This window comes from Streptomyces sp. NPDC059092, from assembly GCF_042756365.1.
Classification (GTDB): Bacteria; Actinomycetota; Actinomycetes; order Streptomycetales; family Streptomycetaceae; genus Streptomyces.
The window spans coordinates 6,474-64,144 of record NZ_JBHZEJ010000001.1; the positions used below are offsets into that span (position 1 = coordinate 6,474).

The 57,671-nt window shown below is 72.2% G+C and carries 43 protein-coding genes and 2 tRNA genes (1 of these 45 only partly in view); 29 read left to right on the forward strand and 16 right to left on the reverse strand.

What is annotated here, in order from left to right; genetic code table 11:
* Positions 1-469: 469 nt before the first annotated feature.
* A complete protein-coding gene (locus ACFXPL_RS00030; protein ID WP_384909847.1) occupies positions 470-961 on the reverse strand; it encodes an NUDIX hydrolase in 492 nt (163 codons plus the stop codon).
* A 243-nt stretch (positions 962-1,204) separates the two neighbouring features.
* Between ACFXPL_RS00030 and ACFXPL_RS00035 the strand changes: the two genes are divergently transcribed.
* Both ACFXPL_RS00035 and ACFXPL_RS00040 read left to right on the forward strand, forming a co-directional pair.
* Positions 1,205-4,561, forward strand: a complete 3,357-nt coding sequence (locus tag ACFXPL_RS00035) for a S8 family serine peptidase (RefSeq protein ID WP_384909850.1) — start codon at positions 1,205-1,207, stop codon at positions 4,559-4,561.
* 178 nt (positions 4,562-4,739) lie between these two features.
* On the forward strand, positions 4,740-5,768 hold the full coding sequence (locus ACFXPL_RS00040; protein ID WP_384909853.1) for an aspartate-semialdehyde dehydrogenase: 1,029 nt from the start codon (positions 4,740-4,742) through the stop codon (positions 5,766-5,768).
* A 126-nt stretch (positions 5,769-5,894) separates the two neighbouring features.
* Here ACFXPL_RS00040 and ACFXPL_RS00045 read toward each other — a convergent pair whose 3' ends face one another.
* Complete coding sequence (locus ACFXPL_RS00045; RefSeq protein ID WP_384909856.1) at positions 5,895-7,094, reverse strand: MFS transporter; 1,200 nt, start codon at positions 7,092-7,094, stop codon at positions 5,895-5,897.
* Positions 7,095-7,243: 149 nt separating this feature from the next.
* Here ACFXPL_RS00045 and pepN point away from each other — a divergent pair, with 149 nt between their 5' ends.
* From pepN to ACFXPL_RS00060, 3 genes are all read left to right on the forward strand, one after another.
* Positions 7,244-9,817: an aminopeptidase N gene (gene pepN / locus ACFXPL_RS00050; protein ID WP_384909859.1), complete on the forward strand. Its 2,574-nt coding sequence runs from the start codon at positions 7,244-7,246 to the stop codon at positions 9,815-9,817.
* A 220-nt stretch (positions 9,818-10,037) separates the two neighbouring features.
* Positions 10,038-10,757 carry a hypothetical protein gene (locus ACFXPL_RS00055; RefSeq protein WP_384909862.1) on the forward strand — a complete coding sequence of 240 codons (720 nt, stop codon included), beginning with the start codon at positions 10,038-10,040 and terminating at the stop codon, positions 10,755-10,757.
* A gap of 184 nt (positions 10,758-10,941) precedes the next feature.
* Positions 10,942-12,522, forward strand: a complete 1,581-nt coding sequence (locus ACFXPL_RS00060) for a ricin-type beta-trefoil lectin domain protein (RefSeq protein WP_384909865.1) — start codon at positions 10,942-10,944, stop codon at positions 12,520-12,522.
* An 84-nt stretch (positions 12,523-12,606) separates the two neighbouring features.
* Here the strand turns inward: ACFXPL_RS00060 and ACFXPL_RS00065 are convergent, their stop codons facing one another.
* From ACFXPL_RS00065 to ACFXPL_RS00075, 3 genes are all read right to left on the reverse strand, one after another.
* Positions 12,607-12,840 carry a hypothetical protein gene (locus ACFXPL_RS00065; protein WP_384909868.1) on the reverse strand — a complete coding sequence of 78 codons (234 nt, stop codon included), beginning with the start codon at positions 12,838-12,840 and terminating at the stop codon, positions 12,607-12,609.
* Between the two features lie 90 nt (positions 12,841-12,930).
* Positions 12,931-15,135 carry a 4-alpha-glucanotransferase gene (gene malQ, locus ACFXPL_RS00070; RefSeq protein ID WP_384909871.1) on the reverse strand — a complete coding sequence of 735 codons (2,205 nt, stop codon included), beginning with the start codon at positions 15,133-15,135 and terminating at the stop codon, positions 12,931-12,933.
* Between the two features lie 20 nt (positions 15,136-15,155).
* Positions 15,156-15,389 carry a hypothetical protein gene (locus ACFXPL_RS00075; RefSeq protein ID WP_384909874.1) on the reverse strand — a complete coding sequence of 78 codons (234 nt, stop codon included), beginning with the start codon at positions 15,387-15,389 and terminating at the stop codon, positions 15,156-15,158.
* Positions 15,390-15,788: 399 nt separating this feature from the next.
* Between ACFXPL_RS00075 and ACFXPL_RS00080 the strand changes: the two genes are divergently transcribed.
* Complete coding sequence (locus ACFXPL_RS00080; RefSeq protein WP_384909879.1) at positions 15,789-18,800, forward strand: beta-N-acetylglucosaminidase domain-containing protein; 3,012 nt, start codon at positions 15,789-15,791, stop codon at positions 18,798-18,800.
* 208 nt (positions 18,801-19,008) lie between these two features.
* Here ACFXPL_RS00080 and ACFXPL_RS00085 read toward each other — a convergent pair whose 3' ends face one another.
* The gene (locus tag ACFXPL_RS00085; RefSeq protein ID WP_384909881.1) at positions 19,009-19,545 is read right to left on the reverse strand and encodes an HNH endonuclease; all 537 of its coding nucleotides are present in this window, start codon (positions 19,543-19,545) and stop codon (positions 19,009-19,011) included.
* A gap of 314 nt (positions 19,546-19,859) precedes the next feature.
* On the opposite strand from ACFXPL_RS00085, the gene ACFXPL_RS00090 reads away from it, so the two are divergent.
* The 8 genes from ACFXPL_RS00090 (at position 19,860) to ACFXPL_RS00125 (ending at position 32,396) form a co-directional block, all read left to right on the forward strand.
* Positions 19,860-20,924 (forward strand): mechanosensitive ion channel family protein, encoded by a 1,065-nt coding sequence (locus ACFXPL_RS00090; RefSeq protein ID WP_384909884.1) that lies wholly within the window; start codon positions 19,860-19,862, stop codon positions 20,922-20,924.
* A 273-nt stretch (positions 20,925-21,197) separates the two neighbouring features.
* A complete protein-coding gene (locus ACFXPL_RS00095; RefSeq protein ID WP_384909887.1) occupies positions 21,198-22,604 on the forward strand; it encodes a hypothetical protein in 1,407 nt (468 codons plus the stop codon).
* Positions 22,605-22,615: 11 nt separating this feature from the next.
* On the forward strand, positions 22,616-23,680 hold the full coding sequence (locus tag ACFXPL_RS00100; RefSeq protein ID WP_384909890.1) for a glutamate ABC transporter substrate-binding protein: 1,065 nt from the start codon (positions 22,616-22,618) through the stop codon (positions 23,678-23,680).
* A 141-nt stretch (positions 23,681-23,821) separates the two neighbouring features.
* Entirely contained in the window at positions 23,822-25,150 is a 1,329-nt protein-coding gene (locus ACFXPL_RS00105; protein WP_384909893.1) for a hypothetical protein, read from the forward strand.
* A gap of 55 nt (positions 25,151-25,205) precedes the next feature.
* On the forward strand, positions 25,206-28,058 hold the full coding sequence (locus tag ACFXPL_RS00110) for a tetratricopeptide repeat protein (protein WP_384909896.1): 2,853 nt from the start codon (positions 25,206-25,208) through the stop codon (positions 28,056-28,058).
* A 3-nt stretch (positions 28,059-28,061) separates the two neighbouring features.
* Positions 28,062-29,498 (forward strand): protein phosphatase 2C domain-containing protein, encoded by a 1,437-nt coding sequence (locus ACFXPL_RS00115; protein WP_384909898.1) that lies wholly within the window; start codon positions 28,062-28,064, stop codon positions 29,496-29,498.
* Positions 29,499-29,707: 209 nt separating this feature from the next.
* Complete coding sequence (locus tag ACFXPL_RS00120; RefSeq protein ID WP_384909901.1) at positions 29,708-31,066, forward strand: VWA domain-containing protein; 1,359 nt, start codon at positions 29,708-29,710, stop codon at positions 31,064-31,066.
* A 103-nt stretch (positions 31,067-31,169) separates the two neighbouring features.
* Complete coding sequence (locus ACFXPL_RS00125) at positions 31,170-32,396, forward strand: FHA domain-containing protein (RefSeq protein ID WP_384909904.1); 1,227 nt, start codon at positions 31,170-31,172, stop codon at positions 32,394-32,396.
* Here the strand turns inward: ACFXPL_RS00125 and ACFXPL_RS00130 are convergent.
* Positions 32,377-33,411 carry a methyltransferase domain-containing protein gene (locus ACFXPL_RS00130; protein WP_384909907.1) on the reverse strand — a complete coding sequence of 345 codons (1,035 nt, stop codon included), beginning with the start codon at positions 33,409-33,411 and terminating at the stop codon, positions 32,377-32,379. The two genes, ACFXPL_RS00125 and ACFXPL_RS00130, sit on opposite strands and share 20 nt — an antisense overlap.
* A 100-nt stretch (positions 33,412-33,511) precedes the next feature.
* Between ACFXPL_RS00130 and ACFXPL_RS00135 the strand changes: the two genes are divergently transcribed.
* Positions 33,512-33,916: a globin gene (locus tag ACFXPL_RS00135; RefSeq protein ID WP_384909910.1), complete on the forward strand. Its 405-nt coding sequence runs from the start codon at positions 33,512-33,514 to the stop codon at positions 33,914-33,916.
* Between the two features lie 71 nt (positions 33,917-33,987).
* On the opposite strand, the gene ACFXPL_RS00140 is transcribed toward ACFXPL_RS00135, so the two are convergent.
* The 7 genes from ACFXPL_RS00140 to ACFXPL_RS00170 form a co-directional block, all read right to left on the reverse strand.
* A complete protein-coding gene (locus tag ACFXPL_RS00140; protein WP_384909913.1) occupies positions 33,988-34,752 on the reverse strand; it encodes a hypothetical protein in 765 nt (254 codons plus the stop codon).
* On the reverse strand, positions 34,749-35,174 hold the full coding sequence (locus tag ACFXPL_RS00145) for an acyl-CoA thioesterase (protein ID WP_384909917.1): 426 nt from the start codon (positions 35,172-35,174) through the stop codon (positions 34,749-34,751). The genes ACFXPL_RS00140 and ACFXPL_RS00145 overlap by 4 nt, the downstream gene beginning before the upstream one ends.
* A 1-nt stretch (position 35,175) precedes the next feature.
* Positions 35,176-36,840 (reverse strand): energy-dependent translational throttle protein EttA, encoded by a 1,665-nt coding sequence (gene ettA, locus ACFXPL_RS00150; protein WP_384909920.1) that lies wholly within the window; start codon positions 36,838-36,840, stop codon positions 35,176-35,178.
* A 242-nt stretch (positions 36,841-37,082) separates the two neighbouring features.
* Complete coding sequence (locus ACFXPL_RS00155; RefSeq protein WP_384909923.1) at positions 37,083-38,507, reverse strand: Cys-Gln thioester bond-forming surface protein; 1,425 nt, start codon at positions 38,505-38,507, stop codon at positions 37,083-37,085.
* Between the two features lie 251 nt (positions 38,508-38,758).
* On the reverse strand, positions 38,759-39,265 hold the full coding sequence (locus ACFXPL_RS00160) for a single-stranded DNA-binding protein (RefSeq protein WP_384909926.1): 507 nt from the start codon (positions 39,263-39,265) through the stop codon (positions 38,759-38,761).
* A gap of 154 nt (positions 39,266-39,419) precedes the next feature.
* Complete coding sequence (locus ACFXPL_RS00165; RefSeq protein ID WP_384909928.1) at positions 39,420-41,288, reverse strand: GTPase; 1,869 nt, start codon at positions 41,286-41,288, stop codon at positions 39,420-39,422.
* A gap of 5 nt (positions 41,289-41,293) precedes the next feature.
* Positions 41,294-42,898 (reverse strand): dynamin family protein, encoded by a 1,605-nt coding sequence (locus ACFXPL_RS00170; RefSeq protein ID WP_384910616.1) that lies wholly within the window; start codon positions 42,896-42,898, stop codon positions 41,294-41,296.
* Positions 42,899-43,212: 314 nt separating this feature from the next.
* Here ACFXPL_RS00170 and ACFXPL_RS00175 point away from each other — a divergent pair.
* The 3 genes from ACFXPL_RS00175 to ACFXPL_RS00185 all read left to right on the forward strand — a co-directional run bounded on the left by ACFXPL_RS00175 (position 43,213) and on the right by ACFXPL_RS00185 (position 45,464).
* Positions 43,213-43,285 (forward strand) — tRNA-Arg (locus tag ACFXPL_RS00175).
* 389 nt (positions 43,286-43,674) lie between these two features.
* Positions 43,675-43,797 carry a hypothetical protein gene (locus ACFXPL_RS00180; protein WP_384909930.1) on the forward strand — a complete coding sequence of 41 codons (123 nt, stop codon included), beginning with the start codon at positions 43,675-43,677 and terminating at the stop codon, positions 43,795-43,797.
* An 893-nt stretch (positions 43,798-44,690) separates the two neighbouring features.
* Positions 44,691-45,464 carry a BTAD domain-containing putative transcriptional regulator gene (locus ACFXPL_RS00185; protein WP_384910619.1) on the forward strand — a complete coding sequence of 258 codons (774 nt, stop codon included), beginning with the start codon at positions 44,691-44,693 and terminating at the stop codon, positions 45,462-45,464.
* On the opposite strand, the gene ACFXPL_RS00190 is transcribed toward ACFXPL_RS00185, so the two are convergent.
* Positions 45,448-46,455: a bifunctional lysylphosphatidylglycerol flippase/synthetase MprF gene (locus tag ACFXPL_RS00190; protein ID WP_384909933.1), complete on the reverse strand. Its 1,008-nt coding sequence runs from the start codon at positions 46,453-46,455 to the stop codon at positions 45,448-45,450. The genes ACFXPL_RS00185 and ACFXPL_RS00190 overlap by 17 nt on opposite strands.
* 207 nt (positions 46,456-46,662) lie before the next feature.
* Between ACFXPL_RS00190 and ACFXPL_RS00195 the strand changes: the two genes are divergently transcribed.
* The 7 genes from ACFXPL_RS00195 (at position 46,663) to ACFXPL_RS00225 (ending at position 53,525) form a co-directional block, all read left to right on the forward strand.
* Positions 46,663-48,372: an aldehyde dehydrogenase family protein gene (locus ACFXPL_RS00195; protein ID WP_384909936.1), complete on the forward strand. Its 1,710-nt coding sequence runs from the start codon at positions 46,663-46,665 to the stop codon at positions 48,370-48,372.
* 97 nt (positions 48,373-48,469) lie between these two features.
* Positions 48,470-49,606, forward strand: a complete 1,137-nt coding sequence (locus tag ACFXPL_RS00200) for an acyl-CoA dehydrogenase family protein (RefSeq protein WP_384909939.1) — start codon at positions 48,470-48,472, stop codon at positions 49,604-49,606.
* Positions 49,607-49,618: 12 nt separating this feature from the next.
* The gene (locus ACFXPL_RS00205) at positions 49,619-50,947 is read left to right on the forward strand and encodes an aspartate aminotransferase family protein (RefSeq protein WP_384909942.1); all 1,329 of its coding nucleotides are present in this window, start codon (positions 49,619-49,621) and stop codon (positions 50,945-50,947) included.
* Positions 50,940-51,455 (forward strand): type II toxin-antitoxin system RatA family toxin, encoded by a 516-nt coding sequence (locus ACFXPL_RS00210; protein ID WP_384909945.1) that lies wholly within the window; start codon positions 50,940-50,942, stop codon positions 51,453-51,455. The genes ACFXPL_RS00205 and ACFXPL_RS00210 overlap by 8 nt, the downstream gene beginning before the upstream one ends.
* On the forward strand, positions 51,455-51,970 hold the full coding sequence (locus ACFXPL_RS00215; protein WP_384909948.1) for a hypothetical protein: 516 nt from the start codon (positions 51,455-51,457) through the stop codon (positions 51,968-51,970). The genes ACFXPL_RS00210 and ACFXPL_RS00215 overlap by 1 nt, the downstream gene beginning before the upstream one ends.
* Positions 51,971-52,035: 65 nt before the next feature.
* The gene (locus tag ACFXPL_RS00220; RefSeq protein ID WP_384909951.1) at positions 52,036-52,275 is read left to right on the forward strand and encodes an acyl carrier protein; all 240 of its coding nucleotides are present in this window, start codon (positions 52,036-52,038) and stop codon (positions 52,273-52,275) included.
* Positions 52,275-53,525 carry a beta-ketoacyl-[acyl-carrier-protein] synthase family protein gene (locus ACFXPL_RS00225; RefSeq protein ID WP_384909954.1) on the forward strand — a complete coding sequence of 417 codons (1,251 nt, stop codon included), beginning with the start codon at positions 52,275-52,277 and terminating at the stop codon, positions 53,523-53,525. The genes ACFXPL_RS00220 and ACFXPL_RS00225 overlap by 1 nt, the downstream gene beginning before the upstream one ends.
* Here ACFXPL_RS00225 and ACFXPL_RS00230 read toward each other — a convergent pair.
* Complete coding sequence (locus tag ACFXPL_RS00230) at positions 53,512-54,402, reverse strand: GDSL-type esterase/lipase family protein (RefSeq protein ID WP_384909957.1); 891 nt, start codon at positions 54,400-54,402, stop codon at positions 53,512-53,514. The two genes, ACFXPL_RS00225 and ACFXPL_RS00230, sit on opposite strands and share 14 nt — an antisense overlap.
* A gap of 124 nt (positions 54,403-54,526) precedes the next feature.
* On the opposite strand from ACFXPL_RS00230, the gene ACFXPL_RS00235 reads away from it, so the two are divergent.
* The 4 genes from ACFXPL_RS00235 to ACFXPL_RS00250 form a co-directional block, all read left to right on the forward strand.
* A tRNA-OTHER gene (locus tag ACFXPL_RS00235) sits at positions 54,527-54,613 on the forward strand.
* 211 nt (positions 54,614-54,824) lie between these two features.
* Positions 54,825-55,505 carry a class I SAM-dependent methyltransferase gene (locus ACFXPL_RS00240; RefSeq protein ID WP_384909960.1) on the forward strand — a complete coding sequence of 227 codons (681 nt, stop codon included), beginning with the start codon at positions 54,825-54,827 and terminating at the stop codon, positions 55,503-55,505.
* A 17-nt stretch (positions 55,506-55,522) separates the two neighbouring features.
* Positions 55,523-56,962, forward strand: coding sequence for a cytochrome P450 (locus tag ACFXPL_RS00245; RefSeq protein WP_384909963.1), 1,440 nt, complete (start codon positions 55,523-55,525; stop codon positions 56,960-56,962).
* Positions 56,963-57,016: 54 nt separating this feature from the next.
* Positions 57,017-57,671: the 5' portion of a hypothetical protein gene (locus tag ACFXPL_RS00250; RefSeq protein WP_384909965.1), read on the forward strand. The gene runs 365 nt beyond the window's last position; the window shows 655 of its 1,020 coding nt (coding positions 1-655); its start codon is at positions 57,017-57,019; its stop codon lies off the right edge, out of view.

The window sequence follows — 57,671 nt, forward strand, 5'->3', positions numbered from 1 at the left end:
GTGGTGTCCGCTGCCGGCCCGGGGGGGGTGTCGGGCCTTTGGGGGGGGGGGGGGGGGGGCGGGGGGGGGGGGGGGGGGCCCCCGCCCGTTTTGTGGGCCGGGGGGGGGGGGCCGCGCGCCCCCCCCCCGACAGGGCCTCAGCCGCGGAACTCGGCCTCGTCGGCCTGGCCCGCGTCGCCCGCCCGCCCGGTCGCCGTCGAGGCCGAGGGCGAGCGCGGGCCCGCCGTCCTCCGTGGTCACCGCGCTGTACCGCGAGCCGTGGACACCGCCGCCGCGGCCCCGGACCTCCTTGCCGCGGGAGAGCGGCTGCCGCATCAGGCCGAGGCCGTACCCCGGCCCCGACGCGTCGGGCTTCCCGTCCGCCGGCCACACGGTGTCCGTCATCTCGGCGGGCCGGCGTGCGGGCAGCGGCCGCGGCGGGGCTCAGCCCACCGTGGTGGAGTCGACCGTCAGGGGGAGTCGGCCTGTTTCAGCCGTTCTCCGGTCGGGCGTTTTCCACCGGGTCGGGCTCCTGACCGCTGACCCGGCCCAGGACCGGGCGCTCGCGCCACAGCCGTACCCCCACGTCGACGAGTTCGACGCGGTCGAGTTCCGCGAGCGCGTCCACGGCGTGCCAGGCGGCCAGATCGGTGGAACCGCCCTCCTCGGGGCGCAGTTCGCCTCCGGTGATGCGGCCCTCGTAGATGATGCGCAGCCCCTGGAAGTCGGCGAACGCGCCCAGCTTGCGGGGGTAGCGGCGGCGGATCGAGTCCACGCCCAGGAGAGCGGTCATCTCGCTGGTGTGGCCGGTCTCCTCCTCGACCTCGCGGACGGCGGTGTCGACGGGGTCCTCGCCGTGGTCCATGCCGCCGCCGGGCAGCGTCCAGCGTTTGGCGCCGTCCTTCGCCACCCAGCGCGCGAGAAGGATCTGTCCGTCGTGGACGCACACGGCGTAAGCGGCCACTCGTAGCTCCTGGTTCATCCCGTGAGCCTAGAACCTGCCGAGAAGCTGTGGCCCGTTCACCTCTTGCCGGCCGCCCGGTCGCCTCCTCCTCGCCTCCCCGTGCCCCTGCGCGCGTCCCCTGATGGCGCGTATGACGCGGTGGCGGATCTCCGCCATGACTCAAACGCGCCCCTGACAGCTCTCCTCAAAACCCCCACTTGTACGAAAAACTGAGCGGTCATCCGGTACCGCAATCCGGACTTCCTCATTCATCGATCAAGGATGCTGATGACCTCCGAATCCGACAGCTCCATATCCGGGCCGAGACGCATGGCCCGGGTCACGGCGGCGGCCGGCCTGGTGGCCGCGCTGATGGCCACCGGCGCGGGGCCCGCGTTCTCCGCGACGGGCGCCGACGACCCGGCCGCCCCCGCGCCCGTGAAGTCGTCCGCCGGCTCCGACAAGCTGGGGGCCGCCGACGCCGATCTGCTCGCCAAGGCGAAGGCCGAGGGCGAGAAGAGCGTCACCGTGATGATCGCCACGGCCCCCGGCGCGACCCGCCAGGTCGCCGGCCAACTGGACGCCGTCGAGGGCGCCGTGGTCGGCAAGACGTACGACAAGCTCGGCTACGTCCGCGCGACGCTGCCCACCGCCGAGGCGGACGCGGCGATCAAGGCGGCCCAGAAGCTCTCGTCGGTCCACGGCATCGACCTCCAGCAGGAGATCGAGCTGGACGACCCGAAGCCCGCGGCGGACACCGCGCAGGGCGCCACGTCGTCGCGGTCGTCGAAGGCATCGAAGACTCCGGCCGTGAAGAAGTACCCGGCGCCGGACAGGAAGACGCCCGCGAAGAACCCGTACAACCCGTCCTTCGAGACCGGCGCGGTCGACTTCGTCAAGAAGCACCCCAAGGCCGACGGACGCGGCGTCACCATCGGCATCCTGGACACCGGGATCGACCTGGGCCACCCGGCGCTCCAGAAGACCACCACCGGTGAGCGCAAGGTCGTCGACTGGGTGACCGCGACGGACCCGGTCTCCGACGGCGACGGCACCTGGCTGCGGATGAACGGCGCGGTCACCGGCCCGTCGTTCACGGCGGCCGGCCGTACGTGGAAGGCGCCGGCGGGCTCGTACAAGTTCACCACCTTCGCCGAACGGGCTACGCTCGGCGGCGAGATGGCCGGTGACCTCAACCGCGACGGCGACACCACCGACGTGTGGGGCGTGCTGTACGACCCGGCGACCGGCACCGTACGCGTCGACCTGGACAACGACGGCGACTTCACCGACGACGCCGCGATGAAGCCGTACAAGAACGGTTTCCAGATCGGCTACTTCGGCAAGGACAACCCGGCGACCCCGGTGGTCGAGCGCATCCCGTTCACCGTCGAGATCCGCAAGGACGTCGTCCACAACTCGGCGGGCGCGACCTCCGACTACGTCAGCATCGGCGTCATCGAGGGCTCGCACGGCAGCCACGTCGCGGGCATCACCGCGGCCAACGGGCTCTTCGGCGGCAAGATGAACGGCGCGGCGCCCGGCGCCAAGCTGGTCTCCTCGCGCGCCTGCACCTGGAGCGGCGGCTGCACCAGCGTCGCGCTCACCGAGGGCATGATCGACCTCGTCGTCAACCGCGGCGTGGACATCGTCAACATGTCGATCGGCGGTCTGCCGCCGCTCAACGACGGCAACAACGCCCGCGCCGAGCTGTACAACCGGCTCATCGACACCTACGGCGTCCAGCTCGTCATCTCGGCGGGCAACGACGGCCCCGGCACCAACACCATCAGTGACCCGGCCCTGGCCGACAAGGTCATCTCGGTCGCCGCGTCGATCTCCAAGGACACCTGGGCCGCCAACTACGGCTCCGGGGTGTCGAAGAAGTACGCGCTGCTGCCCTTCTCCGCCCGGGGCCCGCGCGAGGACGGCGGCTTCACGCCGACCCTCACCGCGCCCGGCGCCGCCATCAACGCCACCCAGACCTGGGCGCCCGGCGGCCCGGTCGCCGAGGCCGGGTACGCGCTGCCGCCCGGCTACTCGATGCTCCAGGGCACCTCGATGGCCTCCCCGCAGGCCGCGGGCGCGAGCGCGCTGCTGATCTCGGCCGCGAAGCAGAAGAAGATCGAGCTGTCCCCGGCGAAGCTGCGGACGGCGCTGACCAGCACGGCGTCGAAGATCTCCGGTCTCCAGGCGCACGAGCAGGGCGCCGGTCTGATCGATGTCGTGGACGCGTGGAAGTCGATCGAGCGTGCCTCCGGCAAGCACGCGGTCGCCGCGCACGAGTACGGTGTGAAGGCGCCGGTCGACACCGCGCTCGACCAGTTCCTGAAGACCCCGGGCTTCGGCACCGGCGTGTACGACCGCGAGGGCGGGCTGAAGGCCGGCAAGAGCCGGACGTACGACGTCACCATCACCCGGACCACGGGTGGCAAGGGCGCGCTGGAGCACCGGCTTAAGTGGAAGTACGACGACGGTACGTTCCGGCTGCTCGGCAGTGACCGGATCAAGCTGCCGCTGAACCAGCCGGTGACCGTCACCGTGCAGGCCAGGCCCGGTTCCGCCGGGGTGCACAGCGCGATCCTGGAGGTCGACGACCGCCGCACGGAGGGCGTGGACAAGCAGATCCTCGCCACCGTCGTCGTCGCGAAGGAGCTGACGGGCGCCTCGAAGCCCGCGTACACCGTCACCGCGAAGGACTCGGTGCAGCGCAACAGCTCCACCTCGTACTTCGTCACCGTGCCGGAGGGCGCGGGGACGCTGGAGGTGGCGCTCGGCGGGCTCGCCAAGGACAGCCAGACCCGCTTCATCTCGCTGCACCCGTACGGCGTGGCGATGGAGAACAGCTCGACGGTCTACTGCTACCCGAACTACCCGAACCCGGCCAACACCTGCCGCCCCGACGTGCGCTCGTACGCGGACCCGGCGCCCGGTGTCTGGGAGATCGAGGTCGAGTCGCGCCGTACGTCGCCGCTGCTGGACAACCCGTACACCCTGGACGTGACGCTGTTGGGCGCCTCCTTCGACCCGGCGGTCACCTCGATCCCCGCCGCGAAGATCGGCACCGCCACGCCGGTCTCCTGGAAGGTCACCAACGGCTTCGCCGCGATCGACGGCACGCTCGGCGGCGGCTCGCTGGGCTCGGCGAAGGTCACCCGCCCGACGATCTCGGACGGTGACCAGCAGACGACCACCGTCACCCTCGGCGCGGGCGTCGAGCGGCTCGACGTGGCCATCGGCGGCACCTCGGACAACGGCGCCGACCTGGACCTCCTGGTCTACAAGGACGGTGCGCAGGTCGGCGCGTCCACGTCGGCGGGCTCGGAGGAGTCCGTCAGCCTGGCCGACCCGGCCGCCGGTACGTACACGGTCGTGGTGGACGCCTACTCGGTCCCGGCCGGGTCCACGGCGTACGACTACCGTGACGTGTACTACTCGGCGTCCCTGGGCTCGGTCACGGCCGACGCCTCGAAGCCGGTGAAGCTCGCCACCGGCGCGTCGGCGCAGGTCTCGGCGAACGTCCTGGTGAACAGCGCGGCCCCGGCGGGCCGGCAGTTCTTCGGCGAGGTCAAGCTGCTCAACGCGCGCGGTACGGCCGCGGGCACCGGCAGCGTGATCATCGAGAGCGTCACACCGTAACCCCGCGTCACAGTCGGTGAGGGGCGGGCGTCCGAACGGGCGCCCGCCCTTCGGCTTGTCCGGCGCCTCACCCCGGTTCCTGTCCCGCTCCTCGGACAATGGATTGGACAAACCGGCCGGGGACATACGCATCATGAGAGAACGCGTTCCCGGGACAGTCGCGAGTGAAGGAGCCCCAGTGAAGGTCGGAATCGTCGGAGCCACCGGTCAGGTCGGCACGGTCATGCGCAGCATCCTGGCCGAACGGAACTTCCCGGTCACCGAGCTGCGGCTGTTCGCGTCCGCCCGGTCCGCGGGCTCCACCATCGAGTGGGGGTCCGCCCCGATCACGGTCGAGGACGCGTCCACCGCCGACTACTCCGGGCTCGACATCGTGCTCTTCTCCGCCGGTGGTGCCACTTCCAAGGCGCTCGCCGAGAAGGTCGCGGGACAGGGCGCCGTCGTGATCGACAACTCCTCCGCCTGGCGCCGCGACCCCGAGGTCCCGCTCGTCGTCTCCGAGGTCAACCCGCACGCGATCGCGGACCGCCCCAAGGGCATCATCGCCAACCCGAACTGCACCACGATGGCCGCCATGCCCGTGCTGCGCCCGCTGCACGACGAGTCGGGGCTGACCGCGCTGGTCGCCACGACGTACCAGGCCGTGTCCGGCTCGGGGCTCGCCGGGGTGGCCGAGCTGCACGGCCAGGCGCAGAAGGTCGTCGCCGAGGCGGACAAGCTGACGCACGACGGCGGGGCCGTGGACTTCCCCGAGCCCGCCGTCTACCAGCGCCCCATCGCCTTCAACGTGGTGCCGCTCGCGGGTGGCATCGTGGACGACGGCTCCTTCGAGACCGACGAGGAGCAGAAGCTCCGCAACGAGTCCCGCAAGATCCTGGAGATCCCGGAGCTGAAGGTCTCCGGGACCTGCGTCCGGGTACCGGTCTTCTCCGGCCACTCCCTCCAGATCAACGCCCGCTTCGCCCGCCCGCTGAGCGTGGCGCGCGCCTACGAGCTGCTGAAGGACGCGCCGGGCGTGGAGCTGTCCGAGATCCCGACGCCGCTCCAGGCGGCGGGCAAGGACGTGTCGTACGTCGGCCGCATCCGTCACGACGAGACGGCGGAGAACGGCCTGGCGCTCTTCCTCTCCGGCGACAACCTGCGCAAGGGCGCCGCGCTGAACGCGGTCCAGATCGCGGAGCTGGTGGCGGCCGAGCTGACGGCGTAGGACGGCTCACGGCGGGCGTACGGCGGCTTACGGCGGTTACGGAGCGGCCCTGGGCGGCGGCTCCGGCTCAGGGCGGCTCACGAGGACGCTTACGGCGGCGGGGCGGGTGCCTCGTACCTCCCGGTCTCAGTGGCCGGTGGTACGAGGCACCCGCCCCGCCGTCATCCCCGCCCCCAGGACGACGGCGAGCGCGGCCAGCACGCCGCCGAGGCCGAACGCCCCGGCGACCTCGTGGCGGTCCACCGCCCGGCCGCCGAGGAGCGCGCCGAGCGCGATGGCCGCGTTGAACACCCCGGTGAAGAGCGCGGAGCCCGCCTCCCGGTGGTCCGGGACCACCGTCATCAGCCAGCTCTGGGCGCTGACGGGCACCCCGCCGTACGCCACGCCCCACACCAGCAGCAGCGCCACGGCGGCGGCCGCCGAACCGCCCGCGGGGACGGTCAGCAGGACCGTCGTGGCCAGCAGCGCCGCGAGGCCCAGCAGCGCCCGGCGTGGGGCGCGGGCGGCGACCGCGCCCGCCAGGAAGGTGCCCGCGAGAGCGGCGGCCCCGTACCCCAGCAGCAGCCCGCTGACCGGTCCGGGGCCAATACCCTCCACGCGCTCCAAGGCGGGCCGCACGTAGGTGTACGCGGCGAAGTGCCCGGTGACCAGCAGCCCGGCCGTCACCAGGACGGCGCGCACGCCCGGGACCCGGAACAGCCCGGCGACCTCGCGGAGCCGTACCGCCTCCCGCGCGGGCAGCGGCGGCAGCACGGCGAGCAGCGCGGCTGCCCCGACGGCGAGCACCGCCATCGCGCCGAACGCCCAGCGCCACCCGGCGAAGCCCCCCATCAGCGTCCCGGCGGGCACCCCGAGCACGGACGCCACCGCCGTCCCGCTGAAGATCACGGCGGTGGCCCGCCCCGCCCCTGCGCCGCCGACGAGCCGCCCGGCGAGCCCGGCCGCGATCGCCCAGACACCCCCGACGCAGACCCCGACCAGGGCGCGCGCCAGCAGCAGCACCCCGAAGGCGGGCGCGAGCGCGGAGAGCACGTTGGCGGCTGCGAGCAGGAGCAGCAGCGTACGGAGCAGGGTCCGCCGGTCGGCGCGGCGCGCGGCGACCGCCAGCAGGGGCGCGGCGAGCGCCGCGACGAGTCCGGGCAGGGTGACGGCGAGCCCGGCCGTACCGTCGGAGGCCCCCAGCCCCCGTCCGAGGGGGGTGAGCAGGCCGACGGGCAGCATCTCGGTGGTGACGACACAGCAGGTGGCGGCGGCTACGGCGAGGACGGACGGGGAGAACGCGCTCTTCTCCGGTGGCGGTCCGGCGGCCTGTTCCCTCCGATGCATAGGACAAGCGTTCGCCCGGAGAGGCCCCGGATCAACACCCGCGCACGCCCGGCCTCCCGGGAAAGGCCGGGCAGCCCTGTGCCACCGCATCTCCCGTACCGGCCGTGGAAGGATGACTCCACACGTCACATACCGAGGAGATGAACCGGGTGCCTGGCACAAATCTGACCCGCGAAGAGGCGCAGCAGCGCGCGCGCCTCCTCACCGTTGACTCGTACGGGATCGACCTCGATCTCAGCGGCGCGCAGGAGGGCGGCACCTTCCGGTCCGTGACCACCGTGCGGTTCCGCAGCGCGGAGGCCGGGGCGGAGACCTTCATCGACCTGGTGGCGCCCGCCGTGCACGAGGTCGTGCTGAACGGCACCGCGCTGGACACCGCCGACGTCTTCGCCGACTCGCGGATCACGCTCAAGGAGCTGCACGAGGGGCCGAACGAGCTGACGGTCGTCGCGGAGTGCGCGTACACCAACACGGGCGAGGGGCTGCACCGCTTCGTCGACCCGGTCGACGAGCAGGCGTACCTCTACACGCAGTTCGAGGTGCCGGACGCGCGCCGCGTCTTCGCGTCGTTCGAGCAGCCCGACCTGAAGGCGACCTTCCAGTTCACCGTGAAGGCGCCCGAGGGCTGGACCGTCGTCTCCAACTCACCGGCTCCCGAGCCCGAGGACCACCTCTGGGTCTTCGAGCCGACGCCGCGCATCTCGACGTACATCACCGCGCTGATCGCCGGTCCGTACCACTCGGTGCACAGCTCGTACGAGAAGGACGGGCAGTCCGTGCCGCTGGGCATCTACTGCCGGCCCTCGCTCGCCGAGTACCTGGACTCGGACGCGATCTTCGAGGTCACGCGGCAGGGCTTCGGCTGGTTCCAGGAGAAGTTCGACTACGCGTACCCCTTCGCCAAGTACGACCAGCTCTTCGTCCCGGAGTTCAACGCGGGCGCGATGGAGAACGCGGGCGCGGTGACCATCCGCGACCAGTACGTCTTCCGCTCGAAGGTCACGGACGCCGCGTACGAGACGCGGGCCGAGACGATCCTGCACGAGCTGGCGCACATGTGGTTCGGCGATCTGGTCACCATGGAGTGGTGGAACGACCTGTGGCTGAACGAGTCGTTCGCCACGTACACGTCGATCGCCTGCCTGGCGTACGCGCCGGACTCGCGGTGGCCGCAGTCCTGGACGACGTTCGCCAACTCCATGAAGACCTGGGCGTACCGGCAGGACCAGCTTCCCTCCACGCACCCGATCATGGCGGAGATCCGCGATCTGGACGACGTGCTCGTCAACTTCGACGGCATCACGTACGCCAAGGGCGCCTCCGTGCTGAAGCAGCTCGTCGCGTACGTCGGGCAGGACGAGTTCTTCAAGGGCGTGCAGGCGTACTTCAAGGCGCACGCCTTCGGCAACACGCGCCTCCCGGACCTGCTGGGCGCGCTGGAGGAGACCTCCGGGCGTGATCTGAAGACCTGGTCGAAGGCGTGGCTGGAGACGGCCGGCATCAACATCCTGCGTCCGGAGATCGAGCTGGACGAGGCGGGGAACGTCACCTCGCTGGCGGTACGGCAGGAGGCCCCGGCGCTCCCGGCCGGCGCCAAGGGGGAGCCGACCCTGCGCCCGCACCGGATCGCGGTCGGCTGCTACGACCTGGACGAGAACGGCAAGCTCGTCCGCACGAGCCGGATCGAGCTGGACGTCGACGGCGAGCGTACGGAGGTGCCCTTCCCGGCGGGCACCCCGCGCCCGGCCGTGATCCTCCTCAACGACGACGACCTGTCGTACGCGAAGGTCCGGCTCGACGAGGAGTCGCTGCGCGTGGTCACCGAGCACCTCGGGGACTTCACGCAGTCGCTGCCGCGCGCGCTGTGCTGGGCGTCGGCGTGGGACATGACGCGCGACGGCGAACTGGCGACCCGCGACTACCTGGCGCTGGTGCTCTCCGGCATCGCGAAGGAGTCGGACATCGGCGTCGTCCAGTCGCTGCACCGTCAGGTGAAGCTGGCGCTGGACCTGTACGCGGCGCCCGCGTGGCGCGAGGCGGGGCTGACCCGGTGGACGGAGGCCACGCTGGCGCACCTCAGGTCGGCGGAGCCGGGCAGCGACCACCAGCTCGCCTGGGCACGGGCGTTCGCGGCGACCGCCCGTACACCGCAGCAGCTCGACCTGTTGCAGGGCCTTCTGGACGGTACGGAGTCGGTCGAGGGCCTGGCCGTCGACACGGAGCTGCGCTGGGCGTTCGTCCAGCGGCTGGCGGCGGTCGGGCTCCACGACGAGGAGGAGATCGCGGCGGAGTACGAGCGCGACCGCACCGCGGCGGGCGAACGCCACGCCGCCGCAGCCCGCTCGGCCCGTCCGCTGGCCGAGGCCAAGGCGGAGGCGTGGGCGTCCGTCGTGGAGAGCGACAAGCTGCCCAACTCCCTCCAGGAGGCGGTGATCGGCGGCTTCGTCCAGACCGACCAGCGCGAGCTGCTGGCGCCGTACGCGGAGAAGTACTTCGCGGCGGTCGCGGACGTCTGGGAGTCACGCTCCCACGAGATGGCCCAGCAGGTCGCGATCGGCCTCTACCCGGCGATCCAGGTCACGCGGGAGACCCTGGACGCGACGGACGCCTGGCTCGCCTCGGCGGGCCCGAACGCGGCGCTGCGCCGGCTGATCTCGGAGTCCCGCGCGGGCGTGGAACGCGCGCTGCGGGCCCAGGCGGCGGACGAGGCGGGGGCCGCGTAGCCGGCTGACGCCGGGGGCCTGTGGTCCGGGCCCGGTGACTGCCCACGGGTGGTCACCGGGCGCCCCTGAGCTGCGGGTTGGCGAGATTCGACGCGTCTTGACGGAACCGGATCGCTGAGACAGAACCCGGACATCCGCGGGATCGTTTCAGGATCGACCCGGCCCTAATGTCGTCGGTGTCAGCAGGAAACACCGCAACCGACAGCCGCTGGAGATCAAGATGCGCTCGCGTCTCGCCGCCCGTTCCACCCGCCTCGTCCTCGCCGCGGCCGCCGTGACGGCCCTCGCCGCCACGACCACCGCGTGCGGCCCCGAGGAGGACGGCGCCGCCGCCGCGACCTCCTCCGCCACGGAGTCCGCCACCGCCGGCAGCGCCGGTGAGAGCTCCACCACGGGCGGCTCCGGTTCGGACTCCGGCTCGGACTCGGCCACGGCCTCGAATGCCGGCTCCGGCTCGAAGGACTCCGGTTCCAAGGACTCCGGCTCCACCGGCTCTGCGGCGGGCTCCGGCGACAGCGGCAAGGACGGCTACGGGCAGTCCTGCGGCACCAACGACCTGAACTTCAAGGTCACCTCGGAGACCCAGGCCGGCGGTTACTACCTCGTCACGGTCTCCGCCAAGTCCGGTATCACCTGCTACCTCGACCCCAACACCCCCAGCGTGTCCTTCGGCTCGAAGCGGGAAGGGGTCGCCTCCCCGGTCGGACAGGGCGGCGAAGACGCGATCAAGCTCACCGGCTCCACCGTCGCCTACGCCGGTATCAACCCCAAGACCACCAACGGCGACTCCGGTGTGGAGTTCGAGGAAGTCATCGTCGCCACCTCCGAGGAGGACGAGAACCCCGTCTCGCTGAAGCTCCCGGAGCCGGCCGTGGTCGAGAAGCCGATCGTCACCAACTGGGACGACGAGATCGCCGGCGCCGTGCCGCAGATCGTCTGACCCGACCGGACCGGACCAGACCGCACCGCACCGCACCGATCGACCGCCGCTCCCACTTCACGATGCCACCGACGCCCCGGGCGCGGCCGGCGGCGTGGACGTGAGGGGCGGATCGGTGTTTTCCAGCCGGTCTCAGCGCCTACCCAGTTCAACTTCCGCGCGCGGCATGCGAGATGATCCCGCCGTGAAAAAGCTGCGTACCACTGACCCCACCAAGCTCGGCCACCACACGATTCTCGGGCGCATCGGCGCCGGGGGCATGGGGCAGGTCTACCTCGGACGTTCGCCGGGGGGCCGACTGCTCGCGCTGAAGGTGGTCAGGGACGACTTCGCCGAGTCCGCCGACATACTGGCCCGGTTCCGCCGGGAGGTGGAGACCGTGGGGCGGGTGCGCAGCGCGTACACGGCGGCGCTGGTGGACTGTGAGGTCGACGCGCGCCCCTACTGGCTGGCGACGGAGTACGTGCCGGGCCCGACGCTCGGAGCGGCCGTACGGTCGCAGCAGCCGGGCGTGCTGCCGGGCCGGTTCTGTCTGCTGCTGTTCGCCGCTCTCGCCGAGGCGCTGGCGGACGTGCACGCGCGCGGGGTGAGCCATCGTGACCTGAAGCCGCAGAACATCATCCTGTCGGCCGACGGGCCCCGGCTGATCGACTTCGGCATCGCCCGTACGGCGGACCAGACCGCGCTGACCCAGCTCGGGCAGACGGTGGGCAGCCTCGGTTACACCGCGCCCGAGGTGCTCGCCGACAACCAGGTCGGCCCGGCGGCGGACGTGTTCGCCCTCGGGGCCACCCTGGCTTACGTGGCGACCGGGCGCGGCCCCTTCGGGGAGAACGCGGCCGGGGTGGTGTACCGCACCCTCCACGGGGAGATCGACGTCGACGGTGTCGATCCGGTGGTCGCGGAGCTGATCACCGCCTGCGTGAATGTGGCGCCCGAGCGGCGGCCCGATCCCGCGGAGATCATCCGGCGGTGCGACGTGCGGTCCGCGCTGACCGACGATCCCGTCTACCGGCGGCTCGTCACCGACGCGCAGAGCGCCACCCCGACGGTCGTGGACGGCGCGCCGGGCCAGGCGGACACGCCTCCGTCCGCGGGCGCACCGCCGCGCTCCCCGCACGAGGAGCTGACGATCGCCGCCGCCCCCCGGACGCTCCTCGCCCCGGCGCGGCCCGTTCCCGCGCCTCCGGCCGCCGGGGGCGCCGGACGGCGGACGGCCCTGGTGTCGGCGAGTGTCGCCGCGCTCGTGGCGATCGTCGGGGCGGTGCTGCTCGTGGTCCAGCCCGGCTGGGGCGAGAACGACTCCACCGACCTGGCAGGACCGGCGCCGTCCAGTGCGATCCAGTCCCCCGTGGAGCTGACACCCGAGAAACCCGCGGATCCGGTGGGCGCGGTGACCGGGATGGAGTCCAAGTGTGTCCATGTCGCCAACTCCGACACGGAGAACGGCGCCGTACTGCAACTGTGGACGTGCAACGACACCGACGCCCAGCAGTGGAAGGTGCTCGGCGGGGGCGCGCTCCAGGCGCTGGGCAAGTGCATGGACGTGGAATGGAGCGGTACGGAGAACAACACGCCCATACGGCTGTGGGAGTGCAACGGGAGCCCGGCGCAGCAGTGGGAGAGCCAGGCCGACGGGACGCTCAAGAACGTGGGTTCCGGCCGGTGTCTGGACCTCACCGACGGGGTCACGTCGAACGGCACGCCGCTCATCCTCTTCGACTGCCACGCCGCCGAGAATCAGACCTGGCGGCTGCCCCGGTAGCCCCCGACCGGGGGCCCGGGACGCGCGAAGGCGCCGCCCGGGCACCTGGTCGGGGTGCGGGCGGCGCCTTCGGAGGCGGAAGCGTCAGGCGTGCTGCTTGCGGGACTTGTCGAGCACCATCACCAGGCCGGCGATGACGCCGAAGATCACCAGCGGCGCGACCACGAACAGGCCGAGGGTCTCGACCACGCTCAGGCCCGGGCCGGGGTCGTCGCCGTCATCGCGGGTGAGCGCGAGGGCCGGGGACGTCATGAGCAGCATCATCAGCGTCGTACCGGCTGCCAGGGCGCCGGCGCGCAGAGTGTTCTTCTTGTCCACGGTGCAAACGTAGCGAACGCCCCCCGGCCCCGCGCGGGCGGGGTGCCGTACCGCACCGTGCGGCTTCCGCGGGGGAGACGTACGCGGGGGTCAGGCGTGCCGGAGCACCTCTGCCAGCCGGTGCAGGCGCGGCGACGCGGCCAGGTCCTCCAGCGCCATCGGGCGGCCCCGCGCGTCCGCGACGGGCAGCCGCCAGTTGGGGTACTGGTCCCAGGTGCCCGGCAGGTTCTGCGGGCGGCGGTCACCCACCGCGTCCGGCAGCCAGACCCCGACCATCCGTGCCGGGGTGCGCAGCAGGAAGCGGTAGACGGCGCGGATGGTCTCCTCCTCGTCGCCGTCGCCGCCGGGCAGCAGGCCGAGCCGGGTGAGGCAGCCGAGCCATTCCGCGACCTCCGCGTGCTCGTCCGACTGCTCCTGCTCCAGCGGGCGGGTGAGCAGGCCGAGGCGGTGGCGCAGTTCCACGTGCTCGCCGGTGAGCCGCGCCGCCGTGGACGGCAGGTCGTGGGTGGTGGCGGTGGCCACGCACCCCTCGCGCCAGCTCTCGGGCGGCAGCGGGCGCCCCGTACCGTCCCAGTCGCGTTCGAACCAGAGGACCGACGTGCCGAGCACACCACGCCGCTCCAGCGCCTCGCGTACGCCGGGTTCGACCGTGCCCAGGTCCTCCCCTATGACGACGGCGCCCGAACGGTGCGCCTCCAGGGCGAGGACCGCGAGCATCGCCTCCGCGTCGTAGCGCACGTACGTGCCGTGCGTGGGCGGCTGTCCCTCCGGCACCCACCAGAGCCGGAACAGCCCCATGACGTGGTCGATCCGCAGCGCCCCCGCGTGCCTCAGCAGGCCCTGGAGCAGTCCGCGGTACGGGGCGTAGCCGGACGCGGCCAGGACGTCCGGGCGCCAGGGGGGAAGCCCCCAGTCCTGGCCGAGCGCGTTGAAGGCGTCCGGCGGGGCGCCGACGGAGATGCCGTCCGCGAAGGCGTCCTGCTGCGCCCAGGCGTCGGCGCCGTCCGGGTGGACCCCGACGGCGAGGTCGTGGACGATCCCGACGGCCATGCCGGCCTCGCGGGCGGCCCGTGAGGCGTCGGCGAGCTGTCCGTCGGTGAGCCAGGCGAGGCGGCAGTGGAAGTCGATGCGGTCGAGGAGCCGGGCCCGCGCGGCGGAGGTCTCGGCGGAACGCGGGTCGCGCAGCCCCTCCGGCCAGTCGCGCCACCGGGAGCCGTGCACCTCGGTGAGGGCGCACCAGGTGGCGTGGTCCTCCAGGGCGCGGCCCTGGGCGGCCAGGAAGTCGCAGTAGTCGGCGTGGCGGCCGGGGCCGAGCGGGACGCGGTCCAGGATCTCCAGGGCCGCGCGCTTCAGCTCCCACACGGCGTCGCGGTCGATCAGCTCGCCGTACTCGCCGGTCCGGCCGGTCTCGGTGTCGGGCCTCTTGCCCAGGACGGCCTCGCGCAGCGCCGCGGCCTTCTCCACCAGCGCGTCCAGCCGCTCGCGGTCCGGGCCGTGTACGTACGCGTACTCCGGCACGGCCTCGATCCGCAGGTGGATCGGGTCGGGGAAGCGGCGCGAGGAGGGGCGGTACGGGGAGGGGTCGGTCGGCGCGCCGGGCACGGCGGCGTGCAGCGGGTTGATCTGGACGAAGCCGGCGCCGAGGGAGCGGCCCGACCAGGTGGCCAGTTCGGCGAGGTCGCCGAGGTCGCCCATGCCCCAGGAGCGTGCGGAGAGGAGCGAGTAGAGCTGCACCAGGAAGCCGTGTGTACGGGCGGGGGCCTGCGGGACGCGTTCGGGCGCGACGACGAGCACGGCGTGTTCCGTACGGCCGTCGGGGGCCTCGGCGGAGAGCCGGTGGACGCCGAGCGGCAGCCGGGCCCACGCGGAGGGTGTGGTGGGCACGCGGGCGGCGACGGGTACGGGGGCCACTCCGGGCAGCTCGACCGTCTCGCCCCGCGCGCTCTGCCAGTGCTCGACCTCCACGCGGAGCGTCGAGCCCGCCGGGAGCGCCGTCAGGGCGGCCGGCAGCGGCCGGTCCACGCCCTCTTCGGCTCGGGCTCCTTCCGCGCCGGTACCGGCTCCGGCTCCGTCGGGCGGGCTCCAGAGCACCAGCGTCGGCGGCAGCAGTCGGCTCTCGGCGGCGGACTCGGCGTGGCTCAGGGCGGCGCTCACCGCCGCGGGCGTGGACGCGTCGACGCCCAGCGCGGCGAGCACGGAGACGACGGTGTCGTCGGGTACCGGGGCGTCGCTGCCCGGTGAGGGCGCGTACCCGGTGGCGACACCGTGCAGCTCGGCGAGCCTGGCCAAGCCCATACGGACTCCTGTTCAGAAGGTCATACCCCTGGGGACTCGTTACCGCCGGCGGTGCCGGGCGCGGTCGGTTCGCTGGTCAGGGGGGCGGTGTCGGCGAGGGGCGGTTCGCTGGTGAGGGGGGCGGCGTCGGCGAGCGGGGGCTCGCTGGTGAGGGGGCCCGCGAAGACGGCGGCGAGGGGAGGCTCGCTGGTCAGAGGCGCGGGCTCGGTCTGTTTGGAGAGGGCGGAGAGCAGGAGCTGTGCGGATGCGGCCATGACGGCGCCTCCTGAGGATGGGGAGCAGGACACACCAGCCCTACCCAGCGGACGAGCTCGCAGACGTCCACCCCCCGTAAACGTGTGTTGAGTCACGTTCTGTTCCCCGAACTCAGCGGCCGGACCGGCCGTACTCCCTGCCGAGGTCGATCATGACCGCGCGCCACGTTGGTCATGATTACCACAACGGGCAAATGCGACACAGGGGCCGCGCGCATTGACACCCTCATAGGCGGGTGGTGGGCTCGTTGCCGCCCGGGGGCCGGAGTGCGACGCGGGTGGCCGGGCGGACTCCTACAGGACGGTGACGGAACGGCGTTGGCGGACTTACGGCAGGACCTCGACAGGGCCAGGCAGCGGTACCGGCGGTACCGGGGAGCAGCAGGAGGGAAGTCGGGCATGCGGCTCGGGCACAGGAGGGGAACCGCGACCGCCATGGCCGTCGCCGTGATCGGCGGTCTCCTCTCCGCCGCGCCGGGTGCGCAGGCCGCCCCCAGGGACCCGGCATCACCCGCGACTGTTTCACCCGAACGAGTGAAACAGGAGGCGCTTCCCGCCGTCTGGCCCCGGCCGCAGTCGCTCCGGGCCGCAGGCCGGCCCGTCGTCCTCGGGGACGAGGCCACGATCGTCGCGGGCGCGGGATCCGACCCGTACGCGGTACGGGAGCTGGCCGCGCTGCTGCGCTCCGCCGGGGTCCGCACCGTACACCGCGCGCCGGCGTCCGGTACCGCACCGGGAAGGGGTCCGGTCGTCCTCGCGGGCGGCGCGGGCGCACGCGACGCGCTCGACGCCCTGCGCGCCCCCGCGCAGGCCGACATGGCGTCCGGCGGCTACCGGCTCGCGGCGGGCACCGTGGAGGGCCGTGGCACCGTCGCCCTGGACGGCCTCGGCGACGACGGCCTCTTCCACGCCGTCCAGACCCTGCGCCAGTTGCTCTCCCCCCGGGCCACGGGGGACGGCGGCGAGCGGCCCGCCATGCCCGGAGTGGTCGTACGCGACTGGCCGGGCACGGCCGTACGCGGTACGGCGGAGGGGTTCTACGGGCGTCCCTGGAGCCACGCGCGGCGGCTCGCCCAGCTCGACTTCATGGGGCGCACCAAGCAGAACCGGTACCTGTACGCGCCCGGCGACGACCCGTTCCGGCAGGCGCGCTGGCGCGATCCGTACCCCACCGCGGAACGTGCCCGGTTCCGCGCGCTGGCCGAGCGCGCCCAGCGCAACCATGTGACCCTCGCCTGGGCCGTCTCCCCCGGCCAGTCCATGTGCGTGACGTCGAAGAAGGACCTCACCGCACTGAACCGCAAGATCGACGCGATGTGGGAGCTGGGGGCACGCGCCTTCCAGCTCCAGTTCCAGGACGTCAGCTACAGCGAGTGGAACTGCCGCGCCGACGCGGAGGCGTTCGGCTCGGGCCCCGCCGCGGCGGCCAGGGCGCAGGCACGCGTGGCGAACGCGGTGGCCGCCCGGCTCGCGGAGCGGCACCCGGGCACCGAACGGCTCACGGTGATGCCGACCGAGTACTACCAGGACGGCGCCACGGCCTACCGCACGGCGCTCGCCGGGGCACTCGCCCCTCCCGTACAGGTGGTGTGGACGGGCGTCGGGGTCGTGCCGCGTGCGATCACCGGCCGCGAGCTGACAACCGCGCGGGCCGCCTTCAAGCACCCGATGGTCACCCTGGACAACTATCCGGTCAACGACTACGAGCAGGGCCGGCTCTTCCTCGGCCCGTACACCGGCCGGGAACCGGCGGTCGCCACCGGCTCGGCCGCGCTGCTCGCCAACGCGATGGAACAGGCGTCCGCCTCCCGTATCCCGCTGTTCACGGCGGCCGACTACGCGTGGAACCCGCGCGGCTACCGGCCCCAGGAGTCCTGGCGCGCCGCCGTGGCGGACCTCGCGGACGGCGACGCCCGGGCCCGTGACGCCCTGAGCGTGCTGGCGGGCAACAGCGCCTCGTCCGTCCTCAGTCCGTCGGAGTCCGCGTACCTGCAACCGCTGCTGGCCGCGTTCTGGCGCTCCCGTACGACCATGGACCCCAAGGCCCGCAAGGCGGCGGCGACCCCGCTGCGGGCCGCGTTCACCTCGATGCGCGAGGCCCGGGGGCGGCTCTCCGGCACGGCCGGGGGGCAGCTGGAGGACGAGGTACGGCCCTGGCTCGACCAGCTCGCACGGTACGGCGCGGCGGGCGAACTGGCCGTGGACATGCTGACCGCCCAGGACCGGGGCGACGGGGCCGGCGCCTGGCGGGCCTCGCTGAAGCTGGCACCCCTGCGGACGGCGGCGAAGGCGGCCGGGGCGACCGTCGGCAGGAACGTACTGGGCGCCTTCCTGGACCGGGCGGTCAAGGAATCCTCGGCCTGGACGGGCGCGGGCCGCGTGAAGGGCCAGGCGGTCACCGAGGACACCGCCGGGGACGGCCGGCGCACGTACACCGTCAGCGTGGGGCGGCCCCGGCCCGTCGAGACGCTGCACACGATGACAGCGCCGGGCACCGGACCGGGCGCGACCGTCGAGGCGCATGTGCCGGGCCGGGGCTGGCGGGCGCTGGGCCCCCTGTCACCGAGCGGCTGGACGGAGAACGGCGGCAAGACGCTGAAGGCGCTGAAGGGGACCTCCGTGGACGCCGTACGCATCGTGTGGCCGGGCGGCCCCACCACGGGGAAACCGCCGTCCGCGATCGCGTTCGCCCCCTGGTTCGCGGACGAACCGCAGGCCGGTCTGACCCTGGCGCGGGGCGAGACGGACGCGCAGATCGGCGGGGGCCCCGAACGGGTGGAGGCCCGGCTGACGGCCCTGCGACCCGGCCCGGTGAAGAGCGCGCTCACGGCGAGAGCGCCGTCCGGCATCCGGGTGAAGGCGCCTAAGGAGACGACGGTGCCGCGCGGCTCACGTACAACCGTTCCGGTGGAGGTCAGCGTCCCGAAGGGCACCCCGGCGGGCAGCTACGAGGTACCGCTCTCCTTCGCGGGCGAGGAACGCACCCTGACGGTCCGCGCCTCCCCGGCCACCGGCGGCCCGGACCTCGCCCGCACGGCCACCGCGTCGTCCTCCGGCGACGAGACGCCCGACTTCCCCGCACCAGGGGCCGTGGACGGCGATCCGACGACACGCTGGTCCTCCCCGGCACAGGACGACGCCTGGCTCCAACTGCGACTGGCCCGGCCGGCCCGGATCGGCCGACTGGTCCTGCACTGGCAGGAGGCGTACGCCAGCCGGTACAGCGTCCAGGTCTCCCAGGACGGCCGCACATGGCGCACGGCGGCCACGGTGCGGGACGGCAGGGGCGGCCGGGAAACGGTCGGCCTGGACGCGAAGGACACCCGCTACCTCCGCATCCAGGGCGAGACCCGGGGTACGCGCTTCGGGTACTCACTCTTCGCCGTGGAGGCATACGAAGTGCGCCCTTGAACCAGCCACCCTTTCTTGAGGCCTCGGTTCGCCTCAGGGCGCTCTGTGCCACTGTCGACGGTCGACCGTGCTCGGTTTGTTCGTTCCCCACAAACCTGCGGGCGCTCTCCCTTTCGACAGCGGCGCGCCCTTCGGCTCACTCACCGGCCAGGGGCGCGTCGACGCCGACTTGAAGCGCCCCAAGCGCCCCGGAGGCGAACCGAGCCCTTCAGACAAGAAACGAATCGATCCGGGCGACCGCGTCCTCCGCTCCGTACGGTTGCAGGTACGGCATCCAGCGCGGGTCGCGGTGGCCGGTGCCGATGATGCGCCAGGCGAGGCCTGAGGGCGGGGCGGGCTGGTGGTTGAGGCGCCAGCCGAGTTCTCGCAGGTGGCGGTCTGCTTTGACGTGGTTGCAGCGGCGGCAGGCGGCCACCACGTTGTCCCACACGTGCTGTCCGCCGCGGCTGCGCGGAATGACGTGGTCGACGCTGGTCGCGACGCCACCGCAGTACATGCAGCGTCCGCCGTCGCGGGCGAAGAGCGCACGGCGGGTCAGCGGGACGGGACCCCGGTAAGGGACCCGCACGAAGCGCTTGAGCCGTACGACGCTGGGCGCTGGGATGACGCGGGTCTCGCTGTGCATATAGGCGCCGGATTCCTCCAGGCAGAGGGCCTTGTTCTCCAGAACGAGGACGAGCGCGCGGCGGAGCGGTACGACGCCGAGCGGCTCGTACGACGCGTTGAGGACCAGGACATGCGGCACGGATGCCTCCTTGTACGCCGGCGGCACGTGGCTCGCGCCGGGACGATCTGCTCTCAGTCTCCCCTCATGCCTGGTCGAAACGCCACCACGTCCAGGTAACGGGCTCGGAGTGTTTTCCGCCACCAAGGGCGGCACCGGTCGGCCCCGGCTCTCACAAGGGCTGTACAGGCGCACGACAGGGCCCACGTGAGGAGTGTCTCTCCGCCGTGCGGAGCGCCGGACGGGCCGCGTTGCCCCGTTAGTGTGGTTGGTCCCGCCGTACACCAGTCGCATCCGCCGCGCATCCGTCCGGCCGTATCTGGAGGTTTTCCGCCGTGTCCTGGTCCGCCCCGCTGGCAGCCGGTTCCTCGTCCGACCCCGTCACTCTCGACGAGGCGGCGGACCGGGCGACCGACGCGGCGAGCTGGATCGAGGAGAACTGGGCCACGTGGCTGAGCATCGGGCTGCGCATGACGCTGATCCTGGTGATCGCGCTGGTGCTGCGCCATGTGATCCGGCGGGCGCTGACCAAGCTCATAGACCGGATGAACCGCAGTGTGCAGACCGTCGAGGGCAGCGCCCTGGGCGGGCTGCTGGTCAACGCCGAGCGGCGCAGGCAGCGCTCGGAGGCCATCGGGTCGGTGCTGCGGTCGGTGACCTCGTTCCTGATCCTGGGTACGGCGGCGCTGATGATGCTCGGCGCGCTGAGCATCAATCTGGCTCCGCTGCTGGCGTCCGCCGGGGTCGCGGGCGTGGCGCTCGGATTCGGCGCGCGGAATCTGGTGACGGACTTCCTGTCCGGCGTCTTCATGATCCTGGAGGACCAGTACGGGGTCGGGGACACGATCGACGCCGGGGTGGCCTCCGGCGAGGTGATCGAGGTCGGGTTGCGCGTCACGAAGCTGCGCGGCGACAACGGCGAGATCTGGTACGTACGCAACGGCGAGGTCAAGCGGATCGGCAACCTCAGCCAGGGCTGGGCGACGGCCGCCGTCGATGCGGTGGTCAGGCCGTCGGAGGATCTGGAGCGGGTCCGTACGGTGATCAACCAGGTGGCCGAGAAGCTCGCCAAGGACGATCCGTGGAACGAGCGGCTGTGGGGCCCGGTGGAGGTGCTGGGTCTGGACTCGGTACTGCTGGACTCGGTGACGGTGCGGGTCTCCGCGAAGACCATGCCCGGCCAGGCCGTCGGGGTGGAGCGCGAGCTGCGCTGGCGGATCAAGCAGGCCTTCGACGAGGCCGGCATCCGGATCGTCGGCGGGATCCCGGCCGCGGTGGAGGAGGAGTCGGCGCCGGACCCGACGGCGGGCGTGGCGGCTCCTTCGGCCCTGGCGAGCCCGACGTCCCCGCAGTCCCTGGCGGCGTCGCCGCTCGTGCCACCGGCGAACCTGGCCAAGTAGCTCCCGGGCGCCGAGGGGTGGAGGGGGAAGAAGTCGGGTAGCTCGGCCGTGGGTCATCCGAACGCGTACGAACCGCCGTGAAGGGGAACCGATCTCCGGGTTCCGGCGTATTCATGGTGGGGAGAGCGGGCGGCTGCGCCGGGCGCGTCAGGTATCAAGATCCAGTCAGCTCTTGCGCAGTTGTCGGTACCTGCGGCCATACTGCTGGCCGAGAGCTGTCCCCCGGTACGCAGGGGGCGGGCCGCCGTCGTCCATGACCGAGGGGGAGGTCACGTGACATACCCGCCGAATGTGCGCACAGCGCCATCGTCGGTTCCACAGCACGCGCCGGCGCGGCCGCCCGCGCCGCCGGGTGCGCCGCAGCCTCCCTCGCGGCGTGCGGCGTGGTGGGAGACGACGGACCGGCTGCGTGCCGCGGCGACGACGGAGCCCGGGCGGCTGAGGATCATCGGCGCGGCTCTGGCGCTGCTGGTGGTGGCGTTCGGGGCGGTGACGGCGTGGGAGATCACGGACCGGCACTCCGCCGCGGGTGACGTGGTGAGCCGCAGTCAGCCGCTGAGCGCGGACGCGGCGAACATCTACCGTTCGCTGGCCGACGCCGACACGGCCGCGGCGAGCGGTTTCCTGGCGGGCGCCCAGGAGCCGGCAGCGGTGCAGCAGCGGTACCGGGAGGACATCGCCACGGCGTCCGGGCTGCTGATCAAGGCGGCGACGCACACGGACAGCGACAGCGAGTCCGGCCTGCAGATAAGGACGCTCAACGAAGGACTGCCGCGCTACACCGGGCTGGTGGAGCGGGCCCGCGCCAACAACCGGCAGGGGCTGCCCCTGGGCGGCGCCTATCTGCGGTACGCCAACGAGCAGATGACCAAGGAACTGCTGCCCGCCGCCGAGAAGCTGTACGCGGCGGAGACGGACCGGCTCGCGCGGGACAACGACGCGGCGCGGCTCTGGCCGTTCGTCTCACTGGCGATCGGGGTCATGGCGCTCGGCGTGCTCGTGTGGGCGCAGCGGCGCAACTACCGGCGGACGAACCGGGTCTTCAACCGCGGCCTGCTCGTGGCCACCGCCGGGGCCACGGTCCTGCTGCTGTGGCTGGCCGCCGGTCAGGCCGTCGCGCGTACGGAGCTGGACAACGCGCAGAAGCAGGGCCAGGAGTCGCTGAAGGTCCTCAACGACGCGAGGATCAACTCCCTCAAGGCGCGCGCGAACGAGAACCTGACCCTGGTCGCCCGGGGCGCGGTCCTGACGGCCGACGGCAAGCACGACAAGTACGAGACGGACTACGCGACGGGCATGGACAGGCTCAGTACCGCTCTCGGTGAGGCCAGGAAGCTCGCCGACAACAGCGCGGGCGGCAGACCGGTGGACGAGGCGATCTCGGCGGTCACCCAGTGGCGCGAACGTCACAAGTCGGTCAGTGAGACGGACCGTTCGGGTGATTACGGGACAGCGGTGAAAAAGGTCATCGGAGCCGACGGTTCGACGGGGCAGTCCTTCGACCGGGTCGACAAGGCGCTGGGTGCGGCGGTCACGCAGGAGCAGAAGGAGTTCAAGGATTCCGCCTCGGACGGCCGGGGCGCGCTGACGGGGCTGGCGACCGGCGCCGGAGTGCTGGCCCTGGTGGCGGCGGTGGGCGCGATCCTGGGCGTGGGCCGCAGGCTTTCGGAGTACCGGTGAGAGGGGGAGGGATGACTTCCGGAGAGAGGCTCCGCCGGTTGCGGGGGACGCGTGGTCCCCGGCCGTTCGACGGGCTGCGCGGCTGGGGTGGCGTCTCGGCGATGGCGGGCGCCTGTGTGCTGACCGCGTCGCTCACCCTGCTTCCGCTGTCCCACTCCGTCGGGGAGCGCCAGGAGGACGCCCCGCAGCGGACGGCCACGGCCGTTCCGGCGACGACGGCCGCGGAGTGCCAGGATCCGGAGCGCAGCGTTCCGCCCTCGGGCGACGACGGCCCGTCCATCCAGAAGATCAAGGCGCGCGAGAACAAGAAGCTGATCATCGGGGTGGACCAGAACAGCTACCAGTGGGGCTATCTCAACCCGGACACCAAGGAGCCGCAGGGCTTCGACATCGATCTCGCCCGAGCCATAGCCAAGGACATCCTCGGCAGCGAGAAGGACGTCATCTTCCGTGCCATCCCCACCAACCAGCGGGTCGCCGCGCTGGACAACGGCACCGTCGACCTGGTCGTCAGGACGATGACGATCACCTGCGACCGGATCAAGCAGGTCGCGTTCTCCACGGCCTACTTCCAGACGGGGCAGCAGGTGCTCGCGCCCAAGGGCTCGACGATCACCGGGTTCGACAAGTCCCTGGCCGGCAAGCGGGTCTGCACGGCCGACGGGTCGACGGCGTACAAGGCGCTGGAACAGAAGTCCTACGGCGCGATATTCAAGGACGCCCACGACGGGACGGCCCTGGACAAGGACCGGCTGACGGTGCCCAACCAGCTCGACTGCCTGGTCAGGCTCCAGCTCGGCGAGGTCGACGCGGTGGTGACGGACAACGCCCTGGCGGCCGGTCAGGCCGCCCAGGACCCGGCGGTCGAGCTGGTCGGGGAGCCGCTCGCCCCGGAGTACTACGGCGTGGCGGCGAAGCTCGGCAACGAAGATCTCGTGGCCCGGGTGAACAACGTGCTGGACGGGTATCGCGCCGGTGGGGCGAACAGCCGCTGGATGCTCGCGTACGACAAGTGGCTCAAGGCGGCGCTGCCGGGCATCACCGCGCCGCCGAAGGCCACGTACAAGGACGGCTGACGGGAGCCGACGGTGTCGGACACCACCGGACGGCACCGGAGAGCGGTCGGCACCGTATCGGCGACGGTGTCAGGAACGGCGTCGGACAGCGCCGGCGGGGCACGCGGCACGGCGGCGTACAGCGGAGCGGAGAGGTGATCGATGGGCGGCACGGGCTCCTTTCCCGACGCGACGGGAAGGCCACCGGGACCGGCGATGGACCGGGACGAGGTGGACCGTGCCCTGGCGCGCCTCGAAGCGGAGCACGAGGCGATCGAGACCTCGCTCCTCGCCCTCCAGGACCACGCGGGACGCCGCCTCCTCGAAGGGGCCGAGCTGACCGGGGTCACCAAGGACCGCTGGGCCACCGCCGAAAGCGCGATCACGCTGCTCTGGTCGTACTTCGAGAGCTACTCCGCCGCGCTGGCCGGCGCCCGTGAGGCGCGTGCCCGGCGGCGCTGGCCGAGCCGCGACGACCTGGTGGAGCTGACGGAGACGCTGCGCGGCCGGGGTGTCACCGTCGCCGGCCCCGCCCAGCCACTGCCGGACCTCACCGGCCCCGCCAGGCTCTCAGAACACTTCACGCTCGCCGAACTGGTGACGCGGATGAACGGGCTGTACGCGAGTTCGCTGGACATGGTCGTGGCCGCGGACTCCGTCTGGTCGGCGCTGCCCGCCCGGATCGACCTGCTCTCGGCCGAGTTGCAGCGCACCCGCTCGCTGGCGTACTCCGTCGGCGTACGGCCCGGGGAGCACCCGGCGGGCGACGACCTGGAGTCGATCACCCACGAGCTGTCCACGCTGCGCGCCCAGGTGATCTCCGATCCGCTGGGCTTCTGGCGTCCCGCGCCCGGCAGTTCGGCCCCGGGCGGCGGCCGGCCCGACACCGAGCGCTACGACCGGGCGGCCCGCGCGCTGGAGGACGTACGGAGCGAGATCGAGGCGGTCCTGCGGGTGCGTCAGGACTCGGAGGAGCGGCTGATGCGGCTGCGCGACCTGCTGTCGCGTGCCGACCGTACGCTCACCGAGGCGCGCGCGGCCCGGGGTGAGGTGCTGGCGAAGATCGCCGCGTCCGAGGTGCCCGCGGTGAGCGGCCCGCCGACCGTACTCCACGAACGGCTGTCGGCCGCCGCCGAGTACCGCAGGCACGCCCAGTGGCACCGGCTCTCACCGCTGCTGGAGTCGCTGGAGCGCGACGCCGAGGACGAACTGCTGCGGGCCCGCGCGTCCCTGACCGCGGTCACGGCGCCGCTCGCGATCCGCGCCGAGCTGCGCGGCCGGCTGGACGCGTACAAGGCGAAGGTCGCCCGGCACGGCCTGGCCGAGGACCCGCTCCTGATGGAGCGGTACGACGCGGCGCGCCGGATGCTGTGGAGCGCGCCCTGCGATCTGCGCGTCGCCGAGCAGGCAGTGCTGCGCTACCAGCGGGCCGCGGCGGACGTCCTCGTCCCCGGGCCGCCGGGCCCGGCCGACCGCAGAGGTGGGGCGTGAGCGCGGACGGCTCCATCACGGACAGCGGAACGACAGCGGGCGAACGGGGGAACGGATGAGCGGGAACACGGCGTTGAGCGGGAACACGGCGTGCCAGCGCGCCGGCTGCGAGGGCTCGTACGAGGACATGGGCGGCGGTGAGCTGTACTGCGGCACCTGCGGTCTGGCCCCCGTCGTCCCGCCCGACGGGGCGCTCTCCTCGCCGCCCACCGGCATCACGGGCGGCCGGGGCGGCGGCGGTAACGGGGGCTCCGGCGGCGGCTCGGGGAAGGGGTCGGGCAGCGGGGAGTCCTCGGGCTCGTCGACGTCGCGCTCCTCCCGGGCGTCCTCGCGCTCCTCGACCTCCAGACGGTCCGTCTCCGGACGGCTCTCGCGTTCGCTGTCCGGCCGGGTGTCGTCCCGGTCGGTCTCGGTGCGCAGCTCCGGTTCGTCCCCCAGCTCCTCGGGGCGCAACCGTCTGGGCGCGGGCCTGGTATCCGTACCGGACGTACCGCGCCCCGATCCGCGTTCCGCCGTCATGGAGCGCCCGGAGGTGCCGGAGCGCAAGCGGTACTGCTCGCGCTCGGACTGCGGGGCGGCGGTGGGCCGGGCGCGCGGCGAGCGCCCCGGGCGTACGGAGGGGTTCTGCACGAAGTGCGGGCACCCGTACTCGTTCGTGCCCAAGCTCCACGAGGGCAATGTGGTGCACGGGCAGTACGAGGTGGTGGGGTGCCTGGCGCACGGCGGTCTCGGCTGGGTCTATCTGGCCATCGACCGTGCCGTGTCGGACCGTTGGGTGGTCCTCAAGGGTCTGCTGGACACGGGCGACCAGGACGCCATGGAGGCGGCGATCTCCGAGCGCCGCTTCCTCGCCGAGATCGAGCACTCCAACATCGTCCGCATCTACAACTTCGTGGAACACCTGGACCAGCGCACGGGCTCCATGGACGGCTACATAGTCATGGAGTACGTGGGCGGCAAGTCGCTCAAGGAGATCGCCAACGAGCGGCGTACGGGCGCCGGCAAGCGGGATCCGCTGCCGGTCGAGCAGGCGTGCGCGTACGGCATCGAGGCGCTGGAGGCGCTGGGCCACCTCCACAGCAGGAACCTGCTGTACTGCGACTTCAAGGTCGACAACGCGATCCAGACCGAGGACCAGCTCAAGCTGATCGACATGGGCGCGGTCCGCAGGATGGACGACGACGAGTCGGCGATCTACGGCACGGTGGGCTACCAGGCCCCCGAGGTGGCCGAGGTCGGTCCGTCGGTCGCCTCCGACCTGTACACGGTGGCCCGCACCCTGGCGGTGCTGACGTTCGACTTCCAGGGCTACACCAACGTGTTCGTGGACTCGCTCCCCGACCCGGACAACATCGACGTCTTCCATACGTACGAGTCGTTCTACCGGCTGCTGGTGCGGGCGACGGACCCCGATCCGGCGCAGCGGTTCTCCTCGGCCCAGGAGATGGCGGAGCAGCTCACGGGCGTGCTGCGGGAGGTCGTCGCGCTCCAGACGGGGCGTCCGCGCCCCGCGCTGTCCACGCTGTTCGGCCCCGAACTGCGGGTCACGGACACGGAACTGTTCGCGGAGCTGACGGAGGACGTCTCGCGGCTGGGGGTACGGGCGGAGCCGAAGGCCGGCCTGTTCGCCCGGCGCGCCAGGGCGGTGGGCGGGACGGGCGCCGGCCCCGCGGTGGAGGCGACCGCCGCGCTCCCGGCGCTGCCCGCGCTGCCCGCGCTGCCCGCTCCGGGCGCCAGACCCGGCGCCGCCGGGTACGGCGGCCTCGATCCGGCGGTCCTGCCGGAAGCTCCGTCGGCGCGCCCCCCTTCGTCCGAGCTGCCGTCGCCGTCCGGCCTGCCGTCGCCGCGGACCGAAGCCTCGCCCGGCGCGGTGACCGCCTTCGGCGCGCCCGTGAACGGGACGGCGGGGGCGCCCCGGCTGGCGCCGCTCGACGCGGCGGCGACCGCGCTGGCCCTGCCCGTACCGCGCGTCGACCCGAACGATCCGAACGCGGGGTTCCTCGCCGGTCTGATGGCCTCCGCCCCCGCCGAGCTGATCGCGGCGCTGGCCTCGGCGCCCACCGACTCCGTGGAGCGCGGGCTGCGCGAGCTGCGTGCCCGGCTGGAGATGGGCGAGCAGGCCACCGCGACCGAGACGCTGAACGTGCTGGAGGAGCGCCGCCCCGACGACTGGCGGGTCGTCTGGTACCGGGGGATCGCCTCGCTGGCGACCGGTGACCACGAGGTCGCGGCGCTCTCCTTCGACGCGATCTACGACGCGTTCCCCGGTGAGCCCGCGCCGAAGCTGGCGCTCGGCGTGTGCGCTGAGGTGCTCGGTCAACTGGACAACGCCGCCGAGTACTACCGTCTGGTGTGGACGACGGACCCGAGCTATGTCAGCTCGGCGTTCGGGCTGGCCCGGGTGCGGCTCGCCGCCGGGGACCGGGCCGGCGCCGTGCGGACCCTGGAGTCGGTGCCCGAGGCGTCGATCCACTACACGGCGGCGCGGGTGGCCGCCGTACGGGCGCGGCTGCGGCAGCGCGGTGTCCCGGCGCCCGCCTCCCCGGGCGGGGGCCGGACGCGGGAGCAGGCGCGGGAGCAGGGCTTCGGCACGGGGCCGGCGCTGATCGACGATCTGACGGCCGCCGCGCAGCAGGTCTCCGCGCTCCAGCAGTTCGCTCTGGACGCGGTACGGCGGGAGCAGTTGTCGACGGAGGTACTGGGCAGTGCTCTGGACTGGGTACTCTCCGGTGGTCCGGGGGCCCGCCCCGTCCAGAGCATGCTGCTCGGCAGCGAACTGGACGAGCGTGGTCTGCGTCTTGGACTGGAACGCTCGTACCGGGTACTCGCCCGGCTCGCTCAGCGCGGCGAGGAGAGGATCGAACTGGTGGAACGGGCCAACCGTTTCCGCCCCCGGACGTGGGTGTGATTGATGTCCCAGATGCACCGGTCGGCCGACTTGCCGACCTGCCCGAGCTGCGAGGAGCCGGTGGAATCCGGCGACCTGTTCTGCGGCGGGTGCGGCTACGACCTGTCGGCCGTGAAGCAGCGCCCGGACGATCACCCCACGCTGGTCATGCAGGGCGCGGGGCAGACCGAGCCGCGTCCTCCGGTCGCTCCCGCGACTCCCCCGGCTCCCCCGCACCCCGCCACTCCCGGCGCCCCTGGCACCCCGGGCTCTCCGGGTGCTCCGGCGGCCGGCGTGGAGTGGCCACCGGCCACCGGAGTGGACAGTTCGGGCACGCCCGTACCGGCTCATCTGCCGGAGGAGGTGCCGGGGCTGGACTCCACGGGGTCGCGGCTGCCCGAGCATCCTGGCGACTTCGAACTCCCCGCGCCCGCCCGGGTGTCCGCCGTACCGCCCGCCCCGGTGGCCCCGGCGCGCCCGACGGCCCCACCGGCTCCGTCGGCCGATCCGCGTACGTCCGCCGCCGGCGCGGCGGCGCCGCCGGCCGGAGCGAAGATCTGTGTGGCCTGCCGCGCGGGCCGCGTCGACACGGACGGCTACTGCGAGAACTGCGGCCACGCGCAGCCGCGTGAGCGCGACCACATGGAGCAGGAGTTGTGCTCGGTGGCCGCGGTCAGCGACCGCGGGCTGCGCCATCACCGTAACGAGGACGCGTTCGCCGTGTCGTCGGCCGCCCTGCCGGACGGTTCGCCCGCCGTGGTGGCGGTCGTCTGTGACGGCGTGTCGTCGGCGACCCGCCCGGACGAGGCGTCGGCCGCCGCGTCGGCGTCGGCCAACGAGTCGCTGCTGGGCGCCCTGGAGCACGGTACGCATCCGCAGCAGGCGATGCACGACGCGATCCTGGCCGCCGGGGACGCCGTCAACGTGCTGGCCGGATCGGCCGCCCCGGAGCACGAGCACCACCACCAGAACGCCCCGGCCTGCACGATCGTCGGCGCGGTCATGGCGAACGGGCTGCTGGTCATCGGCTGGATCGGCGACAGCAGGGCCTACTGGGTCCCCGACGACCGCGGCGGCCCGCCCGCCCGGCTCACCGAGGACGACTCGTGGGCCGCGCAGATGGTCGCCGCGGGCCTGATGAGCGAGGCGGAGGCGTACGCGGACGAGCGCGCCCACGCGATCACCGGCTGGCTCGGCGCCGACGCGTACGAACTGGAGCCGCACACCGCGTCGTTCAAACCGGACCGCCCCGGTGTGGTGGTGGTCTGCACGGACGGGCTCTGGAACTACGCGGAGAGCGCCGACGAGATGGCCAGGGCGCTGCCCGCCGACGCGGCGCGGCGCCCGCTGCACGCGGCCCAGGTCCTGGTCGGGCACGCGCTCGACGGCGGGGGCCACGACAACGTAACGGTGGCCGTGCTGCCGTTCGCCGTACCGGCGCAAGGGGCAGGATCCGCCTGAGTGCGGCGTGGGGACGCCGCGCCGCCGCGCCGTCGCCGGACACCCGCCGCACCCCTGCCGTACGCGCCCGCACGCCCTGTCCCGTCCCGTTTCCCCTCCTCTCGCCTCCCTCCTTCTCCTCATCTCTCCCCTCGACCTGTCACACCGATCTATCTCACCGACTTCTCCCACGGGTCTCCGTCGTGCGGAGCGTCAAGGAGCCGATACAGATGGCGAACTTCTCCAAGTCGAACGTGCCGCAGTTCTCCGTCGACGTGTACCAGAACGCCTACCTGCCCGAGGGCGGGCGCGAGGTCAACGCCATCGTGACGGTCACGTCGACGGGCGGCGGGACCACCGGCGGCGTGCCGCTCGCGGGAGCCTCGCCGACGCCCGCCACCCTCCCTGGGTACAGCCCGAACGCGGCCGTGGTGATCATGGTCGACTGCTCGGGTTCGATGGACTACCCGCCCACGAAGATGCGGAACGCGCGCGACGCCACGGCCGCCGCGGTCGACACGCTGCGCGACGGTGTCGCCTTCGCGATCGTCGCCGGTACGCATGTGGCGAAGGAGGTCTACCCGGGCGACGGCCGGCTGGCCGTCGCCGACGCGCGCACCCGGGCGGCGGCCAAGGAGGCGCTGCGCAGGCTCGGCGCGGGCGGCGGTACGGCGATCGGCACCTGGCTGCGCCTCGCCGACCGGCTGCTCGCCTCGGCCGACGTACCGATCCGGCACGGCATCCTGCTCACCGACGGCCGCAACGAGCACGAGGCGCCGGAGGACCTGCGGGCCGCGCTCGAAAGCTGTGCGGGCCGTTTCACCTGTGACGCGCGGGGTGTCGGTACGGACTGGGAGGTGAAGGAGGTCACCGCGGTCGCCTCCGCGCTGCTCGGGACGGCCGACATCGTGGCGGATCCGTCGGGGCTGGCCGCGGACTTCACGCGGATGATGGAGAACGCGATGGGCAAGGAGGTCGCGGATGTCGCCCTGCGGCTCTGGACCCCTGTCGGGGTGGAGATCGTCTTCGTCAAGCAGGTGGCGCCGACGGTCGAGGAACTGACCGGCCGGCGTACGGAGTCGGGGCCACGGGCAGGGGACTATCCGACCGGGTCCTGGGGTGACGAGTCCCGCGACTACCACGTGTGCGTACGGGTCCCGGAGGCGGGCGTCGGCCAGGAGATGCTGGCCGCGCGGGTCTCGCTGATCCTGCCCGCGCCGGGTGGCGGTGGACCGGAGGTGCTGTCCCAAGGACTGGTACGGGCGGTGTGGACGGACGACATGGCGGCCTCCACCTCGATCAACCCACAGGTCGCCCACTACACGGGCCAGGCCGAACTGGCCCAGGTCATCCAACAGGGCCTGGACGCCCGCAAGTCGGGCGATTTCGACGGCGCGACCGCCAAGCTGGGGCGGGCCGTTCAGCTCGCCGCGTCCTCCGGAAACGCCGATACGGCGAAATTGCTTTCGAAGGTGGTGGACGTGGTCGATGCGGCGACCGGTACTGTGCGACTGAAGGCGAAAGTCGCGGATGCGGACGAGATGACCCTCGAAACGCGCTCCACCAAGACCGTTCGCGTCAAGAAGTAACCGTCGACATCGTCGACATCGGCCCGGTGGCCGGACACGAGAGTGGCCTGCGGGCCCGATGAGAGCGCGGCCCGCGGGCCGGACGAGAGGAGGAAGCGCCGACATGCCGACCTGCCCGAACGGACACCAGTCGGGTTCCGAGGACTGGTGCGAGGTCTGCGGCCACCGCATGGCCGGCCCCGGCGCCCCGGCGGGCGCCGTGCCGCCGCCTCCCCCGCCGCCCCCCGCGCCCGGCTACGGCTATCCGCCGGGCGACGCCTATCCGCCGGCCGGCCCCGACGCCACCGCGCACGCGGAGCTGTGCCCGCAGTGCCGCACGCCTCGGGAGCCGATGGCTCCGTTCTGCGAGGAGTGCCGCTGGAACTTCCTGACGAACACGGCGACGTCGTACACCCCGCTGGCCCCGCACCACGGCCCGAGCGGCGGTCCCGGTGGTCAGGGCGGGCCGGTGCCCGGGCTGAATCTGCCGCCCGGTTTCCAGGCGCAGCAGCCGCCCAGGCAGCCCGAGCCGTTCGAATACCAGACTTCCCGCCCGTCGCAGCTCAACCGGCCCGCGGAGCCCCTGTCGCCCGACCAGTCGGCCCCTGCCGGTACGGCGTCCGCGCCGTCGCGGCCGGTGCCGGACTACGCGCGTCCTGACTACCAGCAGGACTACCAGCAGCAGGGCCCGCCGCCCCCGTCGCCGTACCAGCAGGGGCCGACGCCCTCGCCGTACCAGCAGGAGGGGCCGCCGTCGGCGCCGCGTCTGCCGGTCTCGCCGGTCTTCCAGCACTCCTCCGCTCCCCCGGCGCCGCCGCAGCCGCGGCAGAGCGGCGAGGACGACTGGATGCTGCCGCCGCCCTCGTCCTCGGCGCCTCAGTCGCGGGCGCCGCAGGGCCCGCAGGAGTCCCAGCGGCACGAAGCGGCCCAGCAGTACCAGCGTCCGGCGACCTGGACGGCGGTCGTCGGTCCCGACCGCGACTACTTCATGGCGATGATGCAGCGCAGCGGCCCCGAGGCCACCGGGCTGAATCTGCCGGCGTACTCCCCCGAGCAGCGTCTGTCGCTGACCGGTGACCAGATCGCGATCGGCCGCCGTCGGCACTCCACCGGCGAGTCCCCGGACATCGACCTGTCCGTGCCGCCGGAGGATCCGGGGGTCTCGCACCAGCACGCGGTCCTGGTCCACCAGCCGGACGGAAGCTGGGCGGTCGTCGACCAGAACTCGACCAACGGCACGACGCTGAACGGCGCCGAGGACCCGATACAGCCGTTCGTCCCTGTCCCGCTCAAGGACGGTGACCGGGTGCACGTCGGCGCCTGGACGACGATCACGATCCGCCGCGACTGACCCGCCCGGGGCCGTCGTCCTGGCCGAGCGGCCAGACGTACGGTCCCGCCGGGTCGTCCAGCCAGGCCCACTGGCCGCCCTCGGTGACCGTGACGCCGTACCGCTCCCGCGCCGGGCGCCCCTCGCGTTCCCAGAGCGAGAGCGCCTCGCGCGGGTCGAGGCGGCCCGCGGTCAGGGTCAGCAGGAAGCGGAACAGCTCGTTCTCGCTCGCGCGCCGCGGCAGCCCGCCGAGGGGACGGGACGGGACGGGCCGGCCGGCCGGGACGCCCCGCAGCGGTACGAAGTACGCGGCGGTGTGCAGGAAGCGCCCCTCCCCGTACCGGCCGTGCGGCCCTTCGGTGACCCCGAGCGTGATCAGCCCGGTGGCGAGCGGGGCCAGGATCCGCGCCCCGGGGCGTGACTGCGCGGTCCAGGCCCGCGGCACCGACGGCAAGGTGCAGGTCGCGATGATCCGGTCGAACGGCGCGCGCCCGGGGCAGCCGCGCGCCCCGTCGCCGGTGACGACGGCGGGCCGGTACCCGGCCGCGGCGAGATGGGTACGGGCCGACTCGGTGATCTCCGGTTCCAGATCGATGGTGGTCACGTGCGTGTCACCGAGCCGGTGGGCGAGCAGGGCGGCGTTGTAGCCGCTGCCCGCGCCGATCTCCAGGACGCGGTGCCCGTCCCGCACGTCCAGCTCCACCAGCATGCGGGCCATCAGGGAGGGCTGGCTGCTGGACGAGATCAGCTCGCCGTCGCGCACGCGGGTGGCGAGCGGGGCATCCGCGTACGCGCCCCTCAGCCAGCGCGCGCGCCGTACGGGGTCGGGGTCGCCGCCCCAGAGCCGGTCCCAGCCGCCGGGGCGGCTGGTGAAGTAGTACGGGACGAAGAGATGGCGCGGCACCTCCTCGAACGCGGCCCGCCAGGCGGGATCGTCCAGCGCCCCGGTCAGCGCGATCTCCCGGACCAGCCCGGCGCGCGCCTCGGCGGCGGTCGCGTCGTCGGGACCGTACGGGTCGGCCGGGTGTGCGCCCATCCCTCCACTGTCCTGTCTCGGGGGCCGGGAAGCGAACGGACCCGCCCGCGGGGCGCCGGGTGGACCGGTCCTAGGTCGCGGCGTCTGAGACGATGGACGGGTGAACGATATTCCGCACGGCACGCTTCAGGAGCAGACCTTCTACGAGCAGGTCGGCGGCGAGGAGACCTTCCGGCGCCTGGTCCACCGCTTCTACCAGGGGGTCGCCGAGGACCCGCTGCTGCGGCCGATGTACCCGGAGGAGGATCTGGGCCCGGCCGAGGAGCGCTTCACGCTCTTCCTCATGCAGTACTGGGGCGGCCCGCGCACCTACAGCGACCAGCGCGGCCACCCCCGGCTGCGGATGCGGCACGCCCCGTTCGCGGTGGACAGCGCGGCGCACGACGCCTGGCTGCGGCACATGCGGGCGGCGCTCGACGAGCTGGGGCTGTCCGAGGCGCACGAACGGCAGCTCTGGGACTACCTGACGTACGCCGCCGCGTCGATGGTGAACACCGCCGGCTGACGGCCCCGGTCCCGTACGCGGGCCGCCGCACGGGAAGCGTCCGTACGCGGGCCGTCCCGTACGCGGGCCGCTCAGGCCGGGGTGACCGTCAGTCCGCCGAGCCCGGCCCGCCGTACCGCGATGGAGCCGAACGCCGTACGGAGCCGGAGCCAGCTCCCTGACTCCAGCAGCGCCAGCGGCTCCTCGGGGGCGGCTCCGGCGGGCACCAGCGCGCGCACCGGGCGCAGGAAGCCCAGCGACTGCGCGGCGTGCACGGCCCGCAGCGGCAGAGGGGTGTCGCCGAGGGTGCGGGACCAGATCTCCCGGCCGATCCGGTCGCGCGCGGCGCGCGTCCGGTCGCCGGGCGCCAACCGCTCGTCCCTGGCGCGGAACTCCGCGACCGCCCCGGCCAGCGCGTGCCGTACGGCCTCTCCGCCGGGGAGCCCGGGCACCTGGCGCCAGCCGCCGCGCGGCGGCAGCACCCCGGCCCACGGCGGCCCGGTGACGGCGGCCGGGACGACCGCCGTGCGCGCGATGTCCTCGACGGAGTCGGGGACTGCGGGAGCGGCCGGTGAGTCGATGGAGTCGAGGAGTTCCCCCGCGGAGACCGTGACGTCCAGCGGGGCCGCCGCCCGTGGGGTGTACGGGGCGCCGAGCCGGGCCGTGCGGATGGCCAGCACCTCGAAGGACGCGGGGCGGCCGAAGACCGCGAGCGCGCCCCCGCCCGCACCCCCGCCGCCGGCCTGGAGCCGGACGGCGGCGGCGCGGTCGTAGTGGATCAGCCGCGCGAGGAAGGCGCCGAGATCGGCGGCCTCCCGCGCGTCGGCGAATTCCAGGGTTCTGACGGACAGGGTCATGCCGCGAGCGCGTCCTCGTCGTCCAGGTACTGCAGGAGGTGCGACTTCTCCTCGGCGGAGATCCGCCGGGGTCTGGCCGCTTCCAGGTCGTACGGCACGACGACGGTCGAGGCCCGTACGTACACCTGGTCACCGTCCTTGATCTCGTACGCGATCGTCAGCGACGCCGCGTTGATCTTCGTCACCCAGGACTCGATGGTCACCGGCTGGTGCCGGTGGACCAGGGGTCGCTTGTAGTCGATCTCGTGCCGGGCGACCACGGACCCGCCGGAGAAGGACGGCGAGCCGTCCCCCGGCGCCAGCCGGAACATGAAGTCGATGCGGGCCTCTTCGAGATAGCTGATGAAGACCGCGTTGTTGACGTGCCCGAAGGCGTCCATGTCCGACCAGCGCAGGGGACAACTGTAGATATGACGGGCCATCTCAGCCCCGCGTGAGCTTCTTGTAGGTGGCACGGTGCGGGCGGGCGGCGTCGGCGCCGAGCCGCTCGACCTTGTTCTTCTCGTACGACTCGTAGTTGCCCTCGAACCAGAACCACCTGGAGTCGCCCTCGTACGCCAGGATGTGCGTGGCGACGCGGTCCAGGAACCACCGGTCGTGGGAGACGACCACGGCCGCGCCCGGGAACTCCAGCAGCGCGTTCTCCAGCGAGGACAGGGTCTCGACGTCGAGGTCGTTCGTCGGCTCGTCGAGGAGGAGCAGGTTGCCGCCCTGCTTGAGGGTGAGCGCCAGGTTCAGGCGGTTGCGCTCACCGCCGGAGAGCACCCCGGCGGGCTTCTGCTGGTCCGGGCCCTTGAAGCCGAAGGCGGAGACGTAGGCGCGCGAAGGCATCTCGACATGGCCGACGTTGATGTAGTCCAGCTCGTCCGAGACGACCGCCCACAGCGACTTCTTCGGGTCGATGTTGCCGCGGCCCTGGTCGACGTAGCTGATCTTGACGGTGTCGCCGACCTTGATGGTGCCGGAGTCCGGCTCCTCGAAGCCCTGGATCATCTTGAACAGCGTGGTCTTGCCGGCGCCGTTCGGACCGATGACCCCGACGATGCCGTTGCGCGGGAGCGTGAAGGACAGGTCGTCGATGAGAACCTTGTCGCCGAACGCCTTGGAGAGGTTCTCGACCTCGACGACGACGCTGCCGAGCCGCGGGCCCGGCGGGATCTGGATCTCCTCGAAGTCCAGCTTCCGCATCTTGTCGGCCTCGGCGGCCATCTCCTCGTACCGCGCGAGACGGGCCTTGGACTTGGCCTGGCGCCCCTTCGCGTTGGAGCGGACCCACTCCAGCTCGTCCTTGAGCCGCTTGGCGCGCTTGGCGTCCTTCTGGCCCTCGACCTTGAGCCGGGTCTGCTTGGTCTCCAGGTACTTGGAGTAGTTGCCCTCGTAGCCGTGGAGACGGCCGCGGTCGACCTCGCAGATCCATCCGGCGACGTTGTCGAGGAAGTACCGGTCGTGAGTGACGGCGACGATGGTGCCGGGGTACTTGGCGAGGTGCTGCTCCAGCCACTGCACCGACTCGGCGTCCAGATGGTTGGTGGGCTCGTCGAGGAGGAGCAGGTCGGGGGCTTCGAGCAGCAGCTTGCAGAGCGCGACGCGGCGGCGCTCACCACCGGACAGGTTGGTGACGGGCCAGTCGCCGGGCGGGCAGCCGAGTGCGTCCATGGCCTGTTCGAGCTGGGTGTCCAGGTCCCACGCGTTGGCGTGGTCGAGGTCCTCCTGGAGCTTGCCCATCTCCTCCATGAGAGCGTCCGAGTAGTCGGTCGCCATCAACTCGGCCACTTCGTTGAAGCGGTGGAGCTTGCCCATGATCTCGGCGGCGCCGTCCTGGACGTTCTGCAGGACGGTCTTGGACTCGTCGAGCTCCGGCTCCTGGAGAAGCATGCCGACGGTGTAGCCCGGGGACAGGAACGCCTCACCGTTGGACGGCTGCTCCAGACCGGCCATGATCTTCAGGATGGTGGACTTTCCCGCGCCGTTGGGTCCCACCACACCGATCTTCGCGCCCGGCAAGAAGCTCTGCGTCACGTCATCGAGGATGACCTTGTCGCCGTGCGCCTTACGCGTCTTGCGCATCGTGTAGATGTACTCAGCCAAGAGAAACCGTCCGGCAATCGAGAAGGGCCAATGTGCGGCTCCGCCGCGTGAGGGCAGATACACCCCATCTTGCCGTACGTCCATCCCCCGATGGAAACCAGTACCGCCCCCCGGACAGCTCCCCGGCGGATTCTCGGCCGGTTCGCGGCGGACTTCTCCGCGCTGTACGGGCGTGGCCCCCGGGACGTCCGTGCGTCCTGGGGGCCACCACCTGCGGCGGGTCACTCCGTGCCCGCGGCCGCTCACTCTCCGGTGGAGGCGCCGTTCTTCCTGCGGAGGAGGTGGACGGCCCCGCCGCCGACGACGACGAGGGCGATGGCGACGCCCGCGATGACCGGGGTGGCGGCGGAGGAGCCGGTCTCGGCGAGGTCGCCCGTGGCGGTGGTGGCGCCGGTGACGCCGGCCGTTCCCATGGTGTCCGCCGAGGAGCCGCCGGCCGAGGCCGGGAGGGGCTGCCCGGAGGCGCTCTGCGTGACGATCTCGGAGTTGCCGGTGGTCACGCAGTCCAGGACGCCGTCGAAGGTCTTCGAGAACCCGCCGGATCCGGTGACGGTGATGCCGTACGTCTCGTCCTCGCCGACCGGGACGACGACCGTGGTGGACCCGCCGGGTGTGACGGTGTGCTCCTCGCCGGCGATCTCGAAGACGAACGGCTCGTCACCCTCGTTGCCGGCGGTGATGTCGACCCCGCTCTTGGCGCAGTTCTTGCGCGCGGTGACCGCGGGTATCGGGCCCTTCTCGGCCCAGTTGGCGGTCGCCGTCGCGGAGACCGTGGATTCGCTGGATCCGGCGAGGATCTGGGTCTGGCTCCTGGTGACCCCGGCGAAGGCGCGGCCGACGGGCACGGAGGTGGCGGCCTGGACGCCGAGGGAGGCGGTGCCGTCGGCGGTGTCCTCGGGCACGTCGAAGTACAGCTCGGTACCGTCGGCCGCAGTGGTGACCGGCGTGCCGGCCTCGTCGGTGATCCGGACGCCGCTGGCGGCGGCGTCGGCGGGCGGCGTCACCGTGACCCCGGCGGCGTCCGTGCGTACGGTCACGGGGCCGAGCCGTTCACCGGCCCGGCCGGAGATCACGCCGGGCTCCAGGGTGAGCGACGCCTTGGGCTCGGCGCTCTCCTGGGCACTCTTCTCCAGCCAGTCGGCGAGCTTCTCCGCCGCGGGGTCGCTCGCGTCGACGTCGGCGCCGTCCGAGTAGCGCCAGATCGCGACCTGGGTGCCGGCGGCGGCGGTCTTCTCGGTCAGCGGTCCGGTGCCCGCGGTCTCGGCCAGCGCCGCGAGGTCGTCGATCTGGGGGTACGAGTGCTCCAGGATCCAGCGGATCCTGCCCGCGTCCTTGTTGGCGCCGAGCGAGGTCTCGTCCCAGGGGGTCTCCTGGTACTTCGCCTGCTCCTGCGTGGGGTTGTGTATGTCGATGCAGTACGTCTTGAGCTTGCCGCCGCCGTCGACGGTCATCTCGAACAGCCCGGCGGGCAACCGCTGGTCCTTGCCGCCCGTGTGGAGCACGGCCTCGCCATAGGTCTTCAGGCCGTCGAGGGTCGCGGCGGCGCCCCCCTGGTGCGGGGAGCCGTCGTCGGCCACGGCGGTACCGGCACCGGTCAGCGAGGTCAGCGCGACCAGACCCGAAGCGAGGACCGCGGCGGCGAGGCGGGCCGCGCCCCGCCGCCGCACGGATGACCCAGATATCGCAGAAAACACAGAATTCCCCTTCGGGCGAGGTTCTTTCGCGTGGAAACGCGTGGGGGGTTGCCTCGCCTGCAGACTCAAGTGCCCAGTGAGTACTCGCGAATCCTATGGAGGACGAGAACCACGGAAGGTCGCCCGGCCACCGGGACAGCCGTTCCGCATCGGAATCGTTATCCAGTGGCCGATACACACATGGAAGGTGACCGAGAGTATCGGCAGATCTCCACAAACACCCCTCAGGAAGCGGGAGTCGAGGCGGCGACCGTGTCGGCCGGCGCTCCCGGCGGCGGCCCGTGCCGCGCCGGCTCCCCCTCCCACGGCGCCTCCGGGGCCGCCTCCTGCCGCTCCGCAGCGCCGCCGTGACCCACGGTCAGGGCGGGGGCCGTCCTGACCGCCCGCCGGAACGCGGAGGTCCCGCGCGTCAGGTCGTGCCCCACCGCCACCGCGTCGACCTCCACCGACGTCCGCCACTGTCCCTCCCGCTCGTCCTCCCGCACCCTCAGCCGGCCGTGCACCACGAGCGGTTCGCCCACCGAGACGGAGGCCGCCAGATTGGCTCCCAGCGCCCGGCGCGCCCACACCGTGTAGAAGCTCGTGGGCCCGTCCGTCCAGCCGCCGCGCGCGCGGTCCCAGCGGCGCGCGGTCGCCGCGAGTCGGAACCGCGCCGCCCCGCCCGTCTCCGACTCCCTGAATTCCACCCGCGTGGCGACATTCCCCACCAGCGTTACCACCGTGTCGTTCATAATCTGCCTCCCGTCCGGCCGCATTCGACTGATCCCATGCTGGACCGGGCGGAAAGAATGTGCTGACGCCTGTGGATTACCTGTCAGTTGTGGAAAACTCCGTCACCCGATCCGGTGAGGTTCGGTTCACCGAGGAGTCCGCCCAGGAGTCCGCTCACGCACCCGTGCGGGAGACCGTGACGTACTGCTCCCGCACCTCCCGGTAGCGCATCAGCTCGGCCGCGATCGGGTCGAGCACCCTCGCCCGTCCGCACCCCGCCGCCGCCTCGCGCAGCCGCCGCTCCGCGTCCTGCCCGTACCGCCGCGCGGGCCCCCGCGCCGCCGCCCCGCACGCCCACTCGACGAACGGGCCGCCGACGATCCCGGCGAGCATCACCAGCACGGGCGGCAGCAGCCCCGGTTCCAGCGCGCCGACGATCTGGCCCACCAGCCAGAGCGCGCCGAAGATCTGGAGCAGCGTCATGGACGCCTGGGCCAGTACGGCCGCGGGCCACCAGGCCGGGCGCGGCGGTCGGCCCGGCGGCGGGCCCGCCGTCACGGCCAGCTCGTCCAACTCCTCGGGCAGCCCCTGCGCGCCCCGTACGGCGGCCTCGCGCACCGAGTGCGCCCATGGCTCGGGCAGCCCGGCGGACGCCTCCTCCACCACCGTGCGCACGGCCTGTTCGACGCGCTGGCGCGCGGTCAGCTCGTCCTCCACGACCGCCGGGGCGGCCGGGGTCTCGCCGCCGCCGGGGGTGCGCTTGCTCTCGTACCACCGCCACAGGCGCAGCCAGGGTGTCCCGCACGCGCGTCCGGCGTTCCTGTGCCACTCGCGTTCCGCCGTCTCGCCCGCGGCGACGGCGCCGACGGCCCAGGCCAGCCGGTCGGTGAACTGCTCGCGGGAGCGCTCACCGAGTCCGGCGCGGCCCTCGGCGACGTACGCGGAGCGCAGCTTCAGCGCGGCGGCGTCCACGTCGGCGGTCAGCCGCAGCGCCGCGGCGCCGCGCTCCTGCACGAACCGGCCGAGCAGGTCGCGCAGTTCACCCACGCCCTGTCCGGTCAGCGCGGAGACGGAGAGGACGGTGGCGCCCGGCTCGCCGTGTTCGCCGAGGGCCATGCCGTCGTCGTCGAGGAGGCGGCGCAGGTCGTCGAGCACCTGGTCGGCGGCGTCGCCGGGGAGCCGGTCGATCTGGTTGAGGACGACGAAGGTGATCTCGGCGTGCCCGGCGAGCGGTCGCAGATAGCGTTCGTGGAGGGCCGCGTCCGCGTACTTCTCGGGGTCCACGACCCAGATGACGGCGTCCACGAGGGCGAGCACCCGGTCCACCTGGTCCCGGTGGCGTACGACGGCCGAGTCGTGGTCGGGGAGGTCGACGAGGACGAGACCGTGCAGTTCCTCGTCGCCGTCGCCGCCCGCGAGGGGCCTGCGGCGCAGCCGTCCGGGGATGGCGAGCCGGTCGAGCAGCCCGGCGGCGCCGTCGGACCAGGTGCAGGCGATGGGGGCGGAGGTGGTGGGCCGGCGCAGGCCGGTCTCGGAGATCGGCACTTCGGCGAGCGCGTTGAAGAGCGTCGATTTGCCGCTGCCCGTGGCGCCCGCGATGGCGACGACGGTGTGGCGCGAGGAGAGCCGCTGCCGTGCCGCCGCCTCGTCCAGTACGCGGCCGGCCTCGGCGAGGACTGCGCCCTCGACGCGGGTCCTGGACAGCCCCACCAGCTCGCCCAGTGCGTCCAGCCGGGTCCGCAGGGGGCCGCCGTAGGCCCCGCCGATGGGCGTGTGCGCCTCGCTGTCGCCCCGGGAGGCCCCGGGGAGTTCCGGAAGGCCGTCCAGGGCGTCCAGGCCCTCTGCGGAGCCTTTCTCGCCGGCGCGGCGGGCGATCAGGCCGTCGTCCCAGGATCCGCCGGAGTCGGCGGGGGCCGCCCCGCCCTGCTCCGGGACTCCGGGGGCGCCGGGGGCTTCGGGGGCGCGGGGGGCCCCGGTGGGCTTCCCTCCGGCCGCGGTGGCCTCGGCGGCGGCCTGCGTCTTCGCGTCCTTCGCGTCGGTCACGTGGATCACCTTTCCCTCTGGAGTACGGACAGTGCGGCGATCAGCTCGGCCTGCGGCTCGGGGCTGACCTCCAGCGCGTCGAGGGGCGCCAGCCGCCGGTCGCGCTCCCCGTGCAGCACGCGGTCGATGTACGTCGTCACGAGTTCGCCGCCCCGGTCGCGCAGTCGCAGCGCCCCCTGCGCCCCGATGCGTTCGGCGAGCCGTTCTCCGGCGAGCCGCGCCCGCCGGCCGCCGAGCAGGGCCGCCGCGAGGAGCGCGGCCACCGTTTCGGCGTCCGGCGCGGCGTTGCGCTCGTGCTGCCGCACCTCCTCCTCGGCCAGCTCCTCCAGGACGCGGCGCCAGCGGCGTACGGCCATCCCGACCCGTTCCACGGCCTCGCCGTCGGGGCCCGGCACCGGGAGCGCCCCGGCCGCGGGTTCGCGGCGCCAGGCGGCTTCCACGCGCTCGTCGGCGGCGGCCACGGCGCACTGGAGGAGCGCGCCGAGGCTCTCCACGAGCGAGTCGAGCAGTTCCCTTGAGGAGCTGTCCCTCGGATGGCCGCGCCACCGGGTCCGCGCGTCCCCGGCGAGGACGGCGCCGCGCTGGAGCTGGCGCCGTACCCGCTCCCCCTCGGCCGTGTACGCGTCCTCCACGGCGCCCGTCAGCCGTACGGCGGCGGCGTACTGCGCGGCGACCGCCCCCGCCAGTTCCGGCATGCGCGCGTTGAGCGAGTCGATGACCCCGGCCGCGGTGCGGACGAGGGCCTGCTGGCGGGCGGCCGGGTCCTGCACCCGGTGTGCCAGCCAGGCGAGCAGCGGCGCGACGGCGGTGGTGGGCAGCAGCCCGCGGCCGGCACCGGCGGACTCGGGCAGTTCGGGGATGGTGAACCGCGGTACGTCGCCGAGCCCGGCCCGTTTGAGGAGCGCGCCGTACTGCCGGGACACCTCGTCGAGCACCTGGTGGGGCACCCGGTCGAGGACGGTGACCAGGGAGGCGTCGTACTCCTTCGCGGTGCGCAGGAGGTGCCACGGCACGGCGTCCGCGTACCGCGAGGCGGTGGTCACCATCACCCAGACGTCGGCGGCGCAGATCAACTCCGCCGCGAGCAGCCGGTTCTCCACCACGAGCGAGTCGATGTCGGGCGCGTCGAGCAGGGCGAGACCGCGGGGCAGCGCGGTGGCGGTGTCGACGCGCAGCGCGTTCTGCTCCGCGCCGGGCGCGCCGTCGGCGCCCGCCCCGGTCGCGGGGTCCTCCTCCTGCTGGGGCAGCCAGACGCGGGTGAGGTGCGGGAGCACCCGCATACCGGCGAACCAGTGGTGGTCCTCGGGGTGACAGACGAGTACGGGGGTACGTGTGGTGGGGCGCAGCACCCCCGCTTCGCTGACCCGCCGCCCCACAAGGGAGTTGACCAGCGTGGACTTTCCGGCCCCGGTGGAGCCGCCCACGACCACGAGGAGCGGTGCCTCGGGGTCCCGGAGCCGCGGCAGCAGATAGTCGTCGAGCTGCGCCAGCAGTTCGGCCCGGGTCTGCCGGGCGCGTGGTGCCCCGGTGAGGGGCAGTGGAAGACGCACGGCGGCGACACGGTCGCGCAGTGCGGAAAGTGCGTCGATCAACTGGGGCCGTACGTCCAAGGTCACCACATGCGAAGAATGCCCAATTTTGGAGCCTTTTTGAAGCGTATGGGCATCTCTGCGCGCCGATTATGCTTCGGGACAGACGGGACGAGTGGGGCGCAGGCATAACGAGTGCACAACACCCGGGGCGCCAGAGCCCAAAAGCGATGCACGAATCGCACCTGCCTGCGATTATCGGTTCGCTTCACTGAACCTCCACAACGTGCCACGCACGTGAAGCAACCGGGTCAGGGTGATCGGAGCCCTATCCTTGTCCCGGCAAGGTCACGGAACCGCCCAACAGTGGCTCCTGGTCACCGAGGCCACTACCGGCCCCCGTAGCTCAGTGGATAGAGCAGGTGCCTTCTAAGCACTTGGCCGCAGGTTCGAGTCCTGCCGGGGGCGCTCTTCTACGCGCGGTGCACGGCCCTCCCGTCAGGGAGGGCCTTCGCGCAGGTCGACGCAGCTTAGCGGGGGCGCTGTAGTAGCGGCGTAAGACCCCTCCCGTCCAGGGCCCACCGCACCCGGGGCCCGAGCGGGCGGCCGAACGGGCCACACGGGCGGCAGGGGACCGGCGGCAGGGATCCCGGCCATGACGCACACACCACTCGGCTTTGCCCGCTGTTCTCCATTTTCCGGGGGCAACTTTCAGGCCCCTCGGGATGCCCGATTCATCCGGAAAATTGTACGGAAATCCAAGGAACTTTTCCCACTCCTCCGCAGTCCTAGCCAATGACCAGAGGCCCGCGGGAATCCGACACCGCGGGGCCGAACCACGGGGAAGGTTCTCTCGCATGCGCGCCCACGTCCGCACCACACCCGTCGCCTGCACCGCCGCGCCCGCCCAGGGCGACCCGCGCGGCGCCATCGGCCGCGCCATCGGCCGCGCCGCCGGCCCCCACGGCCAGGACGGCTGAGCCGGCCGGCGACGCGGAGCCGGCCGCCGATGCCGAGCCGTTCCGCCGCCGGCCGGCTCACGGGCGGTCCAGTCGGCGGAATATGTCAGCGCACACAACGATTGCCCCCACGGAACGGGCAGCGAACAAACGGGAAACGGGCGAGAGGGGCAGTCGTTCCGGCCCGCCACCGGCGCCGCCGGATCGGATGCACCTGAATTCCTGGATTGTTCACCCATATGCTCCGTCGCCGCCTCCCCGGCAGTGTGCGGACCTCGACCGGAAAGCGATGGCACGTCGATGACGGGCCGCTCACCATGTGCATCTGCCGAAATGCACATAAAGCCAGATCGCCGAACACCGGCCATTTCGGGCAACCGCAGGCCGCCTTCCCACCGAGTCGGACCGGCCGTCCCCGGCTCGCTCCGCCCCGCCCACCGCCGGACGCACCCTCCGAGAGCTGCCCTTTCCCTCACGTGTTCGACCACCCGGGCAGAGCCCGTTCGGATCCGGCCATGTCGCGGGGCAGCAGAATCGGTCATCCACGCTGCCCGGACCGGCCCGGCGGTCACGGGGGCCTTGCCACAGAACATTTGGGCAACTTGGCGTGCTCTCATCCTCCGGTGGCGCGATATCCAACACAGAACGTCGAGAATGAGCCAAGTTCACAGCTCGCGGATCCAAGCTTTCGCAGTGGGCAGCCTTACCTACGAGTAGCGCTGCATTATCGCTGAGTACCGGAGTGACCTCATCGTGAATCCGGGCCGACAGTGGTGTTCGTGCGTGCCGCCGTCCGCTGGGACGGTGTCACCGGCACGCGGGGCCGACCCCGGAGGGAGACGTTCCGTGTGCCCACTCTTCGGTCGCATCAGGAAGGCAACGGGCGACAATTGCAGATCAATCTTCTCGGACCGATGGAAGTAATCGACGACGGGGTTCAGGTCCGGATACCCGGAGAGAAGTTACGCTCGATCATGGCGGCCCTCTCCCTGTCGGTGGGCCGCTCCGTTTCGCGGAGCGAACTCATCGATGAACTATGGGGTGAAGAACCCCCGAACAGCGCCGAAAATTCATTGCATGGCCATATCGCCCGGTTAAGACGGGTGTTGGTCGCACACGGAGGAAAGGCCTCTCTACGCAATGTCATCCAGACCTCGCCGACCGGGTACGTCCTGGAACTGGCAGAAGAGGACGTCGACGCCTCCCGGCTGCTCCACCTGGTGGCCCGCGCCGACGCGGCGAGCGCGCACAGCCCCAGGGAAGCCGTCGACCTGCTGAACGAGGCGGTCTCCCTGTGGCGCGGCCCGGCCCTGATAGACGCCGGCCACGGAATGATCTGCCAAGTGGCGTACACCCAACTGGAAGAGGTCAGACTGGGAGCGTACGAAAGGCTCTTCGACATACGCCTCCGGCTGGACCACCCCCGGGCCGTCATCCCGGGGCTGGAACAACTGCACGCCAGGTATCCGCTGCACGAACGATTCTGCGAGCAGCTGATCACCGCGCTCTACCTCTCGGGCCGGCAGGCCGACGCGCTCAACACCTACCACCGCACCCGCGAGTACCTGTCACAGCATCTGGGGCTGCAGCCCGGGCACGGGCTGCGCGACACCTTCCAGGACATCCTCCGCCAGGCTCCTCACCTGACGAGAGCGACCTCCGCAGAGAGGGTCACACCGATTTCGTAACCCGCAGGATCTGCCAGATGGCTCCCAGCCGCGCCCTGCCGTGGAAGGCCAGGTATTCGGGGGACACGAGCTGGGGGCCCCACTTCTCCTTGTAGGCGAGCTGGCTGGCCGCGGGATAGACCTTGTCGCCGTGGTCGGCCAGCATCCGCATGATCTTGCGGGTGGCCTTGCTGGCCCCGGCCGGATCGTGCTCGTCGGCGAGCCCGGTGAACGGGGTGAAGCCGAAGTGCAGCCACTCGGCCCCCTCCTGACGGAACATCTCCAGCGCGGTGAGGTTGATGGCCTCCATCACACCGGGCGGCGCGTCCGGCAGCCGGCGGCTGAGGTCGTGCAGCCACCCGGGGCGTGCGCCGTACGCGGGCGAGTACGAGATGTACGCGATGGGCACCCCGTCGAGCCTGCCCAGCATCAGCCGGCGCGCGTGCTGTACGGGCCCGCCCAGCTCGCCGACCAGGAACTCGATCTCCTTGACGTGCCGGCCCTTGCTCCGCAGCCAGGCCCCGTCGATGCCGGCGATCTCCGCCGCGCACTCCTCGTGGGGGACCTCCGTCACCTCAAGACCGCTGCGCCGGGCCCGCGAGATCTTGTTGCGGAGTTTCATGAAACGGGTTCCGCGCAGGGCGAAGTCCGGCAGGTGCACCGAATACGACGAACCGACCTGATTGACCGTGAACCCGCAGCGGACATAAAGCTCGACGTCCGAGGTGAGGAGCTGTACGGCGACGGCCTTGCGGCGGCGTCGGCGCGCGTGGTCGAGGAAGGCCTTCAGCAGCGCCTCCCGCTGCTCCGGCGGGGCGTGGACACCGCCGAACTGGATGAAGTACGAGCCCGCCTCGCGATAGGCGACGACCCCGTCCAGCGACGGATCGGTGAAGTACGCGTTACCGGAGTTGAGCGCGAGGAAGGCGCTGGGATTGTCGCCGTCCTTGCGGAGTCTTTCCAGGACGTCGAGCACTTCTTGGTCGGATACCTCTCCGCTGCGCGTCGTCATCTCACTCCCGTTGCCTGATGCGTCGAGTTACGGGGCCGGGCGCCCTGTGCCGTGCCCCGCAGACTCTCCGCCATCCCTCTTCCATTTCCCTGAAACAGCCGTCTCAGCGCGGTCTCAGCGCCGTCTCAGCGCCGTCTCCGGGGATTTTCAGGGGGGTCTGTGATGGTCGTAGCCACCACTTGGAACTGCGAACTTTCCCGTCATCGGATGGGAAATGGAGAGCGGAGGGGCTGCGTGAGCAGCGACACCACGGCGCCTTCGGCGTCAGGAAAAGAAGATTCCGGAACGTCCCGCCCGGAAGTCCCCACCTACCTTTCCCTCATTGACGGAAAGAACGTTCCGAGCGGGTCCTGGGTATACGTGGTCGACTCGGACGCCCTGCTCGACGACGCGTTTTCCACGCTCACCCTGAAGCGGAAGCTGGAGAGCGGACGGATTTCCGCCGAGAATCTGCCGGCCACCATTGTCGGCCGGGTGGCGCGGGCGGACCGCCAGACCACGGATCTGGCGGTCGAGGCGGCGGCGGCGGCGGTCGGGCCCTGGTCCGCGTTCCCCCCGGAGACCCGCATCGAGCAGTTCGGCGCCCTGCTGTACCGCAGGCTCGTCGATCAGGCCGATGAGATCACCGAGGTACTCGTACGGGAAGGACACCCGCTCGCGCTGGCCCGCTGGCAGGTGTCCGGGGCCCTGGAGGTCTTCGGCCCCGAGTCGCTGGGCTTCTACCGGAGCCAGATGCTCCAGGAGTACCGGCACGGGGAGCGGACGATCTCCGTACGCCGCCGCCCCGACGGGGTGGTCTGCCTCAACCCCCCGCAGAACGCCCCGCTGTCCAGCGCGCTGCTCGGGGTGACCGCGATCATGGCCGGCAACGCCCTCGTCGTACGGGCGCCCCGCAGCGCCCCGCTGGGCGCGATGTACGTACTGCAGGAGGTCGTGGCCCCGGTCCTCGCGGAGCTGGGCGCGCCGCCCGGCACCCTCGGTGTGGTGTGCGGCGACCCGGCCCCGATGCTGGACGCCTGGCTGGAGAGCCCGCTCGTCGACGACATCATGTACTTCGGCAGCAGCGAGAACGGGATGCGCTTCCAGGAGCGCTGCATCGCCGCGGGCAAGAAGCCGATCCTCGAACTGGCCGGCAACGACATCGTGCTGGTGTGGAAGGACGCCGATCTGGACCTGGCGGCCGAGGCCATCACCGAGAGCTTCTACGGCTCCGGCCAGCTCTGCATGATCCCCAACCAGGTGGTGGCCCACCCGGACATCGCCGACGACCTCATCGCCCTGCTGGCGGAGAAGGCCGGGCGGATCAGGCCGGGACGGTCCTCCGAGGAGGGCGTCCTGCTCACGCCGGTGCTGCGCAACGAGAAGTTCTTCTCGTGCCTGCGCGACGCCCTCGACCACGGCGCCGAGCTGGTCTGCGGCGGACACGCGATGCAGGAGGACGGGACCCGCGACACGGCCGGGATCTTCCTTGAGCCGACGGTGGTGAAGGTACGGGGACTGGCGGAGGCCCGGGAGGTCCAGGCCGTCCGCGAGGAGACGTTCTTCCCGCTGCTCCCGGTGATCGTCGCCGAAGCCGCCCCCGACGACGTGCTGCTGGAGCGGTTCATCGACTTCGTCAACGGCAACGCCTACGGGCTGCGGAACTCGGCGTGGGCCCGCGACCCCGAGGTGGTCGACCGGATCGTCACCCGGATCACCCAGGGCGGCCTGCTCAAGGTGAACGACTCCCACATCGGGTTCCTGCCCTACCTGCCGACCCACGGCGGAACCGGGCTCACCGGCGGCGTCTTCGGCGAGGCCAACTACCCGATCCTGCGCACCTCCCACATCCAGGGCGTGAGCGTCGCCACCGGCGCGCGCCCCTCCGAAGCGGTGTTCGGCGCCTGGAAGGCCCTTCAGGCCGCCGCCGAACGCTGACCGCGTCCTCCGGCGGCCGGGCCGCCTCCGTACGGGAGCCCCGTACGCGGCCGTCCGTGCGCCCGCCCATCACCCCGAACAGAACTGAGAAGGATCCATGCGCTCGTTGGAAGCCGCACGCGAGACGTGCGAATCATTCCTGCCCGGCCTGCTCGACCTGCTCTCCGGCGCATCGCTGGAAGAGCTGGAGGCGCCGAAGAACCCCGCCCTCGACCACTTCCGCACAGCCGGCGGCCCCGGCCTCGTGATCCCCAAGACGTACGGCGGGGCGGGCGCCGACCCGCTCCAGGCCCTCGCCGTGACCCGGGCCCTGGCGTCCAAGGCTCCGTCCCTGGCGATCGCCACCACGATGCACCACTTCTCGGTGGCGACCCTGTTCACCCTGGCCGAGTCCATCCAGAGCAGCGGCATGGAGTGGGCCCTGCTCGAAGGGATAGCCGAACAGCGGCTGCTGGTCGCCTCCGGCTTCGCCGAGGGCCGGCCGGGCCGGGGCATCCTCTCGCCGATGATGACGGCGACGAAGGCCGACGGCGGCTTTGTGATCAACGGCGCCAAGAAGCCGTGCAGCCTGTCGCACTCGATGGACCTGCTCACCGCGAGCGTGGCGCTGCCGACCGACAGCGGTGAGCCGCGGATGTCGGTGCTGCTGATCCCCCGGCAGACCGAGGGCGTCAGCGTCCACCCGTTCTGGGGGAGCCGTACCCTCGCGGGCGCCGAGAGCGACGAGGTGCGGCTCACGGACGTCTTCGTCGACGACCAGCTCATGATGCACACCGAGCCGGGCGACGCCGGGAACCTGGACGACCTCCAGACCGTCGGGCTGATCTGGTTCGAACTGCTCATCTCCGCCTGTTACCTCGGCATGGTCAGCGGGCTGGTCGAGCGGGTCGTCGACGGCGGCCGGGGCAGCGACTCCGACCGCGCCCGGGTGCTCACCCGGCTGGAGACGGCCGCCCTGCTGCTGGAGGGCACCGCGCGCATGATCAGGGACGGCGAGACCGGCAACGCGGGGCTGGCCAGCACGCTCGTCGCCCGGTACGCCGCCCAGGACGCGCTGGGCGACGCGCTGAACCAGGCCGTCGAACTGCTCGGCGGCACCGCCTTCATGTCCTCCTCCGACGTGGCCTACCTGGCCGGCGCGGCCCACGGTCTGTCCTTCCACCCGCCGTCGCGGGCGAGCTTCACCGTCCCGTACCTGGACCACGTCGCGGGCCAGCCGCTGCGTCTGACCTGACGAGGGAGATCCATGACCACGACACCCACACTGCCGTCGGCCCTGCCGCCGGCCTCCCCCGCCACCACGCCCGCCCTCGGGCGTGAGGAGCTGGGGAAGCTGTACCGGGCCCGGCTCAGCAAGGGCCGGGCGACGCTCGGCGAGCTGTTCGGCGGGCACATCGAGGTGGCGTCGCAGGGCGCCTGGGTCACTACCTCGGAGGGCAAATCCTTCCTGAACTGCGGTGGTTACGGCGTCTTCCTGACCGGCGCCCGCCATCCCACCGTCATCCGGCACGTCGCCGAGCAGCTGGCCACCCACCCCGTGGCCACCCGCCTCTTCCTCGAACCCCAGGTCGCCCTGGCCGCCGACGCCCTGGTGTCCGTGGTGCCCGCGGGGCTGGAGCGCGTCCACTTCTCCGGCTCGGGGGCGGAGGCCGTCGAGACGGCGATCAAGCTGGCCCGTACCCAGGGCCGCCACCGGCTGATCGCCACGGAGAACGGCTACCACGGCAAGACCATGGGCGCGCTCAGCCTCACCGGCAAGAGCGTCTTCCAGGAACCGTTCCGGCCGCTGCTGCCGGAGACCAGCCATGTCCCGTTCGGCGACGCCGCCGCCCTCGAACCGCTGCTGGCGGCCTCCCCCGGCGAGGCGTGCGTCTTCATCGAGCCGGTGCAGGGCGAGGCCGGGGTGGTGATCCCGCCGGACGGGTATCTGCGCGCGGTGCGTGACCTGTGCGACCGGTACGGGGCCTACCTCGTCCTGGACGAGATCCAGACCGGTCTCGGCCGGCTGGGCACCTGGTGGGGCGCCGACCGTGAGGGCGTCTCCCCCGACATCCTGCTCGTCGGCAAGGGGCTCAGCGGGGGCGTCGTCCCGGTGTCGGCCGTCGTCGCCACCCGGAAGGCGTTCGGCGCCTTCGACCGGGACCCGTACCTGCACACCTCCACGTTCTCCGGCGCCCCGCTGGCGATGGCCGCCGTACGCGGATCGCTCGCGGCGATGCACGAGGACGACCTCGTGGCCCGCTCCCGCGATCTGGGCGCCGAGATCCTTCCGGAACTGGACCGCATCGTCAGGTCGCACTACGGCGCCGCCGTACGCGAGGTGCGCGGGCAGGGGCTGCTGCTGGGCATCGAGTTCACCGACCCGGGCCCCGCGGGCGACCTGCTCATCGAGCTGATCATGAACGGCGTCATCGCCAACCATTCGCTCAACTCGCACCTCGTCCTGCGCTTCACCCCTCCCGCGGTGCTCACCAGGGGAGACCTGGACTTCTTCTACGAGGCGGTCGACCGCGCGTGCCGTGCGCAGGGCGCCCGGTACGCACCCACAGCAGAAGGCGGCAAAATCCATGCGTAGCGTTCACGTGATCGTCCGTGTCCATGACGTCGACGCGGCGGCGGCGTTCGAGCGGGTCGGCGCCTTCAGCCGGTATCCCGAACTGACCGAGGTCATCCGCTCCGTGACCTCCCGCCAGGTCTCGGAGAAGGAAGAGGTCAGCGACTGGGACGTCTACTTCCGCAACGGCATCCTGAGCTGGAGCGAGACCGACCTGTTCGACCGTGAGTCGCTGACCATCACCTTCGAGCAGACCGACGGTGACTTCGCCGAGTTCACCGGCGTGTGGCGGCTCACCGCGGACGGCCAGGACTGCCTGGTCGACTTCAGCGCCGAGTTCGACTTCGGCATCCCCAGCCTCGCGGGCATCCTGGACCCGGTCGCGGAGCGGGTCTTCAAGGAGACCATCGCCCGGGTCGTCATCAGCATCTTCGGCGGCAACGCCTCCGTGGTCGACGACGAGGCGGTCGCCCGCGCCGTCGCCGAGGCGATGGGCACGCCCGTCACCACCGCGACCGGAGCGCGCTGATGGACGGGAAGAACCTCTTCGAGACGCGGACCACCTACCGGCTGATCCGGCTGGAGTACGGGCTCGGCCTGGTGATCGCCGCGGTCTTCTTCTTCCTCCACATCGACGAGGTCAGGTGGATCCCGGCGATCGGGCTCTTCGTCTACATCGACCTCATCGGCTACATCCCCGGGGCCGTCGCGTACCACCGTTCCCGGACGAAGCGGATCCACCGGGCCTATTACGTCGCCTACAACGTGATGCACAGCCTGGCCACCCAGACGCTCGTGGTGCTCGCGTGGATCTGGCTGTGGGGCCCCGAGTGGGCGCTGCTGGTCATCCCCATCCATCTGTTCGGGGACCGCGCGCTGTTCGGGAACTTCCTGAAGCCGTTCGCGCTGGACTTCGAACCGGTGGCGCATCCCGCGTACGCCCGCTTCACCGACCAGTACGCCACCACACCCGTCACACCCGTCACCCGGTCCGCGCCGGCCGGCGAAGTGACCACCGCCGCCCGGCAGCCGCAGGGAAGCTGACGGATCCACCGCCATCGCAGGGCGCGCCGGCACACGCCGGCGGCCCGCCTCCGGAAGGAACCCTCATGGAAGACGTCTACAAGCGCCTGGTGGAACTGCTCACCAGCACCTTCGGCCTGGACGCCGGCTCCATCGAGCCGACCAGCACCCTCAGCGGTCTCGAACTCGACTCGCTCGCCCTCGTGGAACTGTCCGTCGCCGCCCAGGAGGAGTTCGACGTACCGATCGACGACAGCGAGCTGGGTCCCGACTCGACCGTCGGACAGGCCGCCGAGATCATCTCCGGCAAATTGGCCACCGTCTGATGAGCGGCCGACCGACGACCGCTCCGGCACCGTTCGACGCGGCGATCACCGGCATCGGAATGGTCACCGCCGCCGGGGTCGGGGTGGAGCGGAGCTGGGAACGGATCCGCGCCGGCGCGGGTACGGCGGCCTCCGACGTACCCGCGCTGGCCGGGCTGCCCGCCGACTTCGGCTGCGCCGTGACCGACTTCGACCCCAGCGGGGTGATCGAGCGCAAGCAGGTGTGGCGGCTGGACCGCAGCAGCCAGCTCGCGCTGGTCGCCGCCCACGAGGCCGTCGCCAACTCCGGTCTCGACCGGGACTCCTGGGACGCGACCCGGGTCGGGGTGATCCTGGGCAACGGCATCGGCGGCGCCGCCACCTGGGAGAAGCAGCACAGCGTGCTGCTGGAGAAGGGGCCGCGCAAGGTCTCCCCGCTCCTCGTCCCCATGCTGTCGCCCAACATGTGCGCGGGGTACGTGTCCATGATGCTCGGCGCCCTGGGCCCCAGCCTGGTGACGGCGACGGCCTGCGCCTCGGGCACCACGGCGGTGGGCATGGCGCGCGAACTGCTGCGCAGCGGGATCTGCGACGTGGTGATCACCGGGGGCACCGAGGCGCCGCTGGTCCCCTCGCTGGTCTCGGGGTTCAGCCAGATGCGGGCCCTGGCCGACCGCCGCGACGACCTGTCCACCACCTCACGGCCCTTCGACGCCGACCGCAACGGCTTCGTACCGGCCGAGGGAGCGGCCGTACTCGTCCTGGAGCGCGCCGAGGACGCGCGGGCGCGCGGCGCCCGGATCCGGGCCATGGTCAGCGGTTACGGCGCCTCCGCCGACGCGCATCACGCGACCGCCCCCGACCCGAACGGCAGGGGCGCGGAACTCGCGCTGCGCGCCGCGCTGCGCGACGCCGGTGTCGGCCCCGACGAGGTGGACCACGTCAACGCGCACGGCACCGCGACGCTGCTGAACGACGCCACCGAGGCCCGGACGATCCGCCGGGTGCTCGGGGAGCGGCCCGCGGTCACCTCCGTGAAGGGGGTGGTGGGCCACTCGCTGGCCGCCGCCGGCGCCATCGAGGCGGTGGTGACGGCGCTCACCCTGGAGGAGGGGCACATCCCGCCGACCGCCAATCTGGAGAGCCTGGATCCGGAGCTGGAACTCGACATGGTGTTCAAGGCCGGGCGCGATGTGCGCGCCGAGGTGGCCGTCAGCAACTCGTTCGGATTCGGCGGTCAGAATGCCGTACTGCTGTTCACGGCGGCCTGACCGGTCCGCGCCCGGACCCGGCGTCCGCCGGGTCCGGGGCGGGCGCGGGAGCGGCCGTCCTGGCGCCGAGGGCGCGCACCACGGCGGCGGCCAGGGCCGCGTGGCCACGGCTGTTGGGCCGGGGCCGGTCGCGGCTCCACACGGCCGCCGCGGCGTCGGGGCGGTGGGTGTCGGGGGCGACGTAGAGCGTGCCGTGGCGCAGGGCTACGGCCCTGGCCTGCTCGGACACCCGCCCCTGCTGCTCGGCCGCCCGCTCGCGGCGGCTGGCCGGCAGGCCGGGCCAGGCGGCCAGCGGATGGGCGCCGACCAGCACGACGTCGCAGCCGGCGTCACGCAGCGGCGCGACGATCCGTACCAGCTCGGCCGTCAGCCCGTACCTGCCGAACGTCTCGTCGGGGGTGTACGCGGTGCCGCAGCACACCAGCGCCAGGTCGCCCCGGAAGGCGAGGGCGGCCGGGAGCTGCGAGGAGCGGACCTGCGCGACGCGTACTTCACGCCGGCCGAGGAGGTTGAGGTAGGCGACGTCCTCGGCGGCCTCGTCCAGGGCGGAGGCGACCCGGTCGTACCAGGGCCGTGCGCCGTACCCCTCGACCGGCTCCGGGGCCCGTTCGACCGCGAGGTCCCCGAGCACCACCAGCCGGCGCCACGGGGCTCGGGCGAGGAGTCCGCGCGCCTCGCCGGGCCGCAGGCAGTGCGGGTCGGCGGCCTCCCGGTCGGCGGCCTCCCGGTCGGGGGACGACCGGTCTTCGGCCGTGTCGTCGACGCCGTTACCGGCGTGGTGCCCGATGCTGTTCCCGGTGTCCTCACCCGTGTCGTTCCCGATGTCGTTCCCCTCCCTCCGGACCCTTCCTTGCTGCCCGGCCGGGATCGGCTCCACTCCGCCGTCCGGCCGCGGGCTGCCGGCCGGCGGCCGGTCTCAGGAAGATCTCAGCGTGATCTCAGAACGCTGCGGCAGCATCGGTGGCGCAGCGGGAGCGGCGATCGTTCCGCCCCCGAGGCAGGGAGAGGTACCCGAAGTGGTCCAACGGGGTTCCGGGGCAACCCGGATCGGGCGCGAGCCCCCGCAGGTTCGAATCCTGCCCTCTCCGCCGACCATCCGATGCCGTGCGGCGACGCCGCCCCCGCCCGTGCGGGGGACCCGCCCGGGGCAGTCAGACCGCCGGGGCAGCGGTGCCGCGCACCGTGCGCGCGCGTTGGCCCGTACACCCGTTCCCGGAAGTTGCCGGGCCCGCCCTCCGGGGTCGTGAGCCCGCTCCGTGGCACCACCCGAGACGTTGCGAACCGCGAAGGGAAGTCCGGATGATCGAGAAACTGCTCAAGGGCCCGCTGGAGTTGGTGGAGAACAACTTCAAGCAACCCGATGGGCGCGCCGGTCGGCTGATCGGCCACGTGATGGCCAAGCAGCACCGTACGCTCACCGTGTGGGCGATCGAGCACATGGAGGTACGGCGCTCGCAGCGGGTCCTGGACATCGGCTGCGGCGGCGGTATGGCCGTCAAACTCCTCTCGGAGCAGGCGACTGGGGGATTCGTCGCGGGGGTGGACTACTCCGCGGAGATGGTCCGTCAGTCCGTACGGCGCAATGTCGACGGCGTCGCGGCGGGGCGGGTGGAGATCAAGCAGGGCGACGCGGGGGCACTGCCGTACGAGGACGCGTCCTTCGATCAGGTGAGCGCCATCGAGACGTTCTACTTCTGGCCCGATCCGATGCGCGGGCTCAGCGAGGCGTACCGGGTGCTCAAGCCCGGCGGGCAGGTGGCGATCACCCTGGAGATGAGCCGGGAGGCGTCCGAGACGCCCACGGCGAAGCAGCGTCTGCTGGGGAAGCGGTTCACCGAGCGCTCCGAGCGGGAGGGTCTGCGCATCCTCTCGGGCGCGGATCTGGTGGAGATGCTGGGCAAGGCCGGTTTCCAGGACGCCCGGTTCGTCTCGGAGCCGCTCCGCTCGTTCGGCTGGGTCTGCGCCCTGGCGCGGAAGTGAAGGGGACGGAACCCGCCATGACGGCAACACGCGGCACCGCGGCACCGGTCAGGACCGCGGCGGCCCCCTCCGCGCCGGAGGCGCGCAGCCTGCCCGTGCTGGGCAGCGTCCTGGACTTCCGCAAGGACATCCTGGAGGCCATGCACCAGGGCTGGCGCGACCACGGTGATCTGGTCCGCTACCGGCTCGGTCCCGTCGTCGTGCACGGCGTCTCCAGCCCGGAGCTCGCCGGCGAGGTCCTGACCGACAGCGCGACGTACGGGAAGCTCGGTCCGGACAACCCGCTCCGGCTGATCCTCGGCGAGGGCCTGCTCACCAGCGACGACCACGAGAGCTGGATGCGCAACCGGCGCATGATGCAGCCGATCTACACCAAGCAGGCCATCGCCCGCATGTTCGAGTCGATGTCCGAGTCGACGGCGGACCAGGTCGCCCACATGGCCGCTTCGTACCGGAGCGGCGACGTGGTGGACGTCCACGCGGAGATGATGCGGGTCACCCTCGACATCGTCAGCCGGTGCATGTTCTCCACCGATGTCGAGCAGACCAGGGACGGCATCAGCCCGGAGGCCGTCGACGTCGCCATCAACTACGCCTTCGACCGGCTCCAGAACCCGTTCAGCCCGCCGACCGACTGGCCCACCCCCCGCAACCGCCGCTTCCAGGCGGTCATGAAGGGGATCGACGACATGACGTACGGGATCATCGCGGAGCGCCGCAAGGCCGCCGCCGACGGTGTCTCCCGGGGGGACGGCACGCCCGACCTCCTCGACATGATGCTGGACGTGCGGGACGCCGACACCGGCGAGGGCATGAGCGACCGTCAGGTGCGGGACGAGGTCATCACCACCTTCGGCGCCGGGCACGAGACCACCGCGATCACCCTCACCTGGGCCTTCTACCTGCTCTCCGGCAACCGCCGGGCGCTGCGCCGGGTGCAGGACGAGGTGGACGAGGTCCTCGGCGACCGGATGCCCACCATGGCGGACCTGGCGGCCATGCCGTACGCGCTCCAGGTCTTCGAGGAGGCGCTGCGGCTCTACCCGTCGGCGCCGATCGTGCCCCGGCTGGTCCTCAAGGACACCGTGCTCGGGGGCCACAGCGTGCCGGCCGGCTCGCGGCTGCTGGTCAACCTCTACAACATCCACCGTCACGAGCGGCACTGGGACGATCCGGAGCGCTTCGATCCCGACCGCTTCTCCGCCGAGGGCAAGAAGGGCCGGCACCGCTTCGCGCACATGCCCTTCGGCGCCGGCCCGCACCTCTGCATAGGCAAGCACTTCGCGCTGATGGAGGCACATCTGCTGCTCGCCGCCCTGGTACGGCGGTACGAGTTCCGGCACGTGCCCGCGCACCGGGTCGTCAACCAGGCATCGATCACGCTGCGGCCCCGCTACGGGATGGACATGACCGCGCACGCGCGTACGGGAGCGGTGGGAGCGCCCGGCGCTCCGTAGGACGTAACGGCAGAAGCAGTACCAGCACCGGTATCGGATGGGAAGACGGACCCGATGAACTTCGACCCCAGCACAGCGGACGCGGAGCGCCTGAACTGGACGCAGTACCGTCCGGGCCAGGAAGCCGGCCACTACGAGAGCTTCTACCAGCGGGGCAACCACCCGACGGAGCCCCGGGCCTTCTGGATCCGGTACACGATCTTCAGCCCCGCCGGAATGCCCCACGCCGCCATCGGCGAGCTGTGGGCCATCTACTTCGACGGGACGACCGGCCGTCATGTGGTGGCCAAGGAGGAGTACCCAATCTCCGACTGCCACTTCAGCCCCGACTCCTTCGGCGCCCGGGTGAGCGACCGCGTCCTGGAGCCGGGCAGCCTGAAGGGCGAGGCCGTCGGCACCAACGGCAGCATCGGCTGGGACCTGACGTACGAGGGTTCGGAACCGCCCCTGCTCCTGCTGCCGCCCACCATGTACACCGGCGGATTCCCCAAGGCCAAGAGCCTGGTCGGGATCCCGCTGGCGAGCTACACCGGCAAGCTCACCGTCGACGGCGAGACCATCGACGTCGACGGCTGGACCGGCAGCCAGAACCACAACTGGGGCAGCCGGCACACCGATCACTACGCCTTCGGCCAGGTCGCCGGGTTCGACGAGGCCCCGGACAGCTTCCTGGAGATCGTCACCGGTACGACGCGGCTGGTGGGCCCGG

What these genes read in the sequence shown, in the direction of transcription:
- ACFXPL_RS00030 (WP_384909847.1), bottom strand. Translation starts at nt 961, where the DNA reads ATGAACCAGGAGCTACGAGTGGCCGCTTACGCCGTGTGCGTCCACGAC.
- ACFXPL_RS00035 (WP_384909850.1), top strand. Translation starts at nt 1,205, where the DNA reads ATGCTGATGACCTCCGAATCCGACAGCTCCATATCCGGGCCGAGACGC.
- ACFXPL_RS00045 (WP_384909856.1), bottom strand. Translation starts at nt 7,094, where the DNA reads ATGCATCGGAGGGAACAGGCCGCCGGACCGCCACCGGAGAAGAGCGCG.
- ACFXPL_RS00055 (WP_384909862.1), top strand. Translation starts at nt 10,038, where the DNA reads ATGCGCTCGCGTCTCGCCGCCCGTTCCACCCGCCTCGTCCTCGCCGCG.
- malQ (WP_384909871.1), bottom strand. Translation starts at nt 15,135, where the DNA reads ATGGGCTTGGCCAGGCTCGCCGAGCTGCACGGTGTCGCCACCGGGTAC.
- ACFXPL_RS00075 (WP_384909874.1), bottom strand. Translation starts at nt 15,389, where the DNA reads ATGGCCGCATCCGCACAGCTCCTGCTCTCCGCCCTCTCCAAACAGACC.
- ACFXPL_RS00080 (WP_384909879.1), top strand. Translation starts at nt 15,789, where the DNA reads ATGCGGCTCGGGCACAGGAGGGGAACCGCGACCGCCATGGCCGTCGCC.
- ACFXPL_RS00100 (WP_384909890.1), top strand. Translation starts at nt 22,616, where the DNA reads ATGACTTCCGGAGAGAGGCTCCGCCGGTTGCGGGGGACGCGTGGTCCC.
- ACFXPL_RS00105 (WP_384909893.1), top strand. Translation starts at nt 23,822, where the DNA reads ATGGGCGGCACGGGCTCCTTTCCCGACGCGACGGGAAGGCCACCGGGA.
- ACFXPL_RS00110 (WP_384909896.1), top strand. Translation starts at nt 25,206, where the DNA reads ATGAGCGGGAACACGGCGTTGAGCGGGAACACGGCGTGCCAGCGCGCC.
- ACFXPL_RS00115 (WP_384909898.1), top strand. Translation starts at nt 28,062, where the DNA reads ATGTCCCAGATGCACCGGTCGGCCGACTTGCCGACCTGCCCGAGCTGC.
- ACFXPL_RS00120 (WP_384909901.1), top strand. Translation starts at nt 29,708, where the DNA reads ATGGCGAACTTCTCCAAGTCGAACGTGCCGCAGTTCTCCGTCGACGTG.
- ACFXPL_RS00125 (WP_384909904.1), top strand. Translation starts at nt 31,170, where the DNA reads ATGCCGACCTGCCCGAACGGACACCAGTCGGGTTCCGAGGACTGGTGC.
- ACFXPL_RS00130 (WP_384909907.1), bottom strand. Translation starts at nt 33,411, where the DNA reads ATGGGCGCACACCCGGCCGACCCGTACGGTCCCGACGACGCGACCGCC.
- ACFXPL_RS00140 (WP_384909913.1), bottom strand. Translation starts at nt 34,752, where the DNA reads ATGACCCTGTCCGTCAGAACCCTGGAATTCGCCGACGCGCGGGAGGCC.
- ACFXPL_RS00145 (WP_384909917.1), bottom strand. Translation starts at nt 35,174, where the DNA reads ATGGCCCGTCATATCTACAGTTGTCCCCTGCGCTGGTCGGACATGGAC.
- ACFXPL_RS00160 (WP_384909926.1), bottom strand. Translation starts at nt 39,265, where the DNA reads ATGAACGACACGGTGGTAACGCTGGTGGGGAATGTCGCCACGCGGGTG.
- ACFXPL_RS00180 (WP_384909930.1), top strand. Translation starts at nt 43,675, where the DNA reads ATGCGCGCCCACGTCCGCACCACACCCGTCGCCTGCACCGCCGCGCCC.
- ACFXPL_RS00185 (WP_384910619.1), top strand. Translation starts at nt 44,691, where the DNA reads ATGGAAGTAATCGACGACGGGGTTCAGGTCCGGATACCCGGAGAGAAG.
- ACFXPL_RS00190 (WP_384909933.1), bottom strand. Translation starts at nt 46,455, where the DNA reads ATGACGACGCGCAGCGGAGAGGTATCCGACCAAGAAGTGCTCGACGTC.
- ACFXPL_RS00195 (WP_384909936.1), top strand. Translation starts at nt 46,663, where the DNA reads ATGGGAAATGGAGAGCGGAGGGGCTGCGTGAGCAGCGACACCACGGCG.
- ACFXPL_RS00200 (WP_384909939.1), top strand. Translation starts at nt 48,470, where the DNA reads ATGCGCTCGTTGGAAGCCGCACGCGAGACGTGCGAATCATTCCTGCCC.
- ACFXPL_RS00205 (WP_384909942.1), top strand. Translation starts at nt 49,619, where the DNA reads ATGACCACGACACCCACACTGCCGTCGGCCCTGCCGCCGGCCTCCCCC.
- ACFXPL_RS00210 (WP_384909945.1), top strand. Translation starts at nt 50,940, where the DNA reads ATGCGTAGCGTTCACGTGATCGTCCGTGTCCATGACGTCGACGCGGCG.
- ACFXPL_RS00215 (WP_384909948.1), top strand. Translation starts at nt 51,455, where the DNA reads ATGGACGGGAAGAACCTCTTCGAGACGCGGACCACCTACCGGCTGATC.
- ACFXPL_RS00220 (WP_384909951.1), top strand. Translation starts at nt 52,036, where the DNA reads ATGGAAGACGTCTACAAGCGCCTGGTGGAACTGCTCACCAGCACCTTC.
- ACFXPL_RS00225 (WP_384909954.1), top strand. Translation starts at nt 52,275, where the DNA reads ATGAGCGGCCGACCGACGACCGCTCCGGCACCGTTCGACGCGGCGATC.
- ACFXPL_RS00240 (WP_384909960.1), top strand. Translation starts at nt 54,825, where the DNA reads ATGATCGAGAAACTGCTCAAGGGCCCGCTGGAGTTGGTGGAGAACAAC.
- ACFXPL_RS00245 (WP_384909963.1), top strand. Translation starts at nt 55,523, where the DNA reads ATGACGGCAACACGCGGCACCGCGGCACCGGTCAGGACCGCGGCGGCC.